Source organism: Plantactinospora sp. CA-294935 (assembly GCF_050936445.1).
Taxonomy (GTDB): Bacteria; Actinomycetota; Actinomycetes; order Mycobacteriales; family Micromonosporaceae; genus Plantactinospora.
The window spans coordinates 4,913,840-4,969,796 of the sequence record NZ_JBNJMU010000001.1; the positions used below are offsets into that span (position 1 = coordinate 4,913,840).

Below are 55,957 nucleotides of genomic sequence, written 5' to 3' on the forward strand. Positions count from 1 at the left end.
CCGTGGCCGTAAGCTGGTTGTGGCATCGACATGTCGGTCACCCCGCCCCGGTTCCGCTGTCGCCGCGGCCGCGCGGATAGCGCCGGGTCCGCCGATAGCCGGCCAACTCCCCGCTGGTGTCCAGCTCCGTCCGATAGACCGCGAGGATGTCCGCCGAGGAGGGCACCCGGGCGTCCTCGACGACCTCCACACCGACCACCCAGCCTCGCTCCGTGCGGTCCAGCGAGGTGACTCCGGTGACCTGCTTGCCGGTCAGGCCGGCGATGTGCCGCGCGCCGTTGCGGGCCGCGACCTGCGCGGAGACCACTGCGGCCGGGCTCGCACGCCGCCGCGCCGGCCGCCGCCGGCCCTCGGTCCGATCGTCGTCGTAGTAGTGGTCGTCGGCCGGGTCGTCGTCGTACTCGTCGTCGGTCCGGTCCTCGTCGTACTCGTCCTCAGCCTCGTCGTCGGTCCGGTCCCCCTCGTCCGCGTCGTCGTCGTCGTACCGGTTGTCGTCGGGGCGGTCGTCCTCCTCGCGGTGGTCGGTCTCGTCGCGGTGGTCGTCGTCCTGGTCCGGGTAGCCGTCGTGTTCCCGGTAGCGGTCGGCGCGGTGAGTGCGCGCGGCCATGTCATCTCCCTTCGGGTACCGCGTCCGACACGTCGGGTCGGGCGATCAGGCGGTCGAGGATCCGTTGCTCTGCCTGCGCGAGTTCCGGTTCCGAGATCTCGCCGGCCGCCGCCGCCTCGGCCAGCTCGGTCAACTCGCGCTGCACCTTGACCGGGTCGTGCAGTTCACGTTCCGCCTGGTCGCGGAGGAGCCGGGCCAGCCCGGTCAGTCCGCGTACCGGGCCGAGCGGCAGGGAGAGCAGGATGCCCAACACCGGCCGTCACCGCCCCGCCGCGGCGGGGACGAAGTCCCAGGGCGCGGCGGGGCCGACCGTCCGCACCGTGGCCCAGTCCCGCCACGCGTCGGCGAGGTCCCGCACCGCGTCCGTGAAGGCCGCCCGGCGCCGTCGCTCGACCAGGAACGCGACCCGGGCGGCGTCCTGCTCGTGGTGCGCCGGCAGCGGCGCCTCGGCCAGGCAGTACGGGGCGAGCGCTTCGGTCAGCCGCTCGGTGTCGGCCGCCCGGTGCGCCTCCACCGCCCGAGCGACGATCTCGCCGAGCCGGATCCGCAGGTCGACGTCGGCCTCCGCCGGCCGGTCCCGCAGCCGGTCGCGCAGGTCGGCGGCCTCCGGCTCCTCGGCCAGTACGCCGGCCAGCAGGGCCCGCTCGACGTACCGGGCCCGGACGACGTACTCGACCCGGCCGTCCAGCTCGGCCAGCGCGGCCCGGTACTCGTCGTGGCGCAGCGCCAGCAGTTCGGTCACCGCCGCCGTACTCGGCAGCACCGTGCCGAACCGGACCGGCAGTACCGGGACCTCGGCGGTCACTGCGACGCCGTCCAGCAGGTCACGGTAGGCCAGCAGGTCCTCCGGACGTCCCAGCCGTACGTCCAGGGGCGTCTCGCTGACCAGGGCGGCGACGTCGCCGTGCCGGATCGTGCTGACCGGCCCGAGCGGGTCGCCCAGGCCACGGGCCTGCGGGGTCACCTCGACATCCGCCGGCACCAGACCGTAGAGGAGCTGCCCGGCACCGGAGTCGACAGTGGACGTGGGTGTCATCTCAGTCCTCCTCCCGACGACGGCGGCGGGGGACGCGGTCCCGGTCCCGCTCCCGGCCGCTGCCGCCGACGATCTCGCCGAGGGCGTCCCCGGCCTTCTCCGCCAGTCCGGCCTTCGGGCCGGACACGAGGTCGGGCAGACCCTTGTCCCGGGTCGCTGACAGGTCGAGTCGATTCGTCGCCTCGGCGAACCGCAGGTAGGTGTCGACGCTGGCCACCACGACCCGGGCGTCGACGGTCAGCAGCCGGATGCCGACCAGGCTGACCGCCAGGTGGGCGTCGATGACCACGCCCTTGTCCAGGATCATTCCGACCACCTCGGCCAGGTCCGAGGAGCCGCCTCCACCGGACGGGGCGCCGTCCGTCCGTCGCACGATCTCGGTCATCGCCGTCGTCCTCCAGTACTGCTACGTCCGATCCGCTCGGCACCGACCCGCTCGGCACCGTCACCACGGCGCTCGGCACCGCTGCCGTTGCGTCCGCTGCCGTTGCGTCCGGTGCGTTCGTTCCCGCCCCGGCCGGTGGCGCCGGACCGTTCCGTCGTGCCCCGGCGCCGCTGCCGGGCGTCGTCCGGCGGTTCGGCCGAGTCGTCGTCGCGGACGACCCGACCGTCCCGGATCTCACCCCGCCAGCCCTGGATCTCGTCCGGGTGCAGGATCGCCTGGGTCATCACGTGCCGGGCGAAGTGCTTGAGTTCGAGGCGTACCCGGCGGCCCTGGGCCCGCCAGAGGTTGCCGGTCCGCTCGAACAGGCCCTGCGGGTGGTACTCGAGAACCAGCAGGATCCGGGTCAGGTCGGGGGCAATCTCGTGAAAGGTCACCGCGCCGTCGACCGAGCCCTTGTCCCCGGTGGACCGCCACACGATCCGCTCGTCCGGGACCTGCTCGATGATCGTGGACCGCCAACTGCGGTGCGACCAGAAGATCTGTGCCTTCCAGGTCAGTTCCTCGGCCGAGGCCCGCTCGACGTGCTCCACCTTCTTCATGAACCGGGGGAAGTCCTCGAACCGGGTCCACTGGTCGTACGCCAGCCGCCGTGGCACGCCGACGTCGATCGACTCCACGATGTTGGTCACCTTGAGCTTCTGCTCGGCGCCGCCGCCCCGGCCCAGCGCCGTCCGGACCCGCTCCTTGACGGCGGCCAGTCCGGCGGCCAGCCCGGCCCGTACCGGCGAGGAACCCCCGGCCAGCCGTCCGGCACCGGCCTTCGCCGCCGCCCCGGCCGGGCCGCCGCGCTCGGCGTACCGGACGAACCGGTCGGTGGTGCCGCCGATCCGGCTGGTCGCAGCAGCGACGACGTGCTCACCGGCCGCCCCGGCCAGGCCCCGGAGCGCCTCGGTGAGTCCGGCCGAGCCCGCCGCCCGCCCGCCGGTGGGCAGGCTCTTCGCCGCGCCGGTGGCCGGGCTCATCGGGTCCTCCGCCGCACCGGAGCGGCCTCGGGCGAAGTCCGGCGTCGGGCCGGTTGCCGGGACGTCGACCCGGGACGCTCCCGCTCGCTTCCCCGCCCGGCAGCCGGACGGGTCCGAGCCAGCTCGTCCGCGTCACCCGCGTCTTCGATGTCACCCGCGTCTTCGGTGTCGTCCGCGTCGTCGTCCGCGTCGGCGTCCGGGTGGTCGACGTCGCCGTTCCGCAGGTCGTCGTCCCGCAGGTCGTCGTCCCGTAGGTCGGCTTCGGTGCCCGGCTCCTCGTCCAGCGAGTCGTCGTCCTCGTACCGGTCCTCCTCGAACTCGTCGAGGTCGTCGTCCTCGACGTCGGCCTGTCGCCGACCCCGGCGGGCCGTCGGGCGGATGTCCGAGAGCTTCCGGCGTGAGCGCTCGGCGGGCTCGTCCGGCTCGTCCGGTCGGCCACGTCCGGCTGCGCGCTGCCGGTCGGTCCGTTCCCGGAGCCCCGCGCTGACCGAGTCGATCCGCCGGGTGACCGCGCTGGTCGCGGCGGCCCGGGTCGTCGCGACCAACGGTGCGCCCAGCTCGGCGATCCGGCCCAGTTCGGAGGAGTCGCCGAGCAGCTTCGCGCCCCGGCGCAGTAGCCGGTGATCGCCGCTGAGTCGTCCGGCCACCACCGCACCGCCCAGCACCGCGACCAGACCCAGTTTCCGGTGTCGGCCGACCAGATAGCCGACACCGGCCCCCAGTGCAATCTGCGTCGCTCTGTTCATTCGTCGTCCCCTTTGCTGAGTCCCTCGCGCTGCGGCCATTCGGCGAACGCATTCGTCTAGCCCCGGGCCGTACCCGGGGTGCCGGCGAGGAAAAACGCCTTCAAAATTGATGTGACGCAGGCCACGGCGTTTTCGGGAACCGGAAACATATCGGCTGTTGAGCTGGGAATTCGTCGACAGCGCTCGACGCGGCATCAACGGCACGACGAGTGATCGAACGGTAAACGGACGCGCGAGGAGAAGACCGTCCGGATCAGGGTCGGAACGGACGTACGCGCCCACTCTTCGCACTGATTGAGGCTTCTCGGCCGGGTTCACCAATCGGCGACTTTCGGATGCCCTAGACTGGCCCGCCGTGAGCGTGCCGCCGCGCCGGGCCCCGGGAGACCTGCTGGTGCACCTGCGCCGGGCCCGCGACTACGCCGACCGGCACTACGCCGAGTCGCTGGACCTGGGCACCCTCGCGGCGGTGGCCGGGATCAGCAAGTACCACTTCCAGCGCCTCTTCACGGCGACGTACGGGGTTTCCCCGGCGGCGCACCTGAGCCGGCGGCGGGTGGAACGGGCCCAGGATCTGTTGCGGGCCACCAACCTCACCGTCACCGAGGTCTGCCACGCGGTCGGGTTCGCCAGCCTGGGCTCGTTCAGCAGCAGGTTCCGGGAACTGGTCGGCGAGACACCGCGCGAGTTCCAGCGTCGTTGGGCCGCCAACGGTGCACCCCGGATCCCGGGCTGTTTCGTGTTCATGTGGGGGCTGGCCGAGCGCGGCTCCGCAACCGGGGAGAAGCCGGGGTCCGGCGACCGCTCCTAGCCTGGTCGCATGATTACCAACATCTCGATCACCAGCGTGTTCGTGAAGGATATCGACGCCTCGAAGGCGTTCTATCTCGATGTGCTCGGCTTCGAGGAGCACACCGACATCACCCTCGCGGACGGTTCCTACCGGTGGTGCACGGTCAAGCACCCGAACCAGCCGGAACTGCAGGTGCACCTGACGCTTCCCGGGCCGCCGTACTCGCCGGAGATGGTGACCGCGATCAACCGGGAGATGGACGCCGGTGGCGTGTTCGGAATCGGCCTGCGGGTGGACGACTGCCGCAAGACGTACGACGAGCTGCGGGCCAAGGGCGTCGAGTTCATCCACACCCCGGAGGAGCGCCCGTACGGCGTCGAGGCGGTGGCCCGGGACAACTCGGGCAACTGGATGGTGCTGGTCGAGTCGCGGGAGTTCTCCGCCGCCGACTTCGACTGACTGTCCGACTCCCCTGCCGGCCCGCCGTGTCAGAGGTGGAAGTCGCGGCGCATGAGCCGGGCCGATCGGGTGGGGACACCGTGCACCGGGTAGGGCGGAAACACCTCCGCCCTACCCGGTGGCCGGCGCGGTCGTCCCGCTCGGGCCGCCGGGTAGGGCGGAGGTGTGCCTGCGCTCAGTACGTGTCGGCGAGTTGGTTGCGGAGTTTGGTGAGGGCGCGGGTGAGGAGGCGGCTGATGTGCATTTGGGAGACGCCGATTTGTTCGGCGATTTGGGATTGGGTGAGGTTGCCGTAGAAGCGGAGGGTGAGGATTTTTTGTTCGCGTTGGTCGAGGGTGGCGAGGGCGGGGCCGAGGGCGACGCGGAGTTCGGCGAGTTCGTATTCGTTGTCTTCGGTGCCGAGGAGGTCGCCGAGTTCGGTGGTGCGGTCGCCGTCGCCGGTGGGGGTGGACAGGGAGACGGCGTTGTAGGCGCGGGCGCCTTCGAGTCCTTCGAGGATTTCTTCTTCGGTGAGGTGGAGGTGGGTGGCGATGTCGGTGATGGTGGGGGAGCGGCCGAGGGTTTGTAGGAGGGTGCTGTTGGCTTCGCTGATGGCGAGGCGGAGTTCTTGGAGGCGGCGGGGGACGCGGATGTCCCAGGTGCGGTCGCGGAAGTGTCGTTTGAGTTCGCCGATGATGGTGGGGATGGCGTAGCCGGCGAAGTCGACGCCGCGGGTGGGGTCCCATTTGTCGATGGCTTTGATGAGGCCGACGGCGGCGGTTTGGGTGAGGTCGTCGGTGGGTTCGCCGCGTCCGCTGTAGCGGTGGGCGAGGTGGTGGGCGAGGGGGAGCCAGGCTTCGATGGCTTTGTCGCGGAGGGTGGGTCGGGAGGGGTGGTGGGTGGGTAGGGCGGTCATGGCGTGGAGTAGGTCGGTGGCGGTGTCGGTGAGGGTGGGGTTGTCGGTTCGGGTGGTGGTTGTGGTGGTGGTCATGGTGGTCCTCCCTGCACTGGGTGGTGGCGGGGACGGGGGTTGTCCGGTGGTGGGTGGTCGGGTGGTGGGTTGTTGTGTGGCTGTTCAGGCATCACCTTAGCCCGTTGGTATTGGCTGAGGCTAGCCGAACGGCTGATGTATAAAAGGGCTAAAGCATCCTATAGCAGGAACTTCGCCGGGATCTCGCGACTGAACTAGGCTCCGGACCGTGACCCATCTCGCTCCGGACGAGCCCAGAGCGCACCGGCAGGGACCGTCCGGCCCCGGACCGGTCGCCGCCGACCGGGTCGCCGGGCTGGTGCTCGCCGCCGGTGCTGGGCGGCGCTACGGCGGGCCCAAGGCGCTGGTCCGGCTGGACGGCCGACTGCTGGTCGAACGGGCGGTCCAGGTCGCCCGCGCCGGTGGCTGCGGGCCGGTGCTCGCGGTGCTCGGTGCCGCCGCGTCGACCGTCCGGTCCCGGGCGGAACTCGGCGACGCCGTACCGGTGGAGAACCCGGAGTGGGCGACCGGGATGGGCTCCTCGCTGCGCGCCGGGCTGGCTGCGCTGCGGGACTACGGCGCCGTCGCGGCGGTGGTCCTGCTGGTCGACATGCCGGGGATCACCGCCGAGGCGGTCCGTCGGCTGGTCGAGATCGCCGAACCGGACGCGCTCGGCATGGCCGGCTACGGCACCCGGCGCGGCCATCCGGTACTGCTCGGCCGGGCACACTGGCCCGGCGTGGCCGAGCTGGCGGTCGGCGACGTCGGTGCCCGGCCGTACCTGCGCCGGCACGAGGCCCGGCTGTCGGTCGTACCCTGCGACGACGTCGCGGACGACGCGGACCTCGACGTGCCACCGGCGACCGTGCCGTGACGCCCGACCGTCGTCGTGGTGCGCGACCGTGACGTGACGGCGGTACGGCGGCGACCGTGCCGTGACGCCCGACCGTCGTCGTGGTGCGCGACCGTGACGTGACGGCGGTACGGCGGTGGCCGTGCCGTGGCGGCCGTCCGTTGTCGTGGTGCGCGACCGTGACGTGACGGCGGTACGGCGGTGGCCGTGCCGTGACGGCCGTCCGGCGGTCCCGACCGGCGGCGTGGCACCGGGGCAGACCGGCGGGTCAGTGCGGCAGGCGCAGCGCGAGATAGAAGTCGACCCGGTCGGGGAACCGGGACAGATCACGCCCGGTGAGCTGCTCGATCCGGCCGATCCGGTAGCGCAGGGTGTTGACGTGCAGGTGCAGCCGTTCGGCCGCCCGACTCCACGAACCGGAACAGGCCAGGAACTCGTCCAACGTACTGACCAGGTCGGCGTGGTGTGCGCGGTCGTAGGCCAGCACCGGGCCGAGCACCCGGTCCCGGAACGCCCGCCTCGCCTCCGGGGGTACGCCGCTGAGCAGCAGCAGGTGCGAGGCGAGGTCACCGGCCGAGACCACGGTGCCGGGGTCGGGATCCGCCAGCGCCGTCGTCAGGGCGTGCTCGGCCTGCTCCACCGCGCCTGCCAGGGCATCCGGTTCGGCGGCCGGCCCGCTGACCCCCACCGCGAGCCGCCCGGCGCCGAGCCCCGGCACCAGCCCCGCGACCGTGCCCCGGACCGCGTCGGGAACCCCGGCCAGTTCGGTCCGCCCGCCCGCCAGCACGGCGAGCACCGTCCCGGGGCGGGCGGTGCCGGTGACCATGGCGGGCAGCGGCGTCGACCGGACGATTTCCTCGGTGACCGCGATCGCCAACTCGGGGGGTGTGGTCAGCCCGGTCAGCCGGACGGCCAGCACCAGCAGGGTCGACCGGGGTGGCAGCCCGCCGGAGGACAGCGCGGCGCGCAGGTCCGCCGGGGAGGCGGTGGTGGACAGGGCCGTACCGAGCTGGTCGGCGAGCCGCCGTTCCACCCGGCCCGCCTCGTCGGCGTGGGCCCGTTCCAGCGCCACCAGGCTGACCAGCTCGGCCGCCGCCTCGGGTAGCCCGGACGGCGGAACGGCATCGGCGACCGTGGATCGGGCGGCGGCGATCGGGGACGGGGTGGAGCCGGCGGTCGCGGACCGGACGGCACCGTCGGCATCGGACGGTCCGGTGTGCCGGACCGCGCAGGCCAGTAGCCAGGCGGCGAGCCGGTGCTCGGGGCGGCCGGAGACGGCGACCAGCCAGATCCGCCGGCCGTCGACCTCGACCAGGGCCGGCAGCCGGCCGGCGGCCAGGAACGAGGTCGCCAACCGGCGGCTGGCGTCGGACGGAAGCGGCCCGGTGCCGGCGACGGTCCGCCCGGTCGAGGTCAGCACCCAGCAGTCGACGCCGAGATCGGCGGCGACCGGCTGGAGCAGGTCGGCCAGCCGGGCGCCGCCGGCCATCGCCGCGACCAGACCCCGGTACCGGCCGAGCACCGTCGCCAACCCGTTCGCCCGGCGGGCCCACAGCGTCGGGGTCACCTCGTCGATGATGTCCCGGAAGGAGACCTCCACCGGGACCTCGAACAGCGGTACCCCGTACCGCCGGCACGCCGTCACCAGGTCCACCGGCACGGACCCGTACGCCGCGTCGCCGGCCCCGATCGCGGTGACCCCGGCGGCGGCGCAGGCCGCCACGAACCCGTCCGAGTCACCGGCCCGGCGGCGCCACATCAGCCCGGTCAGCACGATCTCGCCCCCGGAGAGGTAGCGGCGTGGATCGGGCAGGTCGGTCACGTACACCCGGCTGACCGTGCGGTCCAGTTCCGCCTCGCCGGTGAGCAGGGTCAGGCGCAACTGGGGCCGGTCCAGCGCCTCGCGCAGCAGCATCGCGTACCCGTCCGATCCCGGCGACAGGCCGGTTGGAGGAACCTACGAAAACGATACGGCGGCCGGCCGTGGTTTCGGTGTTCGCGCCGGTTCACCCGGCCACCACCCGGCTGTTGTACTTCTCCCGACCGCAGGAGGTGATCCGGGTGGCCACCGTCAGCGCGATGTTGGACGAGTTCAACCGGCGCTCCGCCGTCGAGGCCGAGACGGAGCTGCTCGCCTGCTGCGCCGTACCGGGCTGGGCCCGGGCGGTGGCGGCCGGACGGCCGTACCCGGACGTGGCGGCGGTGGTCGCGGCGGCCGACGCCGCGCTGCGGCGGCTGGACTGGCCGGAGGTGGCGGGGGCGCTGGGCGCGCACCCGCGGATCGGCGAGCGGCCGACCGGCACCGGCCGGGAGTCCGCCTGGTCCCGCCGGGAACAGTCCGGCCTCGACGGTGCCGACCGGGACACCCGGGCCGCGCTCGCCCGGGTCAACCGGGAGTACGAGCAGCGGTTCGGACACCTCTTCCTGGTTTTCGCCGACGGCCGGACCGACGCGGAACTGCTCGCGGCAGCCCGGCGGCGGCTCGGCAACGATCCCGGCACCGAACGCGCGGTGGTGCGGGACGAACTGTGGCAGATCGCGCTACTCCGGCTGAGGAGGCTGCTCTCGTGACCGACGACCGGACGAGTGCGCCGGACGGTCTGATCCGGATCTCCACACACGTGCTGGACACCGTACGCGGCGAGCCGGCCGCCGACGTCCCGGTCCGGCTGGACCGGCGGGACAGCGGCGGTTGGACGGCGGTGGCACACGGCCGGACCGACTCCGACGGCCGGCTGACCGGCTGGACGCCGCTGCTGGACCGGCTGCCGCTGCGGGGCTGGCAGGCCGGCGGCTACCGGCTGGTGTTCCAGGTCGAGGGCCACTTTCCGCCCGGCACGGCGTTCTTCCCGGAGATCGTCGTCGCCTTCCAGGTCACCGAGCCGGACCGGCGCCACCACGTACCGCTGCTGCTCAGCCCGTACGGCTACACCACCTATCGGGGAAGTTGAGGAGGCGGGGGCGGTGGCGATCGTGCTCGGCGCCAACCAGTACGGCAAGGCCGAGGTGCGGCTGGTCCGGGTACGCCGGGACGGACCCCGGCACGAACTGCGCGACCTGACCGTCAGCATCGCGCTCGCCGGTGACCTCGCCGAGGTGCATCGCAGCGGCGACAACGCGCACGTGCTGCCCACCGACTCGCAGAAGAACACCGTGTACGCCTTCGCCCGCGAACACGGCGTCGACCAGCCCGAGGAGTTCGGCCTGCTGCTCGCCCGGCACTTCATCCGGAGCGCGCCGGCGATCACCCGGGCCCGGGTGGAGCTGACCGAGCACGGCTGGCGGCGGCTCGGCCCGCACTCCTTCCAGCGCGACGGCGCCGAGAGCCGTACCGCCACGGTGACGGTGGACGCCGACGGCAGCACCGTGGAGTCCGGGATCTCCGGGCTGGTGCTGCTGAACAGCACCGACTCGGAGTTCAGGGGTTACCTGAAGGACCGGTACACGACGCTGCCGGAGACCGGCGACCGGATCCTGGCCACCGCCGTCGAGGCGCGGTGGCGGCACCACGAGGCCGGCCCGGCCGACCGGGTGCGGGACTGGGCGCAGTCGTACGCCGGGGTGCGGGCGGCGCTGGTCGGCGCGTTCGTGGAAACCTACAGCCGCTCGCTGCAACAGACCCTGTACGCGATGGGGCACCGGGTGCTGGCGGAGCGTCCGGAGGTCGCGCAGGTGCGGTTGGCGCTGCCCAACCGGCACCACCTGCTGGTGGACCTGGCGCCGTTCGGGCTGGACAACCCGGGCGAGGTGTTCGTGGCCACCGACCGGCCGTACGGGCTGATCGAGGGGACGGTGACCCGCACACCGGAGGACGGCACCGGGCCACCGGAGGACGGAAGTGGGTCACCGGAGGACGGGACGACCGCACCGCGGGGTGGCCCGGCGGGGGCGGCGGCCGGGGACGGCGGGCCGGACTGATGGTCGTCCCACAGCCGGAGATGGAGTTCCTGCAGCCGGAGAGCTGGGCCGAGGCGCTGGCCACCCGGGCCGCGTACCCGGAGGCGCTGCCGGTGGCCGGCGGCACCGACGTGATGGTGGAGCTGAACTTCGCCCGGCGCCGCCCGCCGGCCCTGCTCGACCTGGGCCGGGTCGCCGGGCTGGCCGACTGGGGCACCGAGGACGGCCTGCTACGGCTCGGCGCCGGGCTGCCGTACCGGCGGATCGTCACCGAACTGGCCGGCCGGGTGCCGGGGCTGGCGATGGCGGCCCGGACGGTCGGTTCGGCGCAGATCCGCAACCGGGGCACCGTCGGCGGCAACCTCGGCTCGGCGTCACCGGCCGGAGACGCGCTGCCGCCGCTGCTCGCCGCCGGGGCGCTGGTGGAACTGGCCTCGGTCCGGGGCGTCCGCCGGGTGCCGGTCGCCGGCTTCTGCACCGGGCCGAAGCGGAGCGTGCTCGCCCCGGACGAGCTGATCGCGGCGGTCCTGCTGCCGCCGGACGGTGGGCCGGAGCAGTTCGCCAAGGTCGGTACCAGGAACGCCATGGTGATCGCGGTCTGTTCGTTCGCGCTGGCGCTGCGTCCGGCGAGCCGGACGGTCGGCACCGGGATCGGTTCCGCGGCACCGACCCCGGTCCGGGCACCGGCGGCCGAGGAGCTGCTCGCCGCCGAGCTGCCCTGGGCGGACCGGGCCGCACTGCCGGAGCCGCTGGTCCGCCGGTTCGGCGAGCTGGTCGCGGCGGCGGCCAGCCCGATCGACGACGTACGCGGCACCGCCGCCTACCGCCGGCACGCGCTCGGCGTACTGGCCCGGCGGGCCGTGCAGCGGGCCTGGGCGGAACACCGACGGGGAGGGGGCGACGGGTGAGGATCGAGTGTGTGGTCAACGGCGAGCCGCGCCGGGCCGACGACGTGTGGGCCGGGGAGAGCCTGCTGCACGTCCTGCGGGAGCGGCTCGGCCTGCCCGGTGCCAAGAACGCCTGCGAGCAGGGCGAGTGCGGCTCCTGCACGGTCTACCTCGACGGGGAGCCGGTCTGCGCCTGCCTGGTGCCGGCCGGGCAGGCCCGGGGCCGCGAGGTGGTCACCGTGGAGGGGCTCGGTCCGGGACCGGGCGAACTCGACCCGGTGCAGCGGGCGTTCGTCGCCGCCGGCGCCGTGCAGTGCGGATTCTGTACTCCGGGACTGGTCGTCGCGGTACACGACCTGCTGGCCCGGACGCCGTCCCCGGCCGATCCGGAGATCCGGGAGGCGCTGGCCGGAAACCTGTGCCGGTGCACCGGATACGAGAAGATCCTGACGGCGGTACGTCTCGCCGCCGGGCGGGAGCACGAGTCGTGATCATCATCGAGAACTGCGCGGTCGCCACGGTCGACCCGGCCGGCACCGAGTACTCCGACGGGCACCTGGTGCTGGACGAGGGCCGGATCGTCGCGGTCGGCCCCGGCCACGCCCCCCGCTACCACCGCTCGGTACGCCGGATCGACGGCACCGGCTGCCTCGCCACCCCCGGCCTGGTCAACACGCACCACCACCTCTACCAGTGGGCGACCCGGGGGATGGCGCAGCAGGCGGAGCTGTTCGGCTGGCTGAAGGCGCTCTATCCGGTCTGGGCCGGGCTGGACGCCGAGGTGGTGGCCGCGACCACCGCCGCCGGACTCGGCTGGCTGGCGCTGCACGGCTGCACCACCAGCACCGATCACCACTACGTCTATCCGGCCGGTGCGGGTGACCTGATGGCCGCCCAGGTCGAGGCGGCCCGCGAGGTGGGGCTGCGGTTCCATCCGTGCCGGGGGTCGATGGACCTCGGGGTGTCCTCGGGCGGGCTGCCGCCGGACGAGATCGTCGAGGAGACCGAGGCGGCGCTGGTCGCCACCGAGGAGGCGATCGACCGCTACCACGACCCGGCCGACGACGCGATGCTGCGGGTGGCGGTGGCGCCCTGCTCGCCGTTCAGCGTCACGCCGAAGCTGATGGCCGAGGCGGCGGCGCTGGCCCGGCGCCGGGGCGTACGGCTGCACACCCATCTCGCCGAGACCGCCGACGAGGAGGAGTACTGCCGGCAGACCCACGGCTGCACCCCGGTCGAGTACGCCGAACGGCTCGGCTGGCTCGGCCCGGACGTCTGGCTCGCGCACGGCGTACACCTGGACGACGCCGGGCTGGACGCGCTGGCCCGCACCGGCACCTCGGTCGCGCACTGTCCCAGCTCGAACGCCCGGCTCGGGGCCGGTGTCGCGCGGGTCCGGGAAATGCTGGACCGGGGGATGCCGGTCGGGCTCGGTGTGGACGGGCCGGCGTCGCAGGAGGCCGGTCAGCTCGGTGCGGAGCTGCGGCAGGCGCTCTATGCGGCCCGGCTGCGGGGTGGCGCGGCGGCGCTGACCGCCCGGGAGGCGCTGGCGCTCGGCACCATCGGCGGGGCGCGCTGCCTGGGCCGGGGTGGCCAGCTCGGCTCGCTGGAGGTCGGCAAGCTCGCCGATGTGGTGCTGTGGCGGCTGGACGGGCTCGGGCACGTCGGGATCGACGACCCGGTGGCGGCGCTGGTCTTCGGGCCGCCAGCGGCGGTGGACCTGTTGCTGGTGGGGGGTGAGCCGGTGGTGGACAACGGTGAGCTGCGGACCGCCGACGAGCGGGAGTTGGCGCGGCGGGTGCGGCGGGCGCATCGTTCGCTGGTCCGGAAGGCACGACGATGACCGGCGTGGGGTCCGGAGGTTCCGGGTGGTCGGTGGGCGCGGTGACCTCTCCCGGTTCCGGGCCGCCGGGTGGCGTGCGGTGCGTGCGCGGTGGGGTCGGGGGGCCGGGTGACCCGCTCTGGGCGGTCAGGCGTGATCCCGACGCGGGTCACCCGGCCCCCCGACCCTCGGTGGTCGAGGCCGAACCGGATGGTGCGGCCACCGTTTCCCAGGGGATCGGGGCCAGTCCGGTACGGCCGGACGGGGCGCTGAAGGTGCGCGGGGAGTTCGCGTTCTCGTCGGATCTGTGGGCCGACGACATGCTCTGGGGTGCCACGCTGCGCAGCCCGCACCCGTCGGCGACCATCCGGCGGATCGACATCGGCGCGGCGCTCGCCGTGCCCGGGGTGTACGCGGTGCTGACCAGTGACGACGTTCCGGGGGACCGGTACTACGGGCTGGATGTCGCCGACCAGCCGGTGCTGGCGGTCGACGAGGTCTGTTACCGGGGCGAGCCGGTGGCGATCGTGGCCGCCGACCATCCGGAGACGGCGCGCCGGGCGGCCGAGCGGATCGTGGTCGACTACCGGGTGCGGGAGCCGGTGACGGATCCGGAGGCGGCGCTGGCCGGTGGGCGGCTGGTGCGGCACGTGCCGATCCGCCGGGGTGATCCGGCGGCGGTCGCCGAGGTGGTGGTGACCGGGGAGTACCGGGTCGGCATGCAGGACCAGGCGTTCCTCGGGCCGGAGTCCGGGCTGGCGGTGCCGGCGCCGGACGGCGGGGTCGAGCTGTACGTCGCCACCCAGTGGCTGCACGCCGACCAGCGGCAGGTGGCCGCCGCACTGGGGTTGCCGGTCGAACTGGTCCGGCTGAGCCTGGCCGGGGTCGGTGGCGCGTTCGGTGCCCGCGAGGACCTGTCCATGCAGGTGCACGCCAGCCTGCTGGCGCTGCGTACCGGTCGGCCGGTGAAGATGGTCTACGGCCGGGAGGAGTCGTTCGTCGGGCATGTGCACCGGCATCCGGCGATCCTGCGTTACGAGCACGGCGCGACCCGGGACGGCGAGCTGGTCTACGTACGGGCCCGGATCCTGCTCGACGGCGGGGCGTACACGTCCACGACGCCGGCGGTGGTGGCGAACGCGGCCAGCCTCGGGGTGGGACCGTACCGGGTGCCGAACGTGACGGTGGACGCGTACGGGGTGCACACCAACAACCCGCCGTGCGGGGCGATGCGCGGGTTCGGTGCGGTGCAGGCGTGCTTCGGGTACGAGTCGCAGATGGACCGGCTGGCCGAGGCGGTGGGGCTGGATCCGGTGCAGGTGCGGCTGCGCAACGCCCTGGCCGAGGGCGGGGTGATGCCGACCGGGCAGGTGGTGGAGGGGCCGGCGCCGGTGGCCCGGCTGCTGGAGCTGGTCCGGGACCGGCCGGCGCCGCCGCCCGTCGGGGACGATCCGCGGCAGTTGCCGGGCGGGGTGGCGAACACGACCACGCCGGAGCAGGTGGTCCGGGGGGTCGGGTACGCGATCGGGATCAAGAACGTCTGCTTCTCCGAGGGGTTCGACGACTACGCGACGGCGCGGGTCCGGCTGGAGCTGATCGGTGGCGAGCCGACGGCGTTGGTGCACACGGCAGCGGCCGAGGTGGGGCAGGGGCTGGTGACCGTGCAGGCGCAGATCGCCCGGACCGAGCTGGGGGTTTCGCGGGTGGTGGTGGCGACCGCCGACACCAGTGTGGGGAGTGCGGGGTCGTCGTCGGCGTCCCGGCAGACGTACATGACCGGCGGTGCGGTGCGGGCGGCCTGCCGGGCGGTCCGGGCGGCGCTGGTCGCGCGGCTGGCCGGCGGGCCCGGTGCCGGTGGTGACGACGGTGCCGGGCAGGTCGACGGGGACGGGCTGGTCGACGGGGACGGGCTGGTCGACGGGGACGGGCTGGTCGACGGAGGCGGGCTGGTCGACGGAGGCGGGCTGGTCGACGGGGACGGGCTGGAGCTGGCCGGTGGCGCGATACGGGACGCCGCCGGCCGCACGCTCGGCACCCTGGTCGACCTGCTCGGCGCCGGCCCGGTCGAGGAGACCGCCCGCTGGCGGCACCGCCCGACCCGGCCGCTGGACCCGGTTACCGGGCAGGGTGACGCGCACGTGCAGTACGCCTTCGCGGCGCACCGGGCCACCGTGGACGTGGACCCCGAACTCGGGCTGGTCCGGGTGGTGGAGATCGCCACCGCCCAGGACGTGGGCCGGGCGATCAACCCGCAGGCGGTGCTGGGGCAGATCCACGGCGGTACGGCCCAGGGGCTCGGGTTGGCGCTGATGGAGGAACTCCAGGTGGCCGACGGGGTGATCCGGAACCCGTCCTTCACCGACTATCTGATCCCGACCGTCCTGGATGTGCCGCCGATGGCGGTCGACGTGCTGGAGCTGGCCGACCCGCACGCCCCGTACGGGCTGCGCGGGGTGGGGGAGCCGCCGACCATCTCGGCCACTCCGGCGATCGTCGCGGCGATCCGGGCGGCGACCGGGTTGCCGCTGGCCCGGGTACCGGTCCGGCCCGAGCACCTGACCGGGACCGGCTGATGGGGCGACTCTCCCCGGACGTCCTCGCCGAGCTGGACGAGCGGCTCGGGCCGGTCGACGCCGAGCTGCGGCGGCGCTATCCGGGCCAGGCGGCAGGGCGGCAGCCGGTGCACACCGTCTACGTGCCGGCCGACCGCTGCCATCCGGGGCTGGTGGCCCAGTGGGGTGCGACGGCACTGGCGTCGTTGCGGGACCATCCGCCGCTGCCGTACCCGGCCGAGCTGCACGGGCGGGTGGTCGACAAGCTGCGCCGGGAGCCGATCGAGGACCTGCGGATCGACTTCGAGGACGGCTACGGGGTACGCGAGGACGAGGCCGAGGACGCGGCGGCCCGGGCGGCGGGGCGGCTGGCGGGTGGTGGGCTCGGGGTGCCCTTTCTGGGCTTGCGGATCAAGAGCCTGACCGGGGCGCTCCGGCGCCGGGCGGTGCGCACCCTGGATCTCTTCCTCGACGCGCTGCGCGACGGCGGCGAGCTCCCCCCGGCCGGCCGATTGGTGGTGACGCTGCCGAAGGTGAGCGTGCCGGCCCAGGTGGAGGCGATGGTGCTGCTCTGCGAGCGGCTGGAGGCGGCGTACGGGCTGCCGGCCGGGTGGCTGCGCTTCGAGGTGCAGATCGAGACGCCGGCGGCGATCCTCGGGGCGGACGGGCTGGCCACCCCGGGCCGGCTGATCGGGGCGGCCGCCGGCCGGTGCACCGGGTTGCACTACGGCACCTACGACTACAGCGCCGCCTGCGGGATCGCCGCCGCGCAGCAGAGCTCGGCGCACCCGGTGGCCGACTTCGCCAAGGCGGTGATGCAGGTGGCCGCCGCCGAGACCGGGGTACGGCTCTCCGACGGCTCGACCAACCTGCTCCCGGTCGGCGACACCGCTGCGGTACAGGCCGGCTGGGCGGAGCACGCCGCGCTGGTGCGGCGCGGGCTGGAACGCGGCTACTACCAGGGCTGGGACCTGCATCCGGCCCAGTTGCCGACCCGGTTCGCCGGCACGTACGCGTTCTTCCGGGACGGTCGGGCGGCGGCGGTGGCGCGGCTGCGGGCGTACCTCGACCGGCGCTCCACCGGGATCCTGGACGAGCCGGCGACGGCCCGGGCGCTGGCCGGCTTCCTGCTGCGCGGGCTGGACTGCGGTGCGCTGACCGAGGCGGAGACCGGCTACGACCGGGCCGCGCTGTCGGCGGTGTGACCGCCGCCGGCGACCGAGGGGGGAGGAAAGCGGATGGGCGGGTACGACCTGGTGCTGCGGTCCCGGCGGGTGGTGTTGCCCGACGGCGAGCGGCCGGCGGCGATCTGCGTACGGGACGGCCGGATCGCCCAGGTGGCCGGCTACGACGCGCTGCCCGGTACCGACCTCGGCGACCTGGCCCTGCTGCCCGGGCTGGTGGACACGCACGTGCACGTCAACGAGCCGGGCCGGACCGAGTGGGAGGGTTTCGCCTCGGCCACCCGGGCCGCGCTGGCCGGCGGGGTCACCACGATCGTCGACATGCCGCTGAACTCGGTGCCGCCGACCGTCACCCTGCCGGCGCTGCGCGACAAGCGGGACGCGGCGCGGGGCCGGTGCCACGTCGACGTCGGGTTCTGGGGCGGTGCCGTCCCGGAGCACCTGGCCGAGTTGCCGGCCCTGCACGCCGCCGGGGTGTTCGGGTTCAAGGCGTTCCTGGTCGACTCGGGGGTGCCGGAGTTCCCGCCCTTGAGTCCGGCCGGGCTGCACGAGGCGCTGGCCGCCGTCGACGCGCTCTTCGTGGTGCACGCCGAGGACCCGACCCGGATCGGCGTCGCCCCACCCTCCACCAGGTACGCGGACTTCCTCGGCTCCCGGCCGCCGGTCGCCGAGCGGCGGGCGGTCGAGGTGGTGCTGGACGCGGCCCGGCGGACCGGCCGGCGGGTGCACATCCTGCACCTGTCGGCCGCCGACGCGCTGCCGGCGGTCGCCGCCGCCCGCTCCGACGGGGTACGGGTGACCGTGGAGACCTGCCCGCACTACCTGACCCTGGACGCCGCCGAGATCCCGGACGGTGCGACCGAGTTCAAGTGCTGCCCGCCGATCCGGGACGCGGAGAACCGGGCGGCGCTCTGGGCCGGCCTGGCCGACGGGCTGGTCGACTGCGTCGTCTCGGACCACTCCCCGTGCCCGCCCGCGCTCAAGCGGCTCGGTGGCGACTTCGGCGCGGCCTGGGGCGGGATCGCCTCGGTGCAGCTCGGCCTGCCGGTGGTCTGGACCGAGGCGCGGCGGCGCGGCCACGGTCTGGCCGATCTGGCACGCTGGATGGCACGGCGGCCCGCCGAGATCGCCGGGCTGCCCGGCAAGGGGGTGCTGCGGGTCGGTGCCGACGCCGACCTGGTGGCGCTGGACCCGGACGCGGAGTGGACCGTCGAGCCGGCCCGACTGCTGCACCGGCACCCGGTCACCCCGTACGCCGGGCGTCGGCTGACCGGGGTGGTCCGGGGTACCTGGCTGCGCGGCGCGCCGGTCGCCGCGACGGACCCGCCCCGGGGACGTCTGCTGTCCCGGCAGGACCGGCGGCCCGGCGATCCGGCGGGGGACGGGAGCGGGCCTGCGGGGCGGCGGGCCGGGGAGGGACCGGGATGAGCGGGTTCACCGAGCTGCCGGACCTGGCGTCGCGGTCGCTCGGCGGCGGGGTGGTGGCGGCCAACGACGAGTTCTTCGCCGCCCGGGACAACCTAATCACGGACGAGCCGCCCGGCTTCGCCGCCGGCACCTTCGGGGCCAAGGGCCAGGTGTACGACGGCTGGGAGACCCGCCGCCGCCGGGAGCCCGGGCACGACTGGGCGATCCTCCGGCTCGGCACCCCCGGCGTGGTCACCGGGGTGGTGGTGGACACCTCGCACTTCGTCGGCAACTACCCGCCGTACGCCTCGGTGGAGGCGTGCGGGATGGCCGGATACCCCGACCCGGCCGAGCTGGCCGGTGCCGACTGGACCACCCTGGTGCCCAGGGCGGCGCTGCGCGGGGACGGTCGTAACCTGTTCGAGGTGGACGACCCGCACCGCTACACGCACGTGCGGCTGCGGATCTACCCGGACGGCGGGGTGGCCCGGCTGCGGGTGCACGGTGTGGTCGTACCCGATCCGGCGCTCTTCCCGGACGGGCAGCTCGACCTCGCGGCGCTGGAGCACGGCGGCCTGGTGGTCGGGTGCAGCGACCTGTTCTACGGTGCGCCACGGCAGTTGATCGCACCCGGCCTGGCCCGGACCATGGGCGAGGGCTGGGAGACCGCCCGCCGGCGCGACGACGGCAACGACTGGGTACGGGTCCGGCTGGCCGCCCCCGGCCAGGTCCGCCAGGTCGAGCTGGACACCAGCCACTTCAAGGGCAACGCACCGGCGGCGGCGATGCTACGCGGGATCGACACCCGGGCCGCCGACCCGGCGGACGAGGCGGCCTGGTTCGAGATCCTGCCGCGTACCCGGTTGCAGCCGGACACCCGGCACCGGTTTCCGGTCGAGGCGGTCCCGACCGCCACCGAGGTCCGGCTGGACGTCTTTCCGGACGGCGGCATGGCCCGGCTGCGGCTGCCCGGCCGGATCGCCCCGGCCGACCTCGACCGGCTGCGCCGCCGCTGGTCGGAGTCGTTGCCCCCGGGGCACGCCCGCCAGGTGGGTACGGCCGGGACCCGACCGGCGAGAGCCTGGTGGCCGTGACCCGGACCGTGCTGCTGCACCTGCTCGACGGCGACGGCCGGCCACTCGGCGTGCTGCCCCGCTACGACGTGCCGGCGCCCTGGTGGCAGGAGGTCGCCGACGTGGTGGCCGGGGCCCGGGCGCGGTACGGCATCGACGTCTCCGTGCTGCGGCTGCTGCACACCGACCGGCCCGCGCCGCACGGCGGTACGGTCGACTACCTGGCCCAGCTCGACCCGGGTGCGGGGGTGCCGCCCGGCGTACCGCTGGCACCGTCCGACGTGGACCTGTCGGCGGAGCCGCTGCGGGCGCCCTGGGCGGTGCCCGGGGGACCGGCCGCGAGCCTGCGCTGGGCCGCCGCCGAACTGCACCGGGCCGGTCGGGGTGCGCACCGCGCCGTGCCGCAGCGGGCCTGGAACCTGTCGGCGATCTGGCGGCTCGACGGGCCGGGGCCGGGGCCGGGGCCGGGGCCGGGGCCGGGGCCGGGGCCGGGGCCGGGGCCGGGGCCGGACGGTCCGGCCGGTGCCGGTGCGCCGGTCTGGCTCAAGCAGGTACCGGGATTCTTCGCCCACGAGGCGGTGCTGCTGCGCTGGCTCGGCACGGCGGTACCCGACCTGGCGCCGGTGCTGCTGGCCGCCGACGGCTGCGGACGGATGCTGCTGGAGCACGTGCCGGGCGAGGACGGCTACGGTCTCGACCCGGCGGGCCGGGATGCGATCGCCGCCGACCAGCACCGGATCCAGCTCGCCTCGGCGGCGCAGGTCGAGACGCTGGTCGCCAGTGGCGTACCGGATCGGCGCGGTCCGGCGCTGGCCCGGACCGTACGGGACCGGCTCACCGTGCACGGCGCGGACCTGGCGCCGGTGCGCCCGCTGCTGGACGGGCTCGCGGACCGGATGGCCGAGGTGGCCCGCTGCGGCCTGCCGGAGGTGCTGGTCCACGGCGACCTGCACCCCGGCAACGTCCGGATCGCCGGCGACCGTCGGGTGATCATCGACTGGGGGGACGGGTTCGTCGGGCATCCCGGCTTCGACATCCTGCGGCTGACCGAGGCGCTCGACCCGGAGCCGGCCGACCGGTTGCTGCGGGCCTGGGACCGGCGCTGGCGATCGAGCGTGCCGGGCAGCGATCCGGCCCGCGCGGTCGAGCTGCTCCGCCCGGTGGCGGCGCTCCGGATGGCGGCGGTGTACGCCGACTTCCTGTCCCGGATCGAGCCGAGCGAGCGGGTGTTCCACGCCGCCGACGTGCCGGCCTATCTGGACCGGGCGGCGCGAACGGTCTGAGCCGGCGGAGGTGACTGTCGACTTTCCGTCTTGTCTGCGCTTGTCTGCACCCGGGGCCGGTCGTAGCGTCGCGGCTATCCCGACGCGACAGGAGCCCTGTTGAGCCAGCCTGTTCCGCCGCAACTGGTCGTGCACTGCCGGATGCTCCACTTCGGCTGGGTGCCGGCGGATCCCGAGGCGGTGGCGGCGATGGTGCCGCCGGGCCTGCCACTGCCGGCCAACCGGCAGGTCTTCCTGCAGCAGTACGTGGTGGACGACGCGGCCCAGACCTCCGGGCTGGACAGTTACTCGGCGACCGGACTCGGCCCGGACCTCGACCTGGCCGACTCGGGCCGGGCGCGCTGGTACGCCCACCACCTGAGTTCGAGCCCGCTCGCCCAGGCCCATGCGGCGGTACGCGGCGTGCCGGCCGGCACCGGCCGGACCACGATCGAGATCACCGGACAGGCGCTGGTGGCGGTGACCGAGGCCGACGGCGTGGCGCTGATCCGCACCACCGCCCGGATCGGCCGCAACGTCACCCGGGTCTACCGGGGACACGTCCGCTACCTCAGCCGGCTCGGCAGCCAGCTCACCGGGGCCACCTGCCCGTACGTCTTCGAGCCGGTCACACCGTTCGAGATCGAGTCGGTGGAGTTCCTCGCGCCGGACCATCCCGTCTTCGCGCTCCGTCCGGCCAATCCGTTGGAGTTGCTGTGGGGGTTCTACTCGCCACGCTCGTCGTTCGCGCTGCCGGGCAGCGAGGGCTGGGTCCGGTGCTGAGGTCGTCCAGGCCGGTGGCGGCCGTCGTGGCGGGCCGGCCATGACGTCCGCGGCCGAGCTGCGCGCCCGGTACGTCGAGGAGCTGCGCCGGGACGGACTGCTCGGCGGTGAGGACCTGGTCCGGGCGTTCGGCGCGGTGCCCCGGGAGGAGTTCGTTTCGACCGGGTTCGACGGTGGCGACGGGCGCTGGGTCGGGCCGGCCGACCCTGACTTCCTGCCCCTCGTCTACCGGAACCATCCGCTGGTGACCAAGGTCGCCGACGGTGTGCCGGTCAGTTCGTCGAGTCAGCCGTCGCTGATGGCGGCGATGATCGAGTCGCTGGAGCTGCGCCCCGGCAGCCGGGTACTGGAAATCGGCGTCGGCACCGGCTACAACGCCGCCCTGATGGCGACGATGGGCGCCCGGGTGACCACGATGGACATCGCCCCGGACGTCGTGGAGCGGGCCGAGGCCGCGCTGCGCCGGGTCGGGCTGGCCGGCTCCGTCGACGTACGCCTCGGCGACGGTTACCTCGGCGTGCCGGCGGAGGCCGGGTACGACCGGGTGGTGGTCACGGTCGGGGTCACCGGGGTCTCTCCGCGCTGGCTGGACCAGCTCGGGCCGGACGGTTACCTGCTGGCCCCGGTCGAACACGCCGGCAACCATCCGGTGCTGCGGATCCGGCCGGGCGGGCCGGGGATGGGCGAGGCGCGCGGCGAGTTGCGGGCCGGATTCATGTCGGCGGCCGGGCCGCTGGCCGCCCGCTATCCGGGAGCGCATCCGGCGCCCAGGCGGACCGGTGCGCTGCCGCCGACGACCGTGCGGCATCCGCGCCGCTGGGATCCGCCGCTGGACGTCTTCCGCTATCACGACCTGTGGTTCGCGGTCGGGGCCTGGGACCGGCGGACCACCTTCTGCGCCGGGCCGGCCGGCGGTTGGGGCGGCCCCGGCGGCTGCGTGCTGCTGGACGAGGTGCACGGCGGCGGGGCGGGCCTGCTCGCCGACGGCTCGGTGCAGGCGTCCGGACCGTCCGCCGCCCGGTACGCCGCCGACGCGCTCGCCCTGCGTGACCGCTGGATGGTCCGGGGCGAGCCGACGATCTCCGACTGGACCGCCCGGCTGGTGCCGGCCGGCGAGCCCGACCAGCCGATCCTGGTGCCGACCGGGTGGATCCAGCGCTGAACCTCGCGCACGCCGCGCGCTGGTCGACGCGGTGACCGGTCCTCGGCCTCGGTCCGGCCATACGGCTGCTATCCCTGGTACGCCCCGGAGCTTCGGGGCGAGATGACTCAGGGCGGGCGGCATGCCCTGACCGGGCGTTCGTGACGTTCCTCGCAACCGGGGCCGTACCCGAAGAAGCGCCGTTTCGGACGTCCGGTCCCAGACCGGCGCTGCCGGCACGGCGGCACCTCGGGTACCGGTGGTCGGGGGCGGGGCAGGCTACCTCGGAATCGGGCCGCGCTGCCGGGTTTCCGATCGGCCAGAGTGGCAACTCCGATGTCGGGTTGCCCCGATCGTGCGTGACGGCGGGGCTGTGTTCCAGACGGCCTCCGGGCAGCCCAGGCGCCCAGAGGCGCCCAGGCGAGGACGACCGGCGCGTACCAGCGGGAGGTGCCGGGAAACCGGTCAGTCGGCGGCATTACGGCAGAGCCGGTACGGCGGTGGTCGTCCTGCCCGTCCAGAGCAGGTGACGACCAGGGGAGGACAGCATGTCCAGCGAGATCATGGACGCCGAGCGGGACCGACCGGACCAGGCGGCGGTGGAGAGCGAGCGCGGAGCCCTCGTCGCGGTGTTGGTGATGGTCGTGCTCGGGGTGGCCGGCATCTTCGCCGTCTCCACGTGATGGTGTCCGATCTCCCACGCACGGGACCCGCTGGCCGGCGCGCCGGCGGGTCCGGCATTCCCCTCACGATCAGGAGCGGAGCGCCGGATCTCCGTCCGATACGGCGCCGAACCCGAGGTCCGGACGGGTGCGCCCACCCGGGCCCGCACCATGCGGCGGCTGGTCCGGCGCCGGGCTCTCCAGGGTCGGGCTCTGCGACGTCGGACTCTGCGGCGTCGGACTCTGCGGCGTCGGACTCTGCGGCGTCGGACTCTGCGGCGTCGGACTTTTCGGAGTGGGGCTCTCCAGGGTCGGGCTCTGTGGCGTCGGACTTTTCGGCGTCGGACTTTCCGGCGTCTGACTCTGCGGCGTCGGGCTTTCCGGCGTTGGACTATTAGGAGTCGGGCTTCCCGGGGCACCGGCGCGACGGGCATGTCGGGCCGACCGGAGCGCGACCGGACCGACGCCGAGGCAGAGCACGGCGGCGACGACCAGCGGCAGGCGGTGGTCCGGCAGGACCAGGACAGCTCCCACCGGAGTGGCGATCGCGACCGGTGCGAAGAGCAGGGTGTTGACGCTGCCCGAGACCCGCCCGAGCAGCGCCTCGGGAGTCCGGGACTGCACCGCCGTGACGGCGGCCACCAGGGTCCAGGGCAGGCCGATCCCGACCACCACCGCGCAGGCCACGGCCGCCGGAGACCAGGGGACGGCCCGGCCGAGCGTGCCGAGCGCGAACAGGGCGGCGCCGAGTGCGCCGACCGCGAGGCTTCCCCGGGTACGCAGCAGCCGGCCGACGACCAGGCCGCCGAGCAGCGATCCGGCTCCCTGCCCCGAGGAGAGCACCCCGACGAACGCGCCGGGCTGATGCAGGTCCTCGGTGACGACGGCGTAGACGGCGGCGGTGGTCAGCCCGGACATCGCGATGGTGACCGATCCGACCAGCACGGACGTGCGCAGTTCAGGATCCCGCCACAGGAAGGCGACACCGGTTGGGACGCGTCGTTTCCGGCCCGGCCGCCGCGCGCCGCGCTCGGCCGGCTCCGGGGGTGCCGGGGGCCGGTCGGGATCGGTCGGTCCCGGCCGGCTGCCGGTGGAGCGGTCCGGCGGCGACGGGAGCCGCGGACGGATCCGGAGCAGGGTGTAGAGGCCGGCGGCCAGGGCCAGCGTCCCGGCGGTGAGCGCGGCCACCGGATGTCCGCCCTGCCAGGCGAAGAGTCCCGCACCGACCAGTGGGGCGACCAGTTTCACGCCTTCCTGTGCGCTCGTCCGCAGTCCGTTGACCCCGCCGAGGGCGGCCGGTGGGAGAGCGGCGGGCAGCAGGGCGTTCTCGGCGGCGTCGACCAGGACGAGGCTGGTGCCGTAGCCGAGCAGCACGGCGTAGACGAGCCAGACCTGGGCGTCGGTACGGACTGCCAGCAGCGAGAGTACGGCGAGCGCGGTGAGCAGGTGGGTCCAGACGATCAGCCGCCTGCGGGGCAGCCGGTCGACGAGTGCGCCGAGGAGAGGGCCGAGCAGTGTCGGCGCGAAGAGGCAGAGGCCGGTGAGCGCGGCCAGGCTGCTGGATCCGGAGAGGTCGAGTACCCACACCCCGGCGGCCACGTTCAGCGCGGTACCGCCGAATCCGGAGGTCAGCGAGATGCCGACGAAGAGCAGCGTGTTGCGCCGCTCCGGGCTGCGCCATCGTCCCGCCCGCACGGTTCGACCTCCGATGATTGAGTCACAGAGACTCACATCTTCGGTTGATCAGTTGCAGTGTGTCAACCAGAACTTCAGTCGGACCGACTCAACTTGCCGTCGGTGTCCCCGGCTCGCCCGGCTCGGTTGCCGGGCTGGCCCGGTGGAGTGCCCGGCGGAGCCGGTGCAGTGCGTCCGGCAGTGCCCCGCCGAGCTGCTCGGCCGGGACCCGTTCGAGGTCGTCGACGGCTTGGGCGGCCAGCGCGTACAGCCCGCCGGGATCGGCGGAGTCGGCCAGTCCGAGCGTGGTGTGCGCGAGTCGGGCCCACGGATGCCAGTCGTCCCGGTCGGGTTCCGTGCCCAGTTGCCGGTGCGCGGCGACCACTGCCGCCCGGAGCCGGCTGATCTCTGCCCCGAATGCGGTGTCAACAGATTGTTGACGCTTCCGTTCGACACGTACCCGGGCCGGGTCGCGGGTCGCCGCGCCCGAGAGCCGTACCCAGCGCTGCTCGGCCGCCTGCCGGCTGGCCAGTCCCAGTGCGGTGGCGATCCGGGCCCAGCTCGCCCGCTGCTCCCGGGCGGCCTCGACGAGCCGCCGTTCCGCCTCGTCCAGCCCGGCCCGCAACCCGGCGAGCAGCCGTAACGCGGCCAGTGGCTCAGGCCGGCCGGCACCGGTCCCGGAGGCGGCGGCCAGCACGGCCGCGTACGCGGCGAGCCGCCGGTCAACCTCGTCCGCCGGCCCGCTCGTCGGCGGGGTACCGCGATCGGCTCCGGTGGTCGAAGGTCGCGGGCCGGGTTCGCTGGTCGAGCGCCGCGGCGGGACCCTGTCGGGGCACTCGTCGCCGGGCCGTTCCTCGGGGCGCATTCGAGCATGATCCCGGCCGAGTGAGCAGCTTGTCCACACATCGTTGACGTGGCTTACCGTTCCGGCGTCCACCGGGCGACGACCTCCGCGCCGTCGTCCTCGGTCTCGCCGGTCTCCCGGAAGCCGAGCGAGGCGTAGAGGTCCCGGGCGGCGGTGTTCCCCGGTGAATAGCTCAGGGCCACGTTCGGGCAGTCCGACTCGGCGGCGAACCGCCGCTGAAGCTGGCGTACCGCGCTGCGCGCCACGCCGCTGCGCTGCGCCGAGGCGTCCACCAGCAGGCCGCCGATCCAGATGCTCCGGTCGTCGTCGCGGCCCCACATCACGAAACCGACCACCCGGCCCGACCTGGTGATCGCCAGCGGCTGCCACACCCCGCCGTACGCGCACTGGCACAGGTTGTAGGCCACCGGCATCACCAGGTCGGTCTGGTCGGGCCGGCCCTGGACCCGGGTGCAGTCCCGCCAGTTGTCGGCCGTCACCGGTTCGAGGCGGACCGTCGAGAGATCGTCGGGCGTCGAGAGATCGTCGGGCATGGCCGCCATCCTGACCGTCCGCCCCACACCCAGGCCACCCGTTTCCCGCCGCACCGGGGCGTGTGCTCCTGCTACCCCCGCAGGGGCAGTGGGAGAACACCGTCGCGGGTCTGATCCATTGGCGGGACCGAATGTGGCACCGGGGGTGACGACGACGGAACGGCGAGACGCCTGTGCGTCTTCTGTGCGGATTCTGTGCAGTCCGGCGGGCACGATGCCCAGATCGCTCAATCGATCATCCTCTTCAAGGAGGTCCAGGTATGGGCAGAAAACTGAGGGCATCGTTGCTGGCCGTCGCGGGGGCCGCGGCGTTCGCCTTGGGTGCCACTCCGACAGCGGCACACGCGGGACCGGTCCAGGGCCAGCAGCAGGACCAGGCGGTACGGATAGAGATCGAGCCGCAGGGAGAGCTGGTTACGGCGGCCGCAGGATGTCCCGTTTCCGCGTACGGCTACTCCGGTACGGCCATGTGCGGCACCATCGCCCTGGTCTGTTCCTGGGACGAGGCATTCGTCATCGCGCCCAGCCGCACCGTCTGGCACGCCTGGCCGGGTAGCGGTGGCTGGAGGGAGATGCCCAACAACGGCCGCGCGGACAACATGTGGGACTGCTACCGCAACGGCGACGGCCAGCGCCAGGTCGAGGTGTGGACCGCTGCCGACAACGTCTACTACAGCTACTACAGCGGCGGCTGGCGCGGCTGGTACTACTACCCCGGCTCGTGAGCACCGTCGGTAGCGCGCCGGGCTGGCACCGGCCCGGCACGCTACCGGCGAGGGCGCCAACCGGCCGCTTCGCAGGTACCTGTCGGTCAAGTACCGCCGCCACCACGGCAGACCGCCGCCACTAGGCTCGGTGGGGTGGAGGAACTGGAACTGGCGGACTGGCGTGAGCAGGTGGCCAGGCTCTACCTGTCCGACCTTGACCTGGCCGGCTTCCGGGCGGCCCGGGACGCCCTCTTCGCCGGGCATCCGCAGTCGCCGATCCCGCTGGCCGAGCGGGCCGGCTTCACCGGTCTGCGCTACTTCCCGCCCGAGCCGTCGGCCGTGGTCGACGTGCCGGTACGTCCGGCCGCCGGCACGCTGAGCATCGACACCGGCGGGCCGGACGGCGTGGTGCACTACCGCCGTTCGGGCATTGCCGAGACTCCATGGGGGCCGCTGACCCTCTGGTGGATCGAGGCGTACGGCGGCGGGCTCTTCCTGCCGTTCCGGGACGGCACCGCAGGCCGGGAGACGTACGGCGGCGGGCGCTATCTCACCGACACGGTCAAGGGCACCTACGGCCGAGGGCTGATCGTGCTGCCCGGTGGCCGGCTACGGCTGGACTTCAACTACGCCTACAACGCCTCCTGCGCCTACGACGACAGGTGGGCCTGCCCGCTCGCTCCGGAGGAGAACCGGATCGCGGCACCGGTCCGGGCCGGCGAGCGCGTCTACCACTGACCGACCCGACCGACGCCGCAGTCTCGACGACGATGCCGGCGTCCTGTCAGCCGATGGCGCCGGCCGGCCGCTGGCCCTGCCAGTTCATCCGGCCGATCAGCTGTCGCGCCTGGTCGGCGAAGGTCGCGTCGACGGTCACCGCGTACTGGTTGGCCCGCAGGCTGCTGGCCGAGGTGAAGTCGCGTCGGCCACCGGTCATGGCGTGCGCGATGGCGCCGAAGATCGCGCCCCAGACGGCACCGATGGCGAGTCCCACGAGGATGACGGCCCACCAGTTGCCGACCGTGAAGATGCCGAAGAGCAGGCCGATGAAGAGCCCGAACCAGGCACCGGTGGCGGCACCGGCCAACGCGGCCCGGGCGGTCGTCATCCGGCCCAGTACCGTTTCGACCAGGGTGAGGTCGGTGCCGACGATGGCGGCGCGTTCGACCGGGAACTCGTTGTCGGAGAGGAAGTCCACGGTGTACTGCGCCGATGGGTAGTCCGGGTACGAGGCGACCGTCACGGTGGACTGCTGCCCGGGCGCCGTCCCGCCGTCGCTGCTCGGCGCACTGAACTGGTCGCCGGACGGCCCGGCGGGTAGGTTGTTGCCTCCGGCAACACCCGGCATACCAGGCATACCGGACCGCCAGGCTGCCGTCGGGTTCCTGGACATCATGAATCAGCCTCCTTCGTCACGGCTCGATTCCCCGCCTGCCCCACTCGGTAACCCGCTCTGGCGGACGGTAAACGGAAGGGCTCTGCCGGGCGTGATGTCCGGTTCCGCCGCCGACCGGTCGGGACCGCCGGCCTGAAGGGCCAGCGCGCGGGGAGACCGCCGCATTGTCAGCGCGGGGGTGACCGTCGCAGGGTCAGCGCGGGGTAGAGCATCGGCACGGTCAGCGCGCGGGGCGTCGCAGGGTCAGCGCGCGGGGAAGAGCGCCGCAGGGTCAGCGCGCGGGGGCGCTGCCCACCCGGCGCTCCTCCTGCTCGGCGGCCGAGCGGACCGCCGCCGCCGTGTAGTCGTCGAGCGGGAAGAACGACTCGACGGAGAGTTCCGCAACGGTGACGTCCAGCGGGGTGCCGAAGGTGAAGACGGTGCTGAAGAAGGCGAGTTCCCGGTCGCCGTCCCGGATCCGCAGCGGCACCACGACGTCACCCGGCCCCGGGATCTCGACCTCGGGCTCCGGCTGGTCGCAGGGGTACGCCCGCAGTTCGTCGTAGAGGTCGGTCAGCTCGGCGTCGCCGCTGACCGCGACCTGCCGGCGGAGCCGCCCGAGCAGGTGCGCCCGCCACTCGCCGAGGTTGACGATCCGGGGCGCCAGCCCGGCCGGGTGCAGGGCCAGCCGGAGCGCGTTGACCGGCGGGGTGAGCAGCGGGGCCGCCGCGCCCTGGGTGAACAGGCCGATGCTGGCGTTCGTCTCGACCAGATACCAGCCTCGGTCCACCGCGATGGCCGGATAGGGCTGGTGGGCGGTGAGTACCTGGCGGACCGCCGCGCGTACGGCGGCCAGGGCCGGGGAGTCCAGTGGGGTACGCGGATAGATCGGTGCGTACCCGGCGGCCAGCAGCAGGTGGTTGCGCTCGCGCAGCGGCACGTCGAGTTGCTCGGCGAGCCGGAGCACCATGTCGCGACTCGGCATCGCCCGGCCGGTCTCCACGAAACTGAGGTGCCGGGTGGAGATGTCCGCCTGGATGGCGAGTTCGAGCTGGCTGAGCCGGCGTCGCTCGCGCCACTCGCGCAGCAGGTGGCCGACCGGTCGCTGCCGCTGTCCGGCGACCGTCATCTCGTCATCACCATTCCGATCGTACGGCCGGGTCGCTGGGGGCTGCGGCCCGGCCGGCCAGGTCAGGGGCGGTCTGCCCGGGGTGGCCGGGTCGCCGCCGCACGTGGCGGGCGGCGACCCGGCCGGAGGGGACGGGTCAGCTCGTGCAGGCGTTGCCGTTCAGGGCGTAGCCGGTCGGCGTGGCCAGGGTCCCGCTGTAGGTGCCCTGGAAGCCGACGCTGGTGGTGCCGCCGGTCGGCAGCGAGCCGTTCCAGGCGACGTTGCCGACGCTGAGCTGGCTGCCGGACTGGCTCCAGACGCCGTTCCACCCGTTGCTGTACCGGACGTTGGAGCCGACGCTGAAGGTCAGGGTCCAGCCGTTGACCGCCGGCCCGTTGTTCGTCACCCGGATCTCGGCGGTGAATCCGCCGGTCCAGGAGTTGGCGGTCCAGGTCACCCGGCAGCTTGTGCCGGCCGGCGGCGGGGTGGTCGGTGGCTGGGTCGTCGGCGGTGCCGTCGTCGGCGGCCCGGTGGTCGATGGCGCGGTGGGTGGGTTGGGGGCGGCGATCGCCAGGTCGTACGCACGCTGCGGGACGAACTGGCCCGCACCGGCGATGCAGCCGTCCGCCTCGCCCGGCAGCTTGATCCAGAACAGCGCGTCGACCGCCGGGTCACCGGTCTCCGTGGTGCTCGCGGTGCCGATCGCCCGACCGGCCGGGTCGCACCACTCGCCCCGGGGGTCAGGGCCGTTGCCGTTCCGGCTGGTGTCCACCACGATCTTCAGGTTCGGCGCGCCGGTGGCCGCGACCACCGCCTTGGCGTAGCTGACCGACTCCGCCGTGGTGCGGTAGTTGGAGACGTTGACCGAGATGCCGTCGGCGCTGTTGGCGATGTCCGCCGCGACCAGCCGGGAGGCCATCGCCGACGGGGTGAGCCAGGCCGAGTGTGCCGCGTCGAAGTAGACCCTGGCCTGGCTGGAGGCGGTCTTGAACGCCTTGCCGGCGTACGCCATCGACGCCTGGGTCTCGGCCTGCTGCGAGGAGTTCATGCAGTCCGACATCAGCGCGAGTACGTCGGGTTCGAGGATGATGCTCGCCGGTCGCCCGTTCAGGCCGCCGGCCACCTGGTCGATCCACTGCCGGTAGGCGGTGTGGTTGGGCAGGCCACCGCTGCTGGCACCGCTACAGTCCCGGTTGGGGATGTTGTAGACCACCAGGATCGGGATCTTCCCGGCTGCGGCTGCGGCACCGACGAAGGCGTCGACCTGACCGCGTACGGTGCTGGGATTGTTCTGGGTGAACCACCGGCCCTGCGGGACGCTGGCGATCCGGTCCCGGATGACGGCGGCGCGGGAGTCGTTGGGGTTGGCGGCGACCCAGCGTGCGGCGCTGGTGTCCGGGTCGACGTAGAACGCCGAGTCGGCGGCCTTGGCCGGGGTGGGGTTCAGCAGGCCGACACCGACCGCTGTCGTCGCGGCGAGCGCCGTGACGGCGACGACACCGGCCGCGGCGAGCGCGGGTCTGAGGTGCATGCGGTACTCCCTTCGGGGCGGTGGGAGATCGAGGGGCATCGCTGGAAGCGCTCCCATAGACATCGACCACGGTAAGGCCATGTTGCGTCCGTGTGAAGCCCTGGTTTCGGGCGTCGGTCATCGCCGCAGGTCACCGGCGTGTGGACGGAGCCGTCCCGGCGGCCCTGCCCGGCGACCGTCCCACGGTGCGGGAGGGCAACCGCACCTCTGCGAACCGGTCCGCTGACTCTGCGTGGCCAGATGTTGCCGATGCCGCGTACGCTGCTGGCGGAGGTGGGCAGTGAACGCGTCGCGTACGACGGGCGGGCGATGACATCCGAACCAGCCGCCCGGCCGGAGGCCGGAACACTGCGGCACGATGCCCTCTTCTACCGGAGCGACGACGACTACGTCACTGGCATCCGCTCCTTCGTGCAGGCCGGGTTCGCCGCCGGGGAGCCGGTGCTGGTCGCGGTGCCCGGCAGCCGGCTCGACCTGCTGCGCACGGCCCTCGGCGCCAGCACCGAACTGCGCTTCGTCGACATGGCCCGGGAGGGGCGCAACCCGGGGTGGATCATCCCGGGGGTGCTGCACGCCTTCGTCGAGGAGCACGCGCCGGTCCGGGTACGCGTCGTCGGGGAGCCGATCTGGCCGGGCCGGTCGGTGCTGGCCTATCCCCGGTGCGTACAGCACGAGGCCCTGATCAACATCGCCCTCGCCGGCCGGCCGGTCAGTGTGCTCTGCCCGTACGACGCGGTGCGGCTGGACGTGGACGTCGTCGCCGACGCGGCGAGTACCCACCCGTTCCTGATCCGGGACGGTGACCGGCAGGCCAGTGCCGGATACGGCCGCCCGGAGAGCGTGGTCGACTCCTTCAACCTGCCCTTTCCGACCCCACCGTCGACGGCGTCCATGTTGTTCTTCGAGGCCGCCGGCCTCTCCGGGATGCGTGCCATGGTCGCCGCGCTGGCCCGGGAGGCCGGGCTCGACCCGGACCAGGTCGAAGACCTGCGGGTCGCGGCGAACGAGATCGCCACCAACGCCGTGGTGCACTCCGGGCGGCCGGCGGTGGCCCGGGTCTGGCTGGACGAGGACGGGCTGGTCTGCGAGATCACCGGCTCGAGCGTGCTGACCGACCGGCTCGCCGGCCGCCTCCCGCCGTCGCCGGTCAGCGACACCGGGCGCGGTCTGCTGCTGGTCAACTACCTCTGCGACCTGGTCCAGGTGCACACCGACAGCACCTCGACCGCCATCCGGCTGCACATGCACCGCCGAGTGGAGCCGGCGACCGGTCCCGCCCCGGCGACCGGGGCCTGACCACGCCCGTGATCAGCGGGCCGATGGTGCGTCGCGCGCCGGCCGTACCCGGGAGGGTCAGCGCGGCCCGGCCGACCGCCGGCACCGATCCGGCGGTGCTCAGCCCCGGGCCGGGCTGTCCGGCCCGGGGGAGACTGCGGCGCTCTCGCCCGCCGGAGCGGGCCCGCGTGGCGCCGGGACATGCACCGGCCGCTCGCCCCGCGCCGGGTCGCCGGAAGCCGGCCCGGAGGTGCGGTCCAGCCGCCGGTCCAGCAGTTGCATGACCGGGGTGGCGGCCACCCCGTGCACCACCACCGACACGACCACCACCAGCCCGGCCGTCGCCCAGAGCAGATCGGCGTCCGGGAAGTGCGCGTGCGTGGTGGCGTACCCGAGGTAGTAGAACGTGCCGACGCCACGGATCCCGAACAGCGCGATCACCCAGTGCTCGGCGGGCCGGCCCGGCGCGCCGAACAGCGACAGCCGGCCGGTCAGCGGGCGGACGATGAAGACCAGGGCCAGCGCCACCGCCACCGCCGGCCAGGTCAGCGGGGCGAGCAGCCCGGTGACCACCGCACCACCGAGGAGCAGCAGCAACAGCACGGTGAGCAGTCGCTCGACCTGCTCGGCGAAGTTGTGCAACACCTGGTGGTACTCGTGCGACCGCTCCGCCGCCCGGATCGCCCGGGCGGTGGCGAAGACGGCGACGAATCCGTAGCCGCCGACCAGCTCGACCAGGCCGTACGACAGGAAGGTGGCGGCCAGCGCGAGGAAGCCCTCCGAGTGCCGGGCCAGCCGCAGCCGCTCGGAGCGGGCCCGGAAGAACAGCTTGCCGAGCAACCACCCCACCAGCAACCCACCGGCCACCCCGAGCAGGATCCGGTAGCCGACGTCCACGGTCAGCCAGCGCGCCAGCCAGTCGCCGGGGGCCAGCCCGACCGTGGCGATCGTGATCGCGGCGTAGACGAACGGAAAGGCGAGACCGTCGTTCAGCCCGGCCTCGGCGGTCAGCGCGAACCGCACCTCGTCCTCGTTGTCCTCGACGTCGGTCGGCTCGCCGACCTGCACGTCGGAGGCGAGCACCGGGTCGGTGGGTGCCAGCGCGGCGGCCAGCAGCAGCGCGGCGGCCGGCGCCAGCCCCAGCCACCACCAGCCGAGCAGCGCCACGGCGGCGATGCAGAGCGGCATCGCGACCGCGAGCAGCCGCCAGGTCGACGACCAGCGCCGTCGGCCGAGCGGACGGTCGATCTTGAGCCCGGCGCCCATCAACGCCACTATCACGCCGATCTCGGTGAGCTGGGTGGTGATCCCGGCGTGAGTCAGTGGATCCGGCTCGGGCAGCCCGAGCGGGAGCAGGAACACCAGCATGCCGAGGCCGAGGAAGGCGATCGGCATGGAGAGCGGGCGCCGTTCCAGCACCCGGGGGAGGATGCCGGCCAGCAGCGCGCCCAGGCCGATCAACGCGTACGAGGTAGCCGAGAGATCCACCCCGGGAGCCTTTCCCCGCCGGGGTGCTCCGCACGCCTGGGCGCAGCGGTCAGCCGCCCGGCCGCTCGCCGGTGCCGGCCGTCCCGGGAATCATCATCTCGAACCAGACCGTCGAGCCGCGTACCGTCGGATCGGTCCCCCAGGCGTCGCTGAGCTGCTCGATCAGCCCGAGACCCCGGCCCCGGCTGCTCAGTTTCTCGGTCCGGGCCCGGGTCACCGCGCCCCGGGTGCCGCTGTCGGCGACCGAGACCAGCAACCGCTCCGGGCTGAGGTCGATCTCCACCCGGGCGGCGGTGCCGGCGTGCAGCAGCGCGTTGGTGGTCAACTCGCTGGTGCAGAGCACCGCCGCGCCGACCACCTGCTCGGGCACCCCCCAGAGCTGCAGTTGGCCGGTCATCCAGTGCCGTACCCGGCCCGGGGCGGTCGGCTCCGCCGGCACCTCCATGCTCGCCGACCGGCTGGGTGTGCTCGCGTGCTCGACGGCGAGGACGGCGACGTCGTCCTCGGTGCTGCCCGGCACCGCGCCACTGGCCAGCGCGCAGAGCGTACGCGGGTCGCCGGTCGCCGCCCCGGCCACCGTGCCGGCCAGCGCCTCGAACCCGACGGTCAGGCTCCGCTGCCGCCGCTCCACCACACCGTCGCTGAAGAGCAGCAGAGTGTCGCCGGGCGGAAACTCCACGGTGACCGCCGACCGCCGCCCGTGCAGCCCGAGCGGCACCCCCGGAGGCACCTCGATGTACCGGGCGGTGCCGGGCTGGCCGGGGGAGCCGCGCCGGATCAGCGGCGGGGGATGGCCGGCGCTGGCGAGGGTCAGCCGGGCGGTCTCCGGCTCGATCAGCCCGTAGACCACGGTGACGAAGAGCTCGTCGCTGTGTGCCTCCGCGCTCAGGCTCGCCACCAGCCGGTCCAGCCCGGCGAGTACGCCGACCGGATCGGGGTCGCTCAGGGCCAGCGCCCGCAGTGCGGCGCGTACCTGCCCCATCAGCGCGGCGGCCTGCACGTCGTGCCCGGCCACGTCGCCGAGGACCACCGCCAGCCGCCCGTCCGGCAGCGCGAAGGCGTCGTAGAAGTCACCACCGGCCGCGTTGCCGTCGACCCCGGCGTCGTAGCGGGCGGCGATCCGCAGCAGCGGCAGGTCGGGCAGGTGCTCCGGCAGCATGCTGCGCTGGAGCAGTTGCGCCGTGCCGTGCTGGGTCTCGAACCGGCGGGCCCGCTCGGCGGCCTGGGCCACCAACTCCGCCGAGGCGGCCAGCAGGGCGCGCTCGGCCGGCGGCCAGCGGTGCGGCTGCCGGTAGCCGACGGTCAGCCCGCCGCGCAGCGTCGGCGTACGCAGCGGCAGCGCGGCCAGCGCCCGGATCTTCTCGTCGTGCCGGTCGACCGCGCTGTGCAGCATCGGCTGGCCGTCGCTGGCGAAGCTCGGCTTACCGCTGTCGGCGGTCAGCACCAGCGGGGCGGGCGAGTCGGCCGCGTGCCGGCGCCACAGCGGGGGAAGGCGCTCGTCGGCCTCGTCCAGCACCTCGCCCCGGACCCGCCGGACCAGCCGCCAGCCGCTGCCGTCGTCCACCCCGAACTCGACCTGGTCGGCGGCGAACGTCGAGACGGCGTTACGCAGCGTGACCCGAGCGACGTCGTCGAGGGTGAGCGTCCCGGCCAGCGCCGAGGCCAGCTCGCTGAGGTTCTGCAGGCGCTGGGTGACCTGGGTGGCCTCGGCGGCCACCGTGAGTACTCCGATGATCTTCCCGGTGGAGTCCCGGACCGGGGAGTAGCCGCGGGTGAAGAGGGCCTGCTCCGGTATCCCGGCCTCGTCGCGGACCAGCGGCAGCGGGGCGTCCCGCTCCAGGAACGGCTCGCCGGTCCGGTAGACCCGCTCGATCACGTCGCCGACGCCCGGCACGTGCCACACCTCGGCGAAGACCTCGGCCGCCGGCCGGCCGAACGCCTCTGGATGCTTGCCGGAGATCAGCTCGGCGAAACCGTCGTTGTAGACCAGCGCGAACTGCGCGCCGTACGCCAGGGCCATCGGCACCGGGGCGGAGAGGACCAGGTCGACGACCGCCCGCAGCGCCGGATCCCAGCGGCCGGGCGGACCCAGCGGAGTGTCCGGCCAGCGGAGGTCGGCCGGTGGCCCGACGGTGGGATCCGGAGTCGGCGGCGCACCGGCCACGGTGGAGGGGGCAGCGGGGGGCCGCCCGACCGTGCCTGGCATGCCAGCAGCCTAACCGGAGCCGCCGAATCCGCTCGTCGGACGCGGTCTGCTGGACCCCTGTGCTGCGCTGCGCCCGCTCGAACGCCCCGGCGGGGCTGGACGCGGCGCAGGTGCGGCGGTACCCGCCCAGCGTGGCTAGTCGCCTGTGCTGCGCTGCGCCCGCCCGAATGCCCCGGCGGGGCTGGACGCGGCGCAGGTGCGACGGTACCCGCCCAGCGTGGCTAGTCGCCTGTGCTGCGCTGCGCCCGCTCGAACGCCCCGGCGGGGCTGGTGGCTAGTCGACCGAGCCGGCGTCCACCGGACGGCGCCGCATGGCGTCGTCGGCCAGGATCACGGTGGCGACCATCAGCGAGACGCAGAGGCTGAACAACCAGGAGCCGTCGTCGACCAGGCGGGCGGAGACCGGGGCCTGCACCGCGGTGAGCAGGAAGGCGAGCCACGCGAAGCGACGCTGACGGACGGAGAGGAAACCAGGAGCCTGACGCATCCCGAAATTCTGCCCTGCCGGATGCCGGTCGCCGGTCCTCCGTTCGGACGAATTCGGGGCTGGTGTCCCCTTGATCCAGCTCTGCACGCTCCCGCCCGCCGTCGGCGGCCCGCCGTCGGTGGCGTTCCGACAGCCCGCACCGCCGGCTGGGACGCTCCAGCCAGGCCGACGGCAGCCTGCCCGTACTGCCCATGACGGTGGCCACGGTGGCCAGTCGCCCTGCCGTCCGGCATGATCGGCGGGCGTGTCCACTCCCTCCCGCCGCCGGACGGGTCTCGCCGTACTCGTCCTGGCCTATCTGGCCTTCATCAGCCTCGGCCTCCCCGACGGCCTGCTCGGGGTCGGCTGGCCGTCGATCAGCGCCGCGCTGACGGTGCCGACCGAGGCGGTCGGGCTGCTGCTCACCTCGGGCACGGTCGGCTATCTCGTCTCCAGCGTGGTGGCCGGGTTCAGCATCGCCCGGGTCGGCGTCGGCTGGCTGCTGGCCGGCAGCACCGCCCTGGCCAGCCTGGCGCTCGCCGGCTATGCCGGTGCACCCGAGTTGCCGATCATGATCGGCTGCGCGCTGCTGCTCGGCCTCGGCTCGGGCGCGATCGACGCGGGGCTGAACGCGTACGCCGCCGGTGCGTTCGGGCCGCGCCAGATGAACTGGCTGCACGCCTGCTTCGGGCTCGGCGTCGCCATCGGGCCGCTGGTGATGACCACCGTGCTCGGCGTCGGGCTCGGCTGGCGCTGGGGGTACGGCATCGTGGCCGCCGCCCAGGCCGGGCTGGCCCTGGCCTTCGTGCTCACCGTCCGGACCTGGGAGCGTCGCCGCCCCGCCGCCGACGCCGACGACCCGAACCGTGAGCCGGCGACCCCGGCCGGGCCGGTACGGATCGGTGCCACCCTGGTCCTGCCGGCGGTCTGGTTCGGCGCGCTGACCTTCGCGGTGTACGTGGCGATCGAGGTGGCCGCCGGACTCTGGGCCTTCCTGCTGCTCACCGAGGACCGCGGGATCAGCGCGACCGTCGCCGGCCTCTGCGTCTCGCTCTACTGGGGCAGCCTCTTCCTCGGCCGGGTGGTGCAGGGCTTCGTCGCCGAGCGGCTCGGCACCCGCACGGTGCTGCTCGGCAGCATGTACGCGATGGCGCTCGGCTCCGCCCTCGTCGCGGTGCCCGGACCGGGCTGGCTCGCGGTCTCCGGCCTCGCTGTCGTCGGGTTCGGCGCGGCGGCGGTCTTCCCGCTGCTCACCCTCACCACCGCCGAACGGGTGGGGCAGCAGCACGCGGACCGGACGATCGGGTTGCAGATCGGGGCGTCCGGGTTGGGCGGGGCGATCATCCCCGGTGCGCTCGGGGTGCTGATCGGGCGTACCTCGGTCGAGGTGCTGGGGCCGGCGCTGGTGCTGCTCTCGCTGGCCATGATCGGGCTCTACTGGGCGTCCAGCCGCCGGGCGGCCCGGCACCCCGTACCGGCCGGCTGACCGGGGTCAGTGCGGGCCGGTGCGCCCGGTGGTCGACGGCCGGTACCGGCGCTGCTCGTCGCTGCGCTGCGCGGCCTGCTCCTCGTCGTACGGCTGGTCGGGGTCGTCCGCCTCCGCGCCGTGGCCGAACGCCGACTCCGCGCCCGCGTCGTTGCCGGTCACGTCGTCGACCTGCCCGTCGGGCGTCGACGCGCCCATCGCCCCTTCCAGGTCGCGCAGCGGCAGCCGCTCCTCGTCGCGCCAGACGTGCCTGTCCCTGTCGGTCATGCCTGTCGCCCTACCCGGCCCGGCCGAGGGGCAAACACCGCCGACCCGGGCCGTACCCGGCGGTGCGGGACAATACGACGGTGGCCGCCGGGAGGGGCGTACCCCTGCCGGCGGCCACCGGGCGTCGTATCCGGACCGCGCCTACGGCTGCGGCCGGGCGACCGGGCGTCGTATCCGGACCGCGCCTACGGCTGCGGCCGGGCTGCCGCGCGTCGTATCCGGACCGCAGCTACGGCTGCGGACGGGCGACCGCACCGCGCCAGGCACCGGTCTCGGTGCCGCGCCGCTCGATGAACTCCTTGAACCTGTTCAGGTCACCGGCGACCCGCCGGTCCACCATGCCGAGCTTGTCGCCGGCCTTCTCGGTGATCCCCTGCGGCTCGAACTCCATCTGCGCGGTGACCCGGGTGTGGTTCTCGTCGATCCGGTGGAAGGTCACCACACCGGCCTGCCGGGTGCCGTCGGTCGAGGTCCAGGCCACCCGTTCGTCGGGTAGCTGCTCGGTGATCCTGGCGTCGAACTCCCGGTTGACCCCGCCGATCTCGACCTTCCAGTGCGTCATCGTGTCCGACATCTGCCGGACCTCCTCGACGCCCTCCATGAACTGCGGAAAGTCCTCGAACTGGGTCCACTGGTCGTACGCGGTCCGGATCGGCACCGCCACGTCGACGGACTTGGTCACGCCACTCATCTGGCATCCTCCTTGTCGGTCGGTCTGGGTTTGGCCCCTGTGCCGGTGAGTTCGGGAGCCGTCACCAGCGATGGGTCTCGTTCGCGTGTCCGAGCGCGGCCCACACCTCGGAAACGGTCTGGAACTGGGTGCCCGGGGGCAGCCGGTCCAGTTGGGCGAGGATCTCGTCCGGCGCCTCGTTCTGCTCCGCGCTGCGTCGGAGGCCCTCCCGGTCGCCGGGCAGGGCGGAGAGCGGGATGAACCGGCCCAGCCGGCTCCGCTGCTCGACCTCCTCCGAGGTCATCCCCTGCGGCGCACCGGCCCGGGTGTCGTTGCCGGGCGCCCTGGTCAGGCCGGGTTGGTCCTCCCCGGCCGGCTCGGGGTCGCGCCACTCCTCGGCGCGCCCGCCGACGGAGCCCTGCACCGTGCCCTGCACCTCCCGGTCCATCTGCTCGTCCAGGCGGGGGCCGTGCTTGCTGTTCCCACGTTCCATGTCTAATGCGCTACCCGAGGGGAATCGGGCTAAACGGCATCGGGGCTGTCACCGCCCCCCGTCCGCCGGTGATTTCGGCGGCAGAGCGGGCTCCACCGGCTCCTCGGCGCCGCCCTGGCGGGCCCGGCCGCGCTGTACCTCGGCGTTGATCTCTACGCCGAGCATCACCGCGCAGTTGGAGAGGTAGAGCCAGACCAGGAAGGCGATGACCGCCCCCAGGCTGCCGTAGGTGACGTCGTAGGAGTCGAACCGGGAGACGTAGAAGCCGAAGCCGGCCGAGACGACGGCCCAGGAGGCGAGGGCGACCGCCCCGCCGACGGTGAGCCAGCGGAACCGGGGCTGCCGGACGTTCGGGGCGATCCAGAACAGCAGCGAGAGCAGCAGCATCATGATGGCCACCAGCACCGGCCACTTCGCCACCGTCCAGGCGGTCCGGGGCGCGTTTCCGAGCCCCAGCCAGTCGCCGACCGCGTCGGTGACCGGACCGCTCACGATCAGCCCGGCGGCCACCACCGCGAGCAGCACCAGCGCGATCGCGGTCAGCCCGAGTTGCAGCGGACGCAGCAGGTAGAACGGCCGCCCCTCGGCGACCCCGTAGATGGCGTTGGAGGCCCGGGTGAACGCGCCGACGTAGCCCGAGGCCGACCAGAGCGCCGCCAGCACACCGAAACCGAGCAGTACCTTCGCTGACCCCTGGTTGTCGACCACGTCCTCCAGGACCTTCAGCACGGCGTCGTTGGCCACCACCGAGCCGGCGCCGACGTCCCTGGCGAGCCCGGCGATCGTGTCGATGGTCTGCTCCCCGTTGGAGACCAGGCCGACCAGCGCGACGATGACGATCGCGGACGGGAAGAGCGCCAGCACGCCGTAGTAGGTCAGCGCGGCGGCCCAGTCGGCGCAGTTGTCCGTCACGAAGTTCCGCACACTGCGGACCAGTACGCCCCGCCAGGTCGACCAGTGCAACTGGCGCAGATGCCCGGGGAGGGGGCGGTCCGGCCCGCGTACCGCCGGGACCGGTTCGGTGGTCGACGCCATGCTCGCCCCCTCGTCGGTGGGGCCAGCCGGGTACGCGGTCGCGTCGCGGCTGGGTTGCGCTGCCCGGTACCCAGGGCGGGAACTGGACAAACTCCCGGCCACGCGGCGGCGTGGTTTGCCGACGGTGGCTCGGGAAACCGAACGAGGAGACAGGAGACGATGCGAAGGAGGAAGATCATGCCCGGACGCGAGGTTCTGCCCAGTACCCTGCGACGCTCGCCGCAGAAGGCCCAGGAGACCTGGGCGAAGACCCACGACTCGGCGGTCGAGACGTACGGCGAGGGGCAGCGGTCGCACCGGACCGCGTTCGCTTCGCTCAAGCACTCTTTCGAGAAGGTCGGTGACCACTGGGAGCCGAAGGGGCGCAAGGGCCCGAGCGACGAGCAGGCGGCCGGCGGTGGACCGGCGCGGCGCGCACCGACCGCCGGTGGCGTGGACGCCAACGCCCCGAAGGAGCACCTGATGGACGTGGCGAAGCGGCTCGACATCAAGGGACGCTCCCGGATGACCAAGGCCGAACTGGTCGGTGCGATCCAGAAGGCGAACAACCGGAAGACCACCGCCTCCCGTGGGCGGGAGAAGGGCCGCAACCGCCGCTGACCCGCGCGGGTCAGCCGGTCGCGGGTGGGGTCAGCCGGTCACGCCGCGGGTCAGCCGGTCACGCCGCGGGTCAGCCGGTCACGCCGCGGGTCAGCCGGTCACGCCGCGGGTCAGCCGGTCACGGGTGGGGCGGTGCGCGCCGGACTCACCACCGGCCGCCCTCCCCACCCGGCCCCTCGATGTGCACCACCTTGGTGGCGGTCAGCTCGTCCAGCAGTTCCGGGCCGTACCCGAAGCCCTGGCCGCTGCCGCCCCGGGGCTCGGCGGCGCCGCCCGGTGCCCCGCCGAAGACGGCATTGATCTTCACGGTCCCGACCGGCAGCTCCCGCCAGGCCCGCTGTGCGTGGCTCATCGACCCGGTGAGCACCGTCGCCGCCAGCCCGTACGGCGAGTGCGAAGCCCTCGACAGCGCCTCGTCGAACGACTCCACCACCATCACCGGGGCGACCGGGCCGAACGTCTCCTCCCGCATCACCGCCATCTGGTCGGTGCACTCGGCGAGCACCGTCGGCGGGTAGAAGGAGCCGGGCCCGTCCGGGACGGTACCGCCGGACAGCAGGCCGGCACCGTCCGCCACCGCCGCCCGGACCTGCCCGTGCACGTGGTCGCGGTGTCGCCGGTCGACCAGCGGCCCGAGTTCGGTGAGCGGGTCGCGGCCCGGTCCCGACCGCAGCGCCTCGGCCCGCTCCACCAGGGCGGCCAGGAACCGGGTCGACACCGGCCGGAGCACGTAGATCCGCTCCACCGCGACGCAGAGCTGCCCGGCGTTGGCGAAGGCACCGGTCGCGGCCTGTTCGGCCGCCCAGAGCGGGTCGACGTCACCGTCGACGATCAGCGGGTCGCTGCCGCCGTTCTCCAGCAGGGCCTTGGCGCCGGACCGGGCGCAGGCGGCGGCGATCGACCGGCCGGTGGCGGTCGAACCGACGTGCGCCACCACGTCGACATCCTGCCCGGCCAGCGCGGCACCCACCGGGGCGTCGCCGGTCAGCAGCGACAGCACCCCGGACGGCAGGTGCTCGTCGAGTAGCCGGGCGAGCAGCCACCCGCTGGCCGTGCTCCGCTCGCTCGGCTTGTAGACGACGGTGTTCCCGGTGGCCAGGGCCGCGCCGAGCAGCCCGCAGGAGACCGCGACCGGGTCGTTCCACGGCGTGATGACGGCGACCACGCCGCGCGGCTGCGGCACCATCAGGTCGATCGCGTCGGCGTCGCCGCCGAGGGTGCGGCCGCCCCGGACGGGTGCGAGTTCGGCGTACTGGCGCAGCGTCGACACACCCGCCTGGACTCCGGCCCGGGCGGCGGTCAGCGGCCGGCCCATCTCGGCGGTCTCCGCCTCGGCGAGCCGGTCGGCGGACGCCTCGATCGCGTCGGCGACGAGGTGCAGCGCGACGGCCCGGTCGGCGGGTGCGGTCCGGGCCCACCGGGGGGCCGTCGCCCGGGCCGCCTTGACCGCCGCCTCGACCTCGGCCTCCGTGGCCACCGGCACCCGGCTGACCGGGGTACCGTCGGCCGGATCGACCACGGTCAACCATCCGGCGTCGCCGCTGCCGTCCCACACCCCGGCGATGAGTTGTTGCACCTGATACATGGAGCGCAGTTTGCCCCGGTCCGGGCGGTCCAAACTATCCCGGTCGACCCGTACCCCGGTGGCTGGTGGAACCGGCCGGTGGCGGCGGGGCGGCCGGACGGGCCGGGATAGGGTGCTCGGGTGACGGTGCTGGGGGACACCGCCGACGCGGTCGTCGTCGGAGCGGGGCACAACGGCCTGGTCGCCGCGAACCTGCTCGCGGACGCCGGGTGGGACGTGCTGGTGCTGGAGGCGACCGGCGAGCCGGGCGGGGCGGTCCGGTCGGCCGAGCTGACCGCCCCGGGCTACCTGAGCGACCTCTACAGCGCCTTCTATCCGCTCGGCTACGCCTCGCCGGTGCTGCGCCGGTTGCGGCTGGACGGCTACGGACTGTCCTGGCGGCACGCGCCGGACGTGCTGGCGCACCTGTTCCCGGACGACGGCGCCGTGCTGCTCAACCGCGACCCCGAGGTCACCGCCGGCTCCGTGGCGCGATTCGGCGCCGGGGACGGCGAGCGGTGGCTCGAGGCGTACGCGCAGTGGCGGCAGATCTCCGCGCCCCTGCTCGACGCGCTCTTCACCCCGTTCCCACCGCTGCGGGGCGGCCTGGCGCTCGCCCGCCGGCTGCGTACCGCCGGGATGCTGCGGCTGGCCCGCCGGCTGGTACTGCCCAGCGCCCGGCTCGGGGCGGAACTCTTCGCCGGCCCGGGCGGCCCGGCCCTGCTCACCGGCTGCGCCCTGCACACCGACCTCGCCCCGGACGATCCCGGTTCCGGGGTGTACGGCTGGCTGCTGGCCATGCTGGGGCAGCAGGTCGGCTGGCCGGTACCGGTCGGCGGGGCGCAGCGGATCACCGACGCGCTGCTGGCCCGGCTGCGGGACCGGGGCGGCCGGCTGCGCACCGGCACGGCGGTCGACCGGGTGCTGGTGGCCCGGAACCGGGCCGTCGGGGTGCGCTCGGCCGACGGTCTGCTGTGGCGGGCCCGGCGTGCGGTGCTGGCCGACGTGCCGGCGCCGGCGCTCTTCCTGGACCTGGTCGGCGCCGACCGGCTGCCGCCCCGGCTGGTGGACGACCTGGCGCACTTCCGGTGGGACGGCTCCACGGTCAAAGTGGACTGGGCGCTGACCGGGCCGGTGCCGTGGCGGGATCCGGCGGTGGCCGGTGCCGGCACCGTGCACCTCGGCGGCGACCTCACCGACCTGCGCCGGTACGCGGCCGCGCTGCACCGGGACGAGTTGCCGGCCGAGCCGTTCGTGCTGGCCGGGCAGATGACGGTGGCGGACCCGAGCCGCTCGCCGGCCGGTACCGAGTCACTGTGGGCCTACACCCACCTGCCGTTCCGGCGGGAGTGGCGGGCGGAGGAGGTCGGGGCGCACGTCGAGCGGATCGAGGCGGTGCTGGAGCGGGCCGCGCCCGGCTTCGGTCGGCTGGTCAGGGCACGGCACGTGGCCGGGCCGGCAGAGTTGGCGGCCGGGAATCCGAGCCTGGTCGGCGGCGCGGTGGGCGGCGGCACGTCCGCCGCGTACCAGCAGCTCTTCCTCCGCCCGGTGCCCGGGTTGGGCCGGGCGGACACCCCGGTCGACCGACTGTTCCTGGCCAGCGCGTCGGCGCATCCCGGCGGCGGGGTGCACGGCGGCCCCGGGGCGAACGCCGCCCGGGCGGCACTGGCCCGGGACCGCGCCGTGACCGGCCGGGCGTACGCCGCCGTGCTCGCCCGGGCGCAGCGCGCCGTCTACGCCTGACCCGCGCCGCTCACGCCTGATCCGCGCGTCCTGCGCTTGGCCGGCCTCGCCGGCGCCGGCACCTTGTCGACGCGGCCAGTCCCGTCCGACCCGGCAGCCTCGGCCGACTCCCTGACCTTCACCGACTCGGTGACCTTGACCGACTCGGTGGCCTCCACCGCCTCCGGGGCCTCTGCCGGCTCCGTAGCCTTCGCCGGCCTGGTGGTCTTCGCCGGCTTGGTGGCCTTCGCAGGCCTGGCCGCCTTCGCCGGCCTGGTGGCCTTAACCGGCTTCGTGACCGGTGTCGGTTCCGGGACCTCCGTTGGTGCCGGGGCTTCCGCCGGCTCGGTGGCTGCTGGCGATGCCGGGACCTTCGCCGCCTTCGTTGGCCTGGTGGCCTTGACCGGCTTGGTGACCGGTGTCGGTTCCGGGACCTCCGTTGGTGCCGGGGCTTCCGCCGGCTCGGTGGCTGCTGGCGATGCCGGGACCTTCGCCGCCTTCGTTGGCCTGGTGGCCTTGACCGGCTTGGTGACCGGTGTCGGTTCCGGGACCTCCGTTGGTGCCGGGGCTTCCGCCGGCTCGGTGGCTGCCGGCGATGCCGGAACCGTCGCCGGCTCCAGTGCCTTCGCCGGCTCCAGTGCCTTCGCCGGCTCCGGAACCTTCACCGGCTCCGGAGCCTCCACCGACTCCGGAGCCTCCACCGACTCCGGGACCTTCGCCGGCTCCGGAGCCTCCACCGACTCCGGGACCTCGGCCGACGCCGGGATCCCGTCCGTGCGGGGTGCCCGCGGCGCCCGGGTGATGTTGCGGTGCCGGCCGCGCAGCTTGAACGGCATCAGCGCGCTTTCGATCTTGGTCGCGGTGGTCATCTTCGAGTCGCCGTCCAGGCGCTCCTGGAACCGGATCGGCACCTCGAGGATGGTGTGGCCGAGCTTGGTGGCCAGGTAGTGCATCTCGACCTGGAAGCTGTATCCGTTCGACTGCACCCGGTGCAGGCCGATGTCGCGCAGCGCGTCCGCCCGCCAAATCTTGAAGCCGGCGGTGAGGTCCCGGATCCGCACCTGGAGCAGGGTGTGCACGTAGAAGTTGGCCCAGCCGCTGAGCGCGCGCCGGTAGAACGGCCACGCCTCGTCGAGCTGCCCGCCGGGGACGTACCGGGAGCCGATCACCACACCGGCCCGGGTGGAGAGCAGCGAACCGAGCATCCCGGGCAGCGCCTCCGGCGGGTGGGACAGGTCGGCGTCCATCTGCGCCACGTAATCCGCACCGGCCTCCAGGGCCCGGCTCATCCCGTCGACGTACGCCCGCCCGAGTCCTTCCTTGCCCGCCCGGTGCAGCACCTGGATCCGCTCCGGGTACTCGATCGCGAGCTTGTCCGCGACCTCGCCGGTGCCGTCCGGGGAGTTGTCGTCGGCGACGAGAATGTTCAGCCCGGGTAGCGGCAGCGCGAGCAGTCGCTCGACCAGCACAGGAAGGTTCCCAGCCTCGTTGTAGGTGGGGACGACGACGGTCAGGCGAGCGTCCCGCCACGGAGAGGGCAGCTGTACGGGTTCGATCATCGGGGCATCCTCGGTTGGCCGACAGCGGTCAGGGGCAAAGCCTAACTTGACGCAACGCGCGGGCCACCACACGGGCCGGAGGCGGCAAATCGGCCCGGACCTCGGTGAACACCATGGGGGCGGCCGGAAAAACCGGGCCGGCGGCCGGGTAACGGTTCGGGCTCTGGATAGCGGCGACCCGGCCGGGGTATGCGGACTGGCGACGACGACCGGGGCGGACCGCAGGCCCGACGGGTGACGTCGGACGGGTCCGGCGCGCCCGTCCGGCCGGCGGAATTGATGTTTACTTCTCCTGCGCCAGGGAACCCGCCGGCCGTGCGCAACGACCAGGTCGACCCGCATCAGTGCAGGTCAGGGGCACCGCACGGTGGCCCGGCCGGGGTGTGGGCCACAGCCGGTCTGTTCGACGTGGTGCTCTTCGACCGGGACGGCACGCTGGTGCACGACGTGCCGTACAACGGGGATCCGAGGCTGGTCCGACCGATGCCGGGCGCCCGGGAGGCGCTCGACCGGCTCCGCGCCGCAGGGCTGCGGTTGGGGGTGGTGACGAACCAGTCCGGGGTGGCCCGTGGCCGGTTCAGTTCCGCCGATCTGGCCCGGGTCAACGCCCGGGTCGACGAGCTTCTGGGCCCGTTCGACACCTGGCAGGTCTGCCCGCACGCCGAGCCGGCCCCGGACGAGCAGGGCTGCCGCTGCCGTAAGCCCGCGCCCGGCATGATCTGGGACGCGGCCCGCGCGCTCGGTACCGAGCCCACTCGCTGCGTACTCGTCGGCGACATCGGCGCCGACATGATCGCGGCCGGCGCGGCCGGGGCGGGCGCGGTACTGGTACCGACGCCGGCCACCCGACCGGACGAGGTCGCGGCGGCTCCGGCCGTCGCCGGTGACCTGCGGGGCGCGGTCGACCTGATCCTGCGCCGGCACCGGTCCACGCTGGGCAACCCGGCTGCCGGTGTCCCACCTCGACGCCCCCGCTGCGTTCTGGTGGCCCGGCCGGACTCGGCCGGGGACGTGCTGGTGACCGGCCCGGCGATCCGGGCCGTCGCGGCCGGAGCCGACCGGGTGGTGCTGCTCTGCGGGCCGCGTGGCCGGGCCGCCGCCGAACTGTTGCCCGGCGTCGACGAGCTGGTCGAGTGGCGGCTTCCCTGGATCGACCCGGAGCCCGGCCCGGTCGACCGGGCCGAGGTGGACCGGCTGACCGCCCGGCTCGCCGCCACCGGTGCCGAGGAGGCGGTGCTGTTCACCTCGTTCCACCAGTCCGCGCTGCCGCTCGCCCTGGTGCTGCGGATGGCCGGGGTGGACCGGATCTCGGCGATCAGCCCGGACTATCCGGGCTCGCTGCTCGACGTGCGGCACCGCGTCCCGCCGGGGATGCCCGAGGCCGAGCGGGCGCTGTCGCTGGCGGCGGCGGCCGGATTCGTACTGCCACCGGGGGACGAGCCGGTGCTGCGGCTGCGCGCCGAGGCGGGTACGGCGCCGGCCGACGGTGCGCTGCCCGACCCGGGGTACGTCGTGCTGCACCCCGGGTCGTCGGTGCAGGCCCGAGCCTGTCCGCCCGAACTCTGTGCCGAGATCGTCACGGCGCTGACCGGTGCCGGGCACCGGGTGGTGGTGACCGGCGGCCCAGGGGAGCGGACGCTGACCGCCCGGGTCGCCGGGCGTACCGGGATCGACCTGGGCGGGCAGACCTCGCTGACCGGGCTGGCCGCGATCATCGCCCGGGCGGGTTGCCTGGTCGTCGGCAACACCGGACCGGCGCACCTGGCCGCCGCGCTCGGCGTACCGGTGGTGAGCCTCTTCGCCCCGACCGTCCCGTTCGGACAGTGGGGGCCGTACCGGGTGCCGACCATACGGCTCGGTGCCGCCGTCGCCGACTGCCGGCACACCCGGGCCACCACCTGTCCGGTACCCGGTCACCCGTGCCTGTCCGGCATCGAGCCGCGCGAGGTGGTCGAGGCGGTCCGGCTGCTCGGCGCCCCGACGGCACCCCCGGCCGCCCCAGCCGGTCCGGCCAGATCCGGTCCGGCGCTCTCCGCTCCGGCACGCTTCGCTCCGGCACGCCCCGGTCTCGCGCCGTCCGGCACAGTGCGCTCCGCAGCCGAGGAGGTGCGGCCGTGAACATCCTGCTCTGGCACGTGCACGGCTCCTGGACCACCGCCTTCGTGCACGGCAAGCACCGCTATCTCGTCCCGGTCACCCCGGACCGCGGCCCGTACGGACTGGGCCGGGCCCGCACCTACCAGTGGCCGGACACGGTCGACGAGGTGACCCCGGAGGAACTGTCCAGCGCCGACGTCGACCTGGTGATCCTGCAACGGCCGGAGGAGATCGACCTGGTCGCGCAGTGGCTGGGCCGGCGGATCGGCCGGGACCTGCCGGCGATCTTCGTCGAGCACAACACCCCGAAGCAGGGGAACGTGCCGGACAGCCGGCACCCGCTGGCCGACCGGGACGACCTGCTGATCGCGCACGTCACGCACTTCAACGCGCTGTACTGGGACACCGGCAGCACCCGGACCACAGTTGTCGAGCACGGCATCGTGGCACCGACCGCGCACTACACCGGTGAACTCGACCGGCTCGCGGTGGTGGTCAACGAGCCGGTACGCCGCTGGCGGGTCACCGGCACCGACCTGCTGCCACTCTTCGCCGAGATCGCCCCGCTCGACGTCTTCGGCATGGGTGTGGCCGGGCTGCCGGACCGGCTGGGACTGCCGGCCGACCGGCTCGCCGTCTACGACGACCTGCCGCAGGGCCGGATGCAGGCGGAGATCGCCCGGCGGCGGGCGTACCTGCACCTGTGTCGGTGGACGTCGCTGGGGCTGAGCCTGATCGAGGCGATGACCATGGGCATGCCGGTGGTGGTGCTCGCCGCCACCGAGGCGGTCGAGGCGGTGCCGCCGGAGGCGGGTGTGCTCTCCACCCGGCTCGACACCCTGCTGGCGGCCACCCGACAGCTCGTCGAGGAGCCCGACACCGCCCGCCAGCTCGGGGGGCAGGCCCGCGAGGTCGCGCAGGCCCGGTACGGCCTGGACCGGTTCCTGACCGACTGGGACCGGTTGCTGGAGGAGGAACTATGCGCGTCGCGATGATCTCCGAGCACGCCAGCCCGCTCGCGGTACTCGGCGGTGAGGACGCCGGCGGCCAGAACACGCACGTCGCCGAACTCTCCGCCGCGCTCGCCGACGCCGGCCACGAGGTGCGGGTCTACACCCGGCGGGACACCCCGGACGCGCCCGAGGCGGTACGGCTGCGCGACGGGGTCGAGGTGGTGCACGTACCGGCGGGGCCGCCGCAGCCGATCGCCAAGGACGAGCTGCTGCCGTACATGAAGGACTTCAGCCGCTGGCTGGTGGCGCGCTGGCGCGGCGACGAGTGGGTGCCGGACGTCGCGCACGCGCACTTCTGGATGAGCGGGCTGGCCGGGATCGCCGCCGGCCGGCAGACCGGGATTCCGGTGGTGCAGACCTACCACGCGCTCGGCACGGTGAAGCGGCGGCACCAGGGCGCCGCCGACACCAGCCCGGCCCGCCGGGTCGGCTACGAGCGGGCGCTGGGCCGGGCGGTCGACCGGGTCATCGCGCAGAGCCAGGACGAGGTCCGTGAACTGGTCCGGATGGGCGTGCCACAGGCCCGGGTGACGGTGATCCCGTCCGGGGTCAACGACGAGACCTTCTCGCCCGACGGCCCGTCCGTGCCCCGGGTGCCCGGCCGGCCCCGGATCCTCACCGTCGGCCGGCTGGTGGAGCGGAAGGGCTACCAGGACGTGATCCGGGCGATGCCGATGGTTCCGGACGCCGAGTGCGTGGTGGTCGGCGGCCCGCCGGCCGGCGAGGTCGACGACGACCCCCAGGTCCGCCGGCTGCGGGCACTCGCCGAGGAGGTCGGGGTGGCCGATCGGGTACGCCTGATCGGCGCGGTGCCCCGCGAGGAGATGCCGTACTGGTACCGGTCGGCGGACGTGCTGGTCGCCGCCCCCTGGTACGAGCCGTTCGGGCTGACCCCGCTGGAGGCGATGGCCTGTGGCGTGCCGGTGGTCGGTACCGCCGTCGGCGGGCTCACCGACACGGTCGCGGACGGGCGCACCGGCGACCTGGTGCCGCCGCGCGATCCCGAGGCGCTCGGCACCGCCCTGCGGGACCTGCTCGCCGACCGGGTACGCCGGTTCGGCTACGCCGCCGCCGCGCTGGACCGGGCCCGCCGCTGGTACTCCTGGACGCGTACCGCCGACCAGATCGCCGCCGTCTACACCGCGGTCAGCGAGGTGCGCCGGCCGAGCGGGGTGGTCGCCGGATGACCGCGTCGATGGAGGTGCTGGACAGCCACCTGGCCGGGCTCGCCTCCGCGCTGCTCCCGTACCGGACCGAGGCCGCCCGGCTGGCCCGCTGGGGTGACGAACTGGCCCGGCTGCTCGCCGGCGGCGGCCGGGTCCTGGTCGCCGGCAACGGCGGCAGCGCGGCCGAGGCGCAGCACCTCGCCGCCGAGCTGGTCGGCAAGCTGCGCGACGACCGGGCCCCGCTGTCGGCGATCGCGCTCTGCGCCGAGACCTCCTCGCTGACCGCGATCGGCAACGACTACGGCTTCGACGAGGTCTTCGCCCGGCAGGTACGCGCGCACGGCCGCCCCGACGACGTCCTGCTGCTGCTCTCCACCAGCGGGCGCAGCGCCAACCTGGTCCGGGCGGCCCGGGCCGGTCGGGAACTGGGGATGCGCTGCTGGGCGCTGACCGGCCCGACCCCGAACCCGCTCGCCGACGCCTGCACCGAGGTGCTCGCCGTGCCCTGCCCGGACAGCCAGGTGGTGCAGGAACTCCACCTGGTCTCGGCGCACGTGCTCTGCGGCTACGTCGACGCGTACCTGCCGGTGCCGTTCGGCCCGGCCAGCCACGCCGGCCCGGTCCCGGCGGTGGCCCGGGCGGCCGTCTCGCCCGGTGGCAGCCCCGATCCGGTACGCCCGGCCGGCGCCGGCCCGGTACGCCCGTCCGGGGTCGAGGACGAGTTGGTGCTGCGGGTGCCGGGGACGCTCCGGCCGGCCGGGCCCGAGGAGGTGCCGTGACCGGGACGATCGTGGTTGTCGGCGACACGCTGCTCGACCGGGACGTGGAGGGCGTGGTCAACCGGCTCTGCCCGGACTCGCCGGTGCCGGTGCTGGACGAGAACAACAGCGTCGACCGGCCGGGCGGTGCCGGGCTGGCCGCGCTCTTCGCCGCCGGACGCGGCTACGAGGTCGCCCTGGTCACCGCGCTCGCCGACGACGAGGGGGCGGCCCGGCTGAGCCACCTGCTCACCGCCGCCGGGGTGCAGGTCTACGGGCTGCCGCTGCCCGGAGCCACCCCGGAGAAGATCCGGCTGCGTACCCGGGGCCGGGTGCTGCTCCGGCACGACCGGGGCGGGCCGGCCGGGCCACCCGGAGAGCCGAGCGAGGCCGTACTCGACCTGCTGGCCGGGGCGGCCGGGATCCTGGTCAGCGACTACGGCCGGGGCGTGGCCCGGCTGCCGGCCCTGCGTACCGCGCTGGCCGGCACCGCCGCGCCGATCGTCTGGGATCCGCACCCACGCGGCCCGACGGCGGTGCCCGGCGTACGGCTGGCCACCCCGAACGAGGTGGAGGCCCGGGAACTCGCCGGGGTGGCGACCGGCGGCTCCCGGCTGGTCAGCGCGGCGCGGTGTGCCCAGGCGCTGCGCCAGCGCTGGCGGGTCGGTGCGGTGGTGGTGACGATGGGCGGCGAGGGCGCGCTGCTCTGCCACGCCGGGTCGACGCCGCTGGCGGTGCCGTCGCCGACCTGCGCCGACGGCGATACCTGCGGTGCCGGTGACCGGTTCGCCGCCACCGCCACCGTGGCGCTGGCCGACGGGGCGCTGGTCTCCGAGGCGGTGCAGCACGCTGTCGCCGAGGCGTCCGGGTACGTGGCGGCCGGCGGGGTGGCCAGTGCCGTACCGGCGACTCCGGCCCGGGGCGCGATGGTGCGTACCGGAGCGCGGCCGGCTTCCGGCGGGCCCGGCCCGACTCCTGACGGCGCCCGGGCGGTCACGACCGCCGGTGCGGGGACGGCTGCCGGTGTCGCAGCCCGGGCCGCTGAGGTGGGAGGCGGCGCTGAGGTGGGAGGCGGCGCTGAGGTGGGACGCGGCGCTGAGGTGGCGCGGAGCCGTCCCGGGGTCGCCTCCCGCACGGATACCGTGCCGATCACGGCGGTGGACTGGAGCGACCGGATCGGCCCCCGGGCCGCCGGTGAGGTGGTCGCCCGGGTCCGGGCCGCCGGCGGCACCGTGGTGGCCACCGGCGGCTGCTTCGACCTGCTGCACGCCGGGCACGTGGCCACCCTGGAGGCGGCCCGGCAGCTCGGCGACTGCCTGGTGGTCTGCGTCAACTCCGACGACAGCGTGGCCGGGCTCAAGGGTCCGGACCGGCCGCTGGTCCGGCACGCCGACCGGGCCCGGCTGCTGGCCGCGCTCGGCTGCGTGGACGCGGTGGTGGTCTTCGACGAGTCGACCCCGCACGCGGCGCTGGCCTGGCTGCGGCCGGACATCTGGGTCAAGGGCGGCGACTACGGCACCGGTGCCGACGGGCCGGACCTGCCGGAGGCCGAGATCATGCACCGCTGGGGCGGCCACACCGTCGTGGTGCCCTATCTGGACGGGCGCTCCACCACCGGGATGATCGCCGCCGCCCGGGCCGGCCGCCGACCGGTGGGACGGGCCCGGTGAGCGGCGGACTCGACGGGGCCGGCGGCGCGCTGTCCGGCCGGCCCGGTGACGTCTCGTCGGCCACCGGTGCCGCCGCCGCTGCCGGTGCCCTCGGCGGGGCGGTGCTGGTCAGCGGCGGGTCCAGCGGGCTCGGCGCGGCGGTGGTGGCCGCGATCGCCAACTCGGGCGGGCGACCGCTGGTGCTCGACCGGCAGCCGCCGGTCGCGCCCACCCCGTGGCTGCACTGCGACCTCGCGGATACCCGGGCCGCCGAGGCGGCCACCCGGCAACTCGCCGAGCAGGCCGGCGGACTCGCCGGGGTGGTCACCGCCGCCGGAGTCGACGTGCCGGGACGGCTCGGTGAGGTGCCGGCGGAGACCTGGGAACGGGTCGTCACCGTCGACCTGCTGGCCACCGCCGCCGTCATCCGGGCGGCACTGCCCTATCTGGAACGCTCGCGCGGCACGGTGGTCACCGTCGCCTCGACCCTCGGCGTCAAGGCGGTCGGGGACGCCACCGCGTACTGCGCGGCCAAGTTCGGGGTGGTGGGCTTCACCCGGGCGCTCGCCGCCGAACTGGCCGGGACGGTCGGGGTGACGCTGCTGGTGCCGGGCGGAATGCGTACGGCCTTCTTCGACGAGCGCGACCCGCAGTACCGGCCGGGTGACGACGCCGCGCTGAACGAGCCGGCACACGTCGCCGACGCCGTACTCTTCGCCCTGCGCCAGCCGCCCGGATGCGCGATCCGGGAGATGGTGGTCTGCGCCGACCGGGAAACGTCCTATCCGTGATCCTGGTGCTGCGGGCGCTCGGGGTGGGTGACCTGGCGACGGCGGTGCCGGCGCTGCGCGGGCTGCGCGCCGCGTTTCCGGAGCACACCCTGACGGTGGCCGCCCCGGACTGGCTCACCCCGCTGGTGGAGCTGGTCGGCGACGTGGACAACGTGGTGCCGACCGACGGGCTGGACCCGGTCGACTGGGCCGGGCCGGCACCGTACTGGGCGGTCAACCTGCACGGTCGGGGTCCGCAGTCGCACCGGCTGCTCGCCGCCGCCGACCCGGAACGGCTCTGCGGCTACCACTGTGCCGAGGCCGGCCACCACGACGGCCCGGCCTGGCGGGCGGAGGAGCACGAGGTACGCCGCTGGTGCCGGCTGCTGAGCTGGTACGGCGTCGAGTGCGACCCGGACGACCTGGACCTGCACCGCCCGGCGCCCCGGCGGGTGCCGGTCGGGGTGACCGTCGTGCACCCCGGCGGCAAGGGCACCGCGCGCCGCTGGTCGGCGGCCCGGTTCGGCACGCTGGCCCGGGAGCTGACCCGGGCCGGGCACCGGGTGGTGGTGACCGGCTCACCTGACGAGCGGGACCTGACCGAACGGGTGGCGAGCAGTGCCGGGCTGCCGGCGACGGCGGTACTCGCCGGCCGGCTCACCCTGGTCGAGTTGGCCGCCGTGGTCGCGCACGCCCGCCTGGTGCTGAGTACGGACACCGGCGTCGCGCACCTGGCCACCGCGTACCGGACGCCGTCGGTGGTGCTGTTCGGGCCGATTCGGCCGCAGCTCTGGGGCCCGCCGCCGGACCGGCCCTGGCACCGTGCCCTGCACCGGGCGGCGGGGTTCACCGGAGCCCGGGAGCCGGCCGACCGCTCCCGGATCCACCCGGGACTCGCCGCGATCGGAGTGGACGAGGTGTTGGCGGCGGCGGATGAGGTCGAACGGGTGGGGCGGGGTCGCCGTGCGGTTGCGGCGTAGCAACCTGTCGGCCCCCGGGTACGGACGGCGCCGGCACGGTCGCGGCGTGGTCTTCCTGGACACCGAGGGGCGGCCGATCCGGGACCGGGACGAGCTGACCCGGCTCCGCGAACTGGTGATCCCGCCGGCCTGGAAGGACGTCTGGATCTGCCCGCATCCGGCCGGGCACATCCAGGCGGTCGGCATCGACGCCGCCGGTCGCCGGCAGTACCTCTACCACCCGACCTGGCGGCTCCGGCGCGACCAGGCGAAGTTCGACCACGTACTGGAGGTCGCCGCCCGGCTGCCGGTGCTGCGCGAACAGGTCTGCGCCGACCTGGCCGGGCGGGGACTGCGCCGTCCCCGGGTACTGGCGACCGTGGCCCGGCTGCTGGACATGGGCACCTTCCGGATCGGCAGCGACCAGTACGCGGCCGGCGACGACCCCACGTACGGGGTGGCCACCCTCCGGCCCGAGCACACCCGGTGCCGGCACGGCGCGGTGGTCTTCGCCTTTCCGGCCAAGGGCGGCATCGACCAGGTGCTCCGGATCGACGACACCGAGGCGTGCCGGGTGCTGCGGGAACTGCGCCGACGCAGGCGCGCTGCCCAGCGGCTCTTCGGCTACTGGGACGGCCGGAGCTGGCGGGACGTCCGCAGCGACGAGGTCAACGACTACCTGCGGACGGCCAGCGGGGGTGAGATGACGGCGAAGGACTTCCGGACCTGGCACGCGACCCTGTGGGCGTCCCGGGCGCTCGCCGAGGCGGGGCCCCAGCAGTCGGTGACCGCCCGGCGCCGGGTGATCGCCGAGGCGATGCGCCGGGTCTCCGGCCGGCTCGGCAACACCCCGGCGGTGGCCCGGGCGTCCTATGTGGATCCCCGGCTGATCGACCTCTACCAGAGCGGTACGGTCGCCGAGGTGGGCCCGGAGAGCACCGACGCCGAGGCCGAACGCGCCGTACTCGCGCTGCTGGCCCGATAACTGACGCGCCGCCGCCCTGCCTCTGCTGGCCCGGCAACTGACGCGCCGCCGCCCTGCCTCTGCTGGCCCGGCAACTGACGCGCCGCCGCCCTGCCTCTGCTGGCCCGGCAACTGACGCGCCGCCGCCCTGCCTCTGTCGGCCCGGCAAACTGACGCGCCGCCGGCTTGTCCGACGCCGGTCGCCGGCCGTGTCGTGTGGTCGTTCGCCCGGGGACGCCGGCTCACCTGTACGTCAGAGGCGCTACCGGCCAGTGGTAGCGCCTCTGACGTACAGGTGAGCGATGGCGTCAGGGGCCGTCGGGCAGCCAGCCGAGAAAGCGGGCGGTCAGGTCGTCCGGGTCGGCCTGGGGTTGGTCCGCCAGGGCCAGGGCCAGCTTGTTCGTCAGCATGTCGCGCAGTCCGGCGAGGTTGTCCCG

The 55,957-nt window shown here is 74.3% G+C and carries 54 protein-coding genes and 2 pseudogenes (2 of these 56 cut by a window edge); 31 read left to right on the plus strand and 25 right to left on the minus strand.

Translation table 11 applies throughout. The annotated features are described in order from the left end of the window. The 7 genes in view from ACQEVC_RS21985 to ACQEVC_RS22015 are tightly spaced (at most 11 nt apart) and all read right to left on the minus strand, a layout consistent with a single transcriptional unit that may run on beyond the window. Positions 1-26, minus strand: the beginning of a protein-coding gene (locus tag ACQEVC_RS21985) for a gas vesicle protein (protein ID WP_432880473.1). It extends 310 nt beyond the left edge of the window; the window shows 26 of its 336 coding nt (coding positions 1-26); the start codon lies at positions 24-26; its stop codon lies off the left edge, out of view. Between the two features lie 11 nt (positions 27-37). Then, a complete protein-coding gene (gene gvpO, locus ACQEVC_RS21990) occupies positions 38-607 on the minus strand; it encodes a gas vesicle protein GvpO (protein ID WP_432880475.1) in 570 nt (189 codons plus the stop codon). Position 608: 1 nt separating this feature from the next. After that, positions 609-860 carry a gas vesicle protein GvpG gene (locus ACQEVC_RS21995; RefSeq protein ID WP_432880478.1) on the minus strand — a complete coding sequence of 84 codons (252 nt, stop codon included), beginning with the start codon at positions 858-860 and terminating at the stop codon, positions 609-611. 6 nt (positions 861-866) lie between these two features. Then, positions 867-1,643 carry a GvpL/GvpF family gas vesicle protein gene (locus ACQEVC_RS22000; protein WP_432880480.1) on the minus strand — a complete coding sequence of 259 codons (777 nt, stop codon included), beginning with the start codon at positions 1,641-1,643 and terminating at the stop codon, positions 867-869. 1 nt (position 1,644) lies between these two features. Continuing rightward, positions 1,645-2,028 carry a gas vesicle protein GvpJ gene (gvpJ, locus tag ACQEVC_RS22005; protein ID WP_432880483.1) on the minus strand — a complete coding sequence of 128 codons (384 nt, stop codon included), beginning with the start codon at positions 2,026-2,028 and terminating at the stop codon, positions 1,645-1,647. Continuing rightward, positions 2,025-3,050, minus strand: a complete 1,026-nt coding sequence (locus ACQEVC_RS22010) for an SRPBCC family protein (RefSeq protein ID WP_432880486.1) — start codon at positions 3,048-3,050, stop codon at positions 2,025-2,027. The genes gvpJ and ACQEVC_RS22010 overlap by 4 nt, the downstream gene beginning before the upstream one ends. After that, complete coding sequence (locus ACQEVC_RS22015) at positions 3,047-3,796, minus strand: hypothetical protein (RefSeq protein WP_432880489.1); 750 nt, start codon at positions 3,794-3,796, stop codon at positions 3,047-3,049. The genes ACQEVC_RS22010 and ACQEVC_RS22015 overlap by 4 nt, the downstream gene beginning before the upstream one ends. A gap of 355 nt (positions 3,797-4,151) precedes the next feature. On the opposite strand from ACQEVC_RS22015, the gene ACQEVC_RS22020 reads away from it, so the two are divergent. Next, positions 4,152-4,607: a helix-turn-helix domain-containing protein gene (locus ACQEVC_RS22020; RefSeq protein ID WP_432880490.1), complete on the plus strand. Its 456-nt coding sequence runs from the start codon at positions 4,152-4,154 to the stop codon at positions 4,605-4,607. A gap of 9 nt (positions 4,608-4,616) precedes the next feature. Further along, positions 4,617-5,048 (plus strand): VOC family protein, encoded by a 432-nt coding sequence (locus tag ACQEVC_RS22025; RefSeq protein WP_432880492.1) that lies wholly within the window; start codon positions 4,617-4,619, stop codon positions 5,046-5,048. A 175-nt stretch (positions 5,049-5,223) separates the two neighbouring features. On the opposite strand, the gene ACQEVC_RS22030 is transcribed toward ACQEVC_RS22025, so the two are convergent. Next, entirely contained in the window at positions 5,224-6,018 is a 795-nt protein-coding gene (locus ACQEVC_RS22030; RefSeq protein ID WP_432880494.1) for a SigB/SigF/SigG family RNA polymerase sigma factor, read from the minus strand. 208 nt (positions 6,019-6,226) lie between these two features. On the opposite strand from ACQEVC_RS22030, the gene ACQEVC_RS22035 reads away from it, so the two are divergent. Further along, positions 6,227-6,871 carry a nucleotidyltransferase family protein gene (locus tag ACQEVC_RS22035; protein ID WP_432880496.1) on the plus strand — a complete coding sequence of 215 codons (645 nt, stop codon included), beginning with the start codon at positions 6,227-6,229 and terminating at the stop codon, positions 6,869-6,871. Between the two features lie 247 nt (positions 6,872-7,118). Here ACQEVC_RS22035 and ACQEVC_RS22040 read toward each other — a convergent pair whose 3' ends face one another. Continuing rightward, positions 7,119-8,765 (minus strand): PucR family transcriptional regulator, encoded by a 1,647-nt coding sequence (locus ACQEVC_RS22040; protein ID WP_432880498.1) that lies wholly within the window; start codon positions 8,763-8,765, stop codon positions 7,119-7,121. 77 nt (positions 8,766-8,842) lie between these two features. Here ACQEVC_RS22040 and uraD point away from each other — a divergent pair, with 77 nt between their 5' ends. From uraD to ACQEVC_RS22110, 14 genes are all read left to right on the plus strand, one after another. After that, positions 8,843-9,421, plus strand: coding sequence for a 2-oxo-4-hydroxy-4-carboxy-5-ureidoimidazoline decarboxylase (gene uraD / locus ACQEVC_RS22045; protein WP_432880500.1), 579 nt, complete (start codon positions 8,843-8,845; stop codon positions 9,419-9,421). Continuing rightward, the gene (gene uraH / locus ACQEVC_RS22050) at positions 9,418-9,801 is read left to right on the plus strand and encodes a hydroxyisourate hydrolase (protein ID WP_432880503.1); all 384 of its coding nucleotides are present in this window, start codon (positions 9,418-9,420) and stop codon (positions 9,799-9,801) included. The genes uraD and uraH overlap by 4 nt, the downstream gene beginning before the upstream one ends. Positions 9,802-9,814: 13 nt before the next feature. Continuing rightward, positions 9,815-10,768, plus strand: a complete 954-nt coding sequence (gene pucL, locus ACQEVC_RS22055) for a factor-independent urate hydroxylase (RefSeq protein WP_432880510.1) — start codon at positions 9,815-9,817, stop codon at positions 10,766-10,768. Next, a complete protein-coding gene (locus ACQEVC_RS22060) occupies positions 10,768-11,655 on the plus strand; it encodes an FAD binding domain-containing protein (protein WP_432880517.1) in 888 nt (295 codons plus the stop codon). The genes pucL and ACQEVC_RS22060 overlap by 1 nt, the downstream gene beginning before the upstream one ends. Continuing rightward, positions 11,652-12,125, plus strand: coding sequence for a (2Fe-2S)-binding protein (locus ACQEVC_RS22065; RefSeq protein ID WP_318397255.1), 474 nt, complete (start codon positions 11,652-11,654; stop codon positions 12,123-12,125). The genes ACQEVC_RS22060 and ACQEVC_RS22065 overlap by 4 nt, the downstream gene beginning before the upstream one ends. Further along, complete coding sequence (locus ACQEVC_RS22070) at positions 12,122-13,477, plus strand: 8-oxoguanine deaminase (RefSeq protein WP_432880521.1); 1,356 nt, start codon at positions 12,122-12,124, stop codon at positions 13,475-13,477. Before ACQEVC_RS22065 ends, ACQEVC_RS22070 begins: the two co-directional genes overlap by 4 nt. An 83-nt stretch (positions 13,478-13,560) precedes the next feature. After that, positions 13,561-16,029, plus strand: a complete 2,469-nt coding sequence (locus ACQEVC_RS22075) for a molybdopterin cofactor-binding domain-containing protein (RefSeq protein WP_432880523.1) — start codon at positions 13,561-13,563, stop codon at positions 16,027-16,029. Next, a complete protein-coding gene (locus ACQEVC_RS22080) occupies positions 16,029-17,213 on the plus strand; it encodes a DUF6986 family protein (RefSeq protein ID WP_432880526.1) in 1,185 nt (394 codons plus the stop codon). The genes ACQEVC_RS22075 and ACQEVC_RS22080 overlap by 1 nt, the downstream gene beginning before the upstream one ends. A 33-nt stretch (positions 17,214-17,246) precedes the next feature. Beyond that, complete coding sequence (gene allB / locus ACQEVC_RS22085; protein WP_432880529.1) at positions 17,247-18,620, plus strand: allantoinase AllB; 1,374 nt, start codon at positions 17,247-17,249, stop codon at positions 18,618-18,620. Beyond that, complete coding sequence (gene alc / locus ACQEVC_RS22090; protein ID WP_432880532.1) at positions 18,617-19,693, plus strand: allantoicase; 1,077 nt, start codon at positions 18,617-18,619, stop codon at positions 19,691-19,693. The genes allB and alc overlap by 4 nt, the downstream gene beginning before the upstream one ends. After that, positions 19,690-20,955, plus strand: a complete 1,266-nt coding sequence (locus ACQEVC_RS22095; RefSeq protein ID WP_432880535.1) for an aminoglycoside phosphotransferase family protein — start codon at positions 19,690-19,692, stop codon at positions 20,953-20,955. Before alc ends, ACQEVC_RS22095 begins: the two co-directional genes overlap by 4 nt. A 99-nt stretch (positions 20,956-21,054) precedes the next feature. Beyond that, positions 21,055-21,717: a hypothetical protein gene (locus tag ACQEVC_RS22100; protein ID WP_432880538.1), complete on the plus strand. Its 663-nt coding sequence runs from the start codon at positions 21,055-21,057 to the stop codon at positions 21,715-21,717. Between the two features lie 40 nt (positions 21,718-21,757). After that, a complete protein-coding gene (locus ACQEVC_RS22105) occupies positions 21,758-22,879 on the plus strand; it encodes a protein-L-isoaspartate O-methyltransferase family protein (RefSeq protein ID WP_432880541.1) in 1,122 nt (373 codons plus the stop codon). Between the two features lie 527 nt (positions 22,880-23,406). Next, positions 23,407-23,541 carry a hypothetical protein gene (locus ACQEVC_RS22110; protein ID WP_318397515.1) on the plus strand — a complete coding sequence of 45 codons (135 nt, stop codon included), beginning with the start codon at positions 23,407-23,409 and terminating at the stop codon, positions 23,539-23,541. 69 nt (positions 23,542-23,610) lie between these two features. Here ACQEVC_RS22110 and ACQEVC_RS22115 read toward each other — a convergent pair whose 3' ends face one another. The 3 genes from ACQEVC_RS22115 to ACQEVC_RS22125 form a co-directional block, all read right to left on the minus strand. Continuing rightward, the gene (locus tag ACQEVC_RS22115) at positions 23,611-25,215 is read right to left on the minus strand and encodes an MFS transporter (RefSeq protein WP_432880544.1); all 1,605 of its coding nucleotides are present in this window, start codon (positions 25,213-25,215) and stop codon (positions 23,611-23,613) included. An 88-nt stretch (positions 25,216-25,303) separates the two neighbouring features. After that, positions 25,304-26,059: a hypothetical protein gene (locus ACQEVC_RS22120; protein ID WP_432880547.1), complete on the minus strand. Its 756-nt coding sequence runs from the start codon at positions 26,057-26,059 to the stop codon at positions 25,304-25,306. 53 nt (positions 26,060-26,112) lie between these two features. Beyond that, positions 26,113-26,592, minus strand: a complete 480-nt coding sequence (locus ACQEVC_RS22125; RefSeq protein ID WP_432880550.1) for a GNAT family N-acetyltransferase — start codon at positions 26,590-26,592, stop codon at positions 26,113-26,115. Positions 26,593-26,852: 260 nt separating this feature from the next. Between ACQEVC_RS22125 and ACQEVC_RS22130 the strand changes: the two genes are divergently transcribed. Then, the gene (locus ACQEVC_RS22130) at positions 26,853-27,317 is read left to right on the plus strand and encodes a hypothetical protein (RefSeq protein ID WP_432880553.1); all 465 of its coding nucleotides are present in this window, start codon (positions 26,853-26,855) and stop codon (positions 27,315-27,317) included. 135 nt (positions 27,318-27,452) lie between these two features. Continuing rightward, positions 27,453-28,037 (plus strand): DUF1684 domain-containing protein, encoded by a 585-nt coding sequence (locus tag ACQEVC_RS22135; RefSeq protein ID WP_432880556.1) that lies wholly within the window; start codon positions 27,453-27,455, stop codon positions 28,035-28,037. A 46-nt stretch (positions 28,038-28,083) separates the two neighbouring features. Here the strand turns inward: ACQEVC_RS22135 and ACQEVC_RS22140 are convergent, their stop codons facing one another. The 3 genes from ACQEVC_RS22140 to ACQEVC_RS22150 all read right to left on the minus strand — a co-directional run bounded on the left by ACQEVC_RS22140 (position 28,084) and on the right by ACQEVC_RS22150 (position 31,313). Further along, on the minus strand, positions 28,084-28,692 hold the full coding sequence (locus ACQEVC_RS22140) for a general stress protein (protein WP_318397498.1): 609 nt from the start codon (positions 28,690-28,692) through the stop codon (positions 28,084-28,086). 274 nt (positions 28,693-28,966) lie between these two features. Then, positions 28,967-29,803: a helix-turn-helix domain-containing protein gene (locus tag ACQEVC_RS22145; RefSeq protein WP_432880559.1), complete on the minus strand. Its 837-nt coding sequence runs from the start codon at positions 29,801-29,803 to the stop codon at positions 28,967-28,969. A gap of 136 nt (positions 29,804-29,939) precedes the next feature. Beyond that, entirely contained in the window at positions 29,940-31,313 is a 1,374-nt protein-coding gene (locus ACQEVC_RS22150) for a glycoside hydrolase family 6 protein (protein WP_432880562.1), read from the minus strand. A 240-nt stretch (positions 31,314-31,553) separates the two neighbouring features. On the opposite strand from ACQEVC_RS22150, the gene ACQEVC_RS22155 reads away from it, so the two are divergent. Then, entirely contained in the window at positions 31,554-32,609 is a 1,056-nt protein-coding gene (locus ACQEVC_RS22155) for an anti-sigma factor RsbA family regulatory protein (protein ID WP_432880565.1), read from the plus strand. 99 nt (positions 32,610-32,708) lie between these two features. Here ACQEVC_RS22155 and ACQEVC_RS22160 read toward each other — a convergent pair whose 3' ends face one another. The 3 genes from ACQEVC_RS22160 to ACQEVC_RS22170 all read right to left on the minus strand — a co-directional run bounded on the left by ACQEVC_RS22160 (position 32,709) and on the right by ACQEVC_RS22170 (position 36,769). Further along, entirely contained in the window at positions 32,709-34,076 is a 1,368-nt protein-coding gene (locus ACQEVC_RS22160) for a cation:proton antiporter (protein WP_432880568.1), read from the minus strand. 49 nt (positions 34,077-34,125) lie between these two features. Then, on the minus strand, positions 34,126-36,282 hold the full coding sequence (locus ACQEVC_RS22165; protein ID WP_432880571.1) for a SpoIIE family protein phosphatase: 2,157 nt from the start codon (positions 36,280-36,282) through the stop codon (positions 34,126-34,128). Between the two features lie 274 nt (positions 36,283-36,556). Continuing rightward, the gene (locus tag ACQEVC_RS22170) at positions 36,557-36,769 is read right to left on the minus strand and encodes a hypothetical protein (RefSeq protein ID WP_346261758.1); all 213 of its coding nucleotides are present in this window, start codon (positions 36,767-36,769) and stop codon (positions 36,557-36,559) included. 244 nt (positions 36,770-37,013) lie between these two features. Here ACQEVC_RS22170 and ACQEVC_RS22175 point away from each other — a divergent pair, with 244 nt between their 5' ends. Next, entirely contained in the window at positions 37,014-38,234 is a 1,221-nt protein-coding gene (locus ACQEVC_RS22175) for an MFS transporter (protein WP_432880574.1), read from the plus strand. 6 nt (positions 38,235-38,240) lie between these two features. On the opposite strand, the gene ACQEVC_RS22180 is transcribed toward ACQEVC_RS22175, so the two are convergent. The 4 genes from ACQEVC_RS22180 to ACQEVC_RS22195 all read right to left on the minus strand — a co-directional run bounded on the left by ACQEVC_RS22180 (position 38,241) and on the right by ACQEVC_RS22195 (position 40,699). Next, positions 38,241-38,501: a hypothetical protein gene (locus tag ACQEVC_RS22180; protein WP_318397275.1), complete on the minus strand. Its 261-nt coding sequence runs from the start codon at positions 38,499-38,501 to the stop codon at positions 38,241-38,243. Between the two features lie 229 nt (positions 38,502-38,730). After that, a complete protein-coding gene (locus tag ACQEVC_RS22185; protein WP_432880577.1) occupies positions 38,731-39,192 on the minus strand; it encodes an SRPBCC family protein in 462 nt (153 codons plus the stop codon). Positions 39,193-39,253: 61 nt separating this feature from the next. Next, the gene (locus tag ACQEVC_RS22190) at positions 39,254-39,664 is read right to left on the minus strand and encodes a DUF2795 domain-containing protein (protein WP_432880579.1); all 411 of its coding nucleotides are present in this window, start codon (positions 39,662-39,664) and stop codon (positions 39,254-39,256) included. A gap of 48 nt (positions 39,665-39,712) precedes the next feature. Further along, a complete protein-coding gene (locus ACQEVC_RS22195; RefSeq protein WP_432880582.1) occupies positions 39,713-40,699 on the minus strand; it encodes a YihY/virulence factor BrkB family protein in 987 nt (328 codons plus the stop codon). A gap of 177 nt (positions 40,700-40,876) precedes the next feature. Here ACQEVC_RS22195 and ACQEVC_RS22200 point away from each other — a divergent pair, with 177 nt between their 5' ends. Next, the gene (locus tag ACQEVC_RS22200) at positions 40,877-41,299 is read left to right on the plus strand and encodes a ChaB family protein (protein ID WP_318397279.1); all 423 of its coding nucleotides are present in this window, start codon (positions 40,877-40,879) and stop codon (positions 41,297-41,299) included. 145 nt (positions 41,300-41,444) lie between these two features. Here the strand turns inward: ACQEVC_RS22200 and ACQEVC_RS22205 are convergent, their stop codons facing one another. Then, complete coding sequence (locus ACQEVC_RS22205; protein ID WP_432880584.1) at positions 41,445-42,884, minus strand: aldehyde dehydrogenase family protein; 1,440 nt, start codon at positions 42,882-42,884, stop codon at positions 41,445-41,447. A gap of 129 nt (positions 42,885-43,013) precedes the next feature. On the opposite strand from ACQEVC_RS22205, the gene ACQEVC_RS22210 reads away from it, so the two are divergent. After that, on the plus strand, positions 43,014-44,606 hold the full coding sequence (locus ACQEVC_RS22210; protein ID WP_432891625.1) for a phytoene desaturase family protein: 1,593 nt from the start codon (positions 43,014-43,016) through the stop codon (positions 44,604-44,606). Between the two features lie 773 nt (positions 44,607-45,379). On the opposite strand, the pseudogene ACQEVC_RS22215 reads toward ACQEVC_RS22210, so the two are convergent. Further along, positions 45,380-46,144 (minus strand): annotated as a pseudogene (locus ACQEVC_RS22215) (polyprenol monophosphomannose synthase); the annotation flags it as partial. Positions 46,145-46,423: 279 nt separating this feature from the next. Between ACQEVC_RS22215 and ACQEVC_RS22220 the strand changes: the two are divergent. The 8 genes and pseudogenes from ACQEVC_RS22220 to ACQEVC_RS22255 all read left to right on the plus strand — a co-directional run. Continuing rightward, positions 46,424-48,166 (plus strand): annotated as a pseudogene (locus tag ACQEVC_RS22220) (HAD-IIIA family hydrolase); the annotation flags it as partial. 92 nt (positions 48,167-48,258) lie between these two features. Next, on the plus strand, positions 48,259-49,236 hold the full coding sequence (locus tag ACQEVC_RS22225; protein WP_432880587.1) for a glycosyltransferase: 978 nt from the start codon (positions 48,259-48,261) through the stop codon (positions 49,234-49,236). Then, positions 49,221-50,441 carry a glycosyltransferase gene (locus tag ACQEVC_RS22230; protein WP_432880590.1) on the plus strand — a complete coding sequence of 407 codons (1,221 nt, stop codon included), beginning with the start codon at positions 49,221-49,223 and terminating at the stop codon, positions 50,439-50,441. Before ACQEVC_RS22225 ends, ACQEVC_RS22230 begins: the two co-directional genes overlap by 16 nt. After that, positions 50,438-51,199 carry a D-sedoheptulose-7-phosphate isomerase gene (locus ACQEVC_RS22235; protein ID WP_432880593.1) on the plus strand — a complete coding sequence of 254 codons (762 nt, stop codon included), beginning with the start codon at positions 50,438-50,440 and terminating at the stop codon, positions 51,197-51,199. Before ACQEVC_RS22230 ends, ACQEVC_RS22235 begins: the two co-directional genes overlap by 4 nt. Positions 51,200-51,210: 11 nt before the next feature. Continuing rightward, positions 51,211-52,848: a PfkB family carbohydrate kinase gene (locus ACQEVC_RS22240; RefSeq protein ID WP_432891627.1), complete on the plus strand. Its 1,638-nt coding sequence runs from the start codon at positions 51,211-51,213 to the stop codon at positions 52,846-52,848. 101 nt (positions 52,849-52,949) lie between these two features. Beyond that, positions 52,950-53,618: an SDR family oxidoreductase gene (locus ACQEVC_RS22245; RefSeq protein ID WP_318397500.1), complete on the plus strand. Its 669-nt coding sequence runs from the start codon at positions 52,950-52,952 to the stop codon at positions 53,616-53,618. Continuing rightward, a complete protein-coding gene (locus ACQEVC_RS22250; protein WP_432880596.1) occupies positions 53,615-54,577 on the plus strand; it encodes a glycosyltransferase family 9 protein in 963 nt (320 codons plus the stop codon). The genes ACQEVC_RS22245 and ACQEVC_RS22250 overlap by 4 nt, the downstream gene beginning before the upstream one ends. Beyond that, positions 54,561-55,541 (plus strand): DNA topoisomerase IB, encoded by a 981-nt coding sequence (locus tag ACQEVC_RS22255; protein ID WP_432891630.1) that lies wholly within the window; start codon positions 54,561-54,563, stop codon positions 55,539-55,541. Before ACQEVC_RS22250 ends, ACQEVC_RS22255 begins: the two co-directional genes overlap by 17 nt. A gap of 287 nt (positions 55,542-55,828) precedes the next feature. Here ACQEVC_RS22255 and ACQEVC_RS22260 read toward each other — a convergent pair whose 3' ends face one another. Next, a protein-coding gene (locus tag ACQEVC_RS22260) for a hypothetical protein (RefSeq protein WP_432880598.1) crosses the window boundary here: on the minus strand, positions 55,829-55,957 show its 3' portion. 18 nt of this gene lie beyond the right edge of the window; the window shows 129 of its 147 coding nt (coding positions 19-147); the start codon falls outside the window, past its right edge; its stop codon occupies positions 55,829-55,831.

Coding starts and splice junctions, on each gene's coding strand:
- ACQEVC_RS22145 (WP_432880559.1), bottom strand. CDS start 29,803: ATGACGGTCGCCGGACAGCGGCAGCGACCGGTCGGCCACCTGCTGCGC.
- ACQEVC_RS22205 (WP_432880584.1), bottom strand. CDS start 42,884: ATGTATCAGGTGCAACAACTCATCGCCGGGGTGTGGGACGGCAGCGGC.
- ACQEVC_RS22000 (WP_432880480.1), bottom strand. CDS start 1,643: ATGACACCCACGTCCACTGTCGACTCCGGTGCCGGGCAGCTCCTCTAC.
- gvpO (WP_432880475.1), bottom strand. CDS start 607: ATGGCCGCGCGCACTCACCGCGCCGACCGCTACCGGGAACACGACGGC.
- ACQEVC_RS22185 (WP_432880577.1), bottom strand. CDS start 39,192: ATGAGTGGCGTGACCAAGTCCGTCGACGTGGCGGTGCCGATCCGGACC.
- ACQEVC_RS22165 (WP_432880571.1), bottom strand. CDS start 36,282: ATGCCAGGCACGGTCGGGCGGCCCCCCGCTGCCCCCTCCACCGTGGCC.
- alc (WP_432880532.1), top strand. CDS start 18,617: ATGAGCGGGTTCACCGAGCTGCCGGACCTGGCGTCGCGGTCGCTCGGC.
- ACQEVC_RS22105 (WP_432880541.1), top strand. CDS start 21,758: ATGACGTCCGCGGCCGAGCTGCGCGCCCGGTACGTCGAGGAGCTGCGC.
- ACQEVC_RS22080 (WP_432880526.1), top strand. CDS start 16,029: ATGGGGCGACTCTCCCCGGACGTCCTCGCCGAGCTGGACGAGCGGCTC.
- ACQEVC_RS22015 (WP_432880489.1), bottom strand. CDS start 3,796: ATGAACAGAGCGACGCAGATTGCACTGGGGGCCGGTGTCGGCTATCTG.
- ACQEVC_RS22010 (WP_432880486.1), bottom strand. CDS start 3,050: ATGAGCCCGGCCACCGGCGCGGCGAAGAGCCTGCCCACCGGCGGGCGG.
- ACQEVC_RS22125 (WP_432880550.1), bottom strand. CDS start 26,592: ATGCCCGACGATCTCTCGACGCCCGACGATCTCTCGACGGTCCGCCTC.
- ACQEVC_RS22155 (WP_432880565.1), top strand. CDS start 31,554: ATGTTGCCGATGCCGCGTACGCTGCTGGCGGAGGTGGGCAGTGAACGC.
- ACQEVC_RS22030 (WP_432880494.1), bottom strand. CDS start 6,018: ATGACCACCACCACAACCACCACCCGAACCGACAACCCCACCCTCACC.
- ACQEVC_RS22060 (WP_432880517.1), top strand. CDS start 10,768: ATGGTCGTCCCACAGCCGGAGATGGAGTTCCTGCAGCCGGAGAGCTGG.
- ACQEVC_RS22120 (WP_432880547.1), bottom strand. CDS start 26,059: ATGCGCCCCGAGGAACGGCCCGGCGACGAGTGCCCCGACAGGGTCCCG.
- ACQEVC_RS22130 (WP_432880553.1), top strand. CDS start 26,853: ATGGGCAGAAAACTGAGGGCATCGTTGCTGGCCGTCGCGGGGGCCGCG.
- ACQEVC_RS22110 (WP_318397515.1), top strand. CDS start 23,407: ATGTCCAGCGAGATCATGGACGCCGAGCGGGACCGACCGGACCAGGCG.
- gvpJ (WP_432880483.1), bottom strand. CDS start 2,028: ATGACCGAGATCGTGCGACGGACGGACGGCGCCCCGTCCGGTGGAGGC.
- ACQEVC_RS22180 (WP_318397275.1), bottom strand. CDS start 38,501: ATGACCGACAGGGACAGGCACGTCTGGCGCGACGAGGAGCGGCTGCCG.
- ACQEVC_RS22170 (WP_346261758.1), bottom strand. CDS start 36,769: ATGCGTCAGGCTCCTGGTTTCCTCTCCGTCCGTCAGCGTCGCTTCGCG.
- allB (WP_432880529.1), top strand. CDS start 17,247: ATGGGCGGGTACGACCTGGTGCTGCGGTCCCGGCGGGTGGTGTTGCCC.
- ACQEVC_RS22195 (WP_432880582.1), bottom strand. CDS start 40,699: ATGGCGTCGACCACCGAACCGGTCCCGGCGGTACGCGGGCCGGACCGC.
- ACQEVC_RS22025 (WP_432880492.1), top strand. CDS start 4,617: ATGATTACCAACATCTCGATCACCAGCGTGTTCGTGAAGGATATCGAC.
- ACQEVC_RS22190 (WP_432880579.1), bottom strand. CDS start 39,664: ATGGAACGTGGGAACAGCAAGCACGGCCCCCGCCTGGACGAGCAGATG.
- ACQEVC_RS22200 (WP_318397279.1), top strand. CDS start 40,877: ATGCCCGGACGCGAGGTTCTGCCCAGTACCCTGCGACGCTCGCCGCAG.
- ACQEVC_RS22235 (WP_432880593.1), top strand. CDS start 50,438: ATGACCGCGTCGATGGAGGTGCTGGACAGCCACCTGGCCGGGCTCGCC.
- ACQEVC_RS22040 (WP_432880498.1), bottom strand. CDS start 8,765: ATGCTGCTGCGCGAGGCGCTGGACCGGCCCCAGTTGCGCCTGACCCTG.
- ACQEVC_RS22150 (WP_432880562.1), bottom strand. CDS start 31,313: ATGCACCTCAGACCCGCGCTCGCCGCGGCCGGTGTCGTCGCCGTCACG.
- ACQEVC_RS22140 (WP_318397498.1), bottom strand. CDS start 28,692: ATGTCCAGGAACCCGACGGCAGCCTGGCGGTCCGGTATGCCTGGTATG.
- ACQEVC_RS22230 (WP_432880590.1), top strand. CDS start 49,221: ATGCGCGTCGCGATGATCTCCGAGCACGCCAGCCCGCTCGCGGTACTC.